The following is a 57,671-nucleotide window of genomic DNA, read 5'->3' as shown; positions in this document are numbered from 1 at the left end:
ACGGCGGCGATGATCGCGATCACTGCGGTGGTATGCACGGCGGTGCGGATCTTCGAGCGGTCGCCTTGCCCGATGCGGATGGCGATCGTCGCGTTCGTGCCGATCGAGACTCCCACGAAAAAGCTGATGAACAGCGCGACAAGGGGGGATACGCCGCCGATTGCGGCAAGCTCCGTGGCGCCGAGGAGGCGTCCGGCGACGATGGCGTCGGTCGAGTTGAACAGCTGCTGGAAGATGCTCGAGAAGGCAAGCGGAATAGCGAAGAGGAATAGCTTGCCCACAAGGGGCCCGTGCAGCATATCGATGCTATTGCGGTTCGTCTTCTTCTTCACCATGCTTTGCGACGACATTCGAAACCCCCCAGTTTCCATGCTTCTTTGCGTGTCGGGCATTCGCGCTATTTCGTATTCTGCGCATTCGCCGAATTTCTTTTGTACCGCGCAAAGGGAAGCGGCGCAAGGGAGAAGCGGTGTGAAGTTAAGCGAGCGGTACCTTTATGCTCGCGGGGATGATGACGTCGTAGCGCACCGCCTTGCCGGCAAGCGAATGGCTCGGCTTCACGCCGGCGAGATGCGGGCCTTTCGCGGGGCGCTTCACGACCACTTTGCGCGGGGCGGCGGAAATTGCAGCGGTAAGGAGGGCCTCTTCGTTTTGGCAGGGCGCTTCTAAGTGGTGGATGAGCTGGAATTTCTTCTTCACAGCGGCGCTCTTGCGGCGCTCGGGGAACATGGGGTCCAGATAGATTACGTCGGGTGTGTCCCTAAGATGGGCCATAGCTTCGATGCTGTCTTCCTCGAAGAGCTTCATGCGGCAGACGATGTCGGCGAGCGCGGGGTCTTCGCTCGCGCGGGCGAGTGCGTCGCGCACCAGGGCCGCGATGGTGGGGTCCGACTCATACATGCTCACGCGGAATCCGGCTGCTGCCAGGAGAAACGAATCCTCGCCAAGGCCCGCTGTGGCGTCGATCGCCCATGGTTCGGCGCAGCCGCGGACCTTTGCGGCGCGAACGAGAAGCTCGCTTGAGAGGCGGCCTTTTCGGATGCGGGGGAGCAGCTGAGAAAAGTCGCCGCGAAGCTCCATTCCGCCGCCGACGAGGGCAAGCCCGCGCTCGTCGCGGCGCAGCGACGCGCCGTCGGTTTCCGTCGTTTTCTCAGATGCGATATGTCGCTCGCTTTTCCTCATGGGATTGCATTCTACCGTGTTTCGCCCGATTTCTGGCAGGTTGGAGCGTGTTTGCAGAAATCCGTTTTGACGTCACTGCCTATGCAAGCATGGCAATCAAGAGAGGGAAATCCCCGTCGTCATTTTTGCGATGCAAATCATTTGGGGGCTTGTGCGTGGGCGGGGCGAGTGATAGAGTGTGCGTCACCCGAGGGTCCAAAAGACCCGCCTCCTGGCATAGAAGTGCTCGTGCGCTTCATGGGAGTTTGCCGGTGACACATGCCACGATCCGGACTCTTTTCCACCACAACCTCATAGCGAGAAATTGTATGCAATTGGCTGCCGGTATGCGGCTGCTCTCGTTGTGCCTTGGTTGCCGTTGCGCTTGTGGTTGTCCCGCGTCTTACCCTCGGAAGGAGCTCATCATGAGCGATTACAGCATCGTTTATCAACCCCAGATTATCCGCGAGACCGCAGAGGGTCTCAATCGTCTCGACATCAGGGACGAAATGCTTGGTATGCGCCAGCTTGAGCTTATGACCTCGGTAAACGCCGAGTCGTGTGCTTCCGTCATCCGCGGCCTGCTCTATCTGCAACGCCAGGACCCCGAAGCGCCCATAACCCTTTTCATCAACAGCCCGGGTGGCGAGGTCCAGTCCGGCCTGGCGCTCTACGACGTCATGCAGGCGGTGAGTTGCCCCATTCGCACCGTTTGCCTTGGCATGGCTGCGAGCATGGGAGCGCTGCTGTTCATCGCAGGGGACAATCGGGATATCCTGCCCCACAGTCGTGTTATGATCCACGACCCGCTCATCGGCACTGGGGCGGGTGGCAGCGCCTTGTCCGTGAAGGCTCGGGCTGATGACCTCATGCGCATTCGCGATATCACCGCCGGCGTTATCGCCCGCCACAGCGGCATGCCGATTGAGCGCGTTTTCGAGCTCACGGCGAGTGACACCTACTTTGAGGCGAAAGAGGCCGTCGAAGCGGGCCTTGCCGACCGCATCGTCACGAGGCTCTAGTACGCCGTGCGGCGCCCCCTCACCTTAAGCGGCGTCCTGGCCTCGCGCGGCGCCTCACCTCGCACACCGACGCGGCAGCCTATCACCAACAACCCTTCACCACCATCGTCTACCAGCGCGAACGTATCGCGCAGAGAGCGGGAAAGATTATGACCAGCAACAACGCGGGCCTCCGTGCCCGAGCCGCCTATGCGGGCGAGCTCATTCTCACCTCCAAGAGCACCGAGAGCATGGACTCATGGGCAACCAGGCTCAACAATAACGTGCTTGTCCTCGGCTGCTCGGGCTCGGGCAAGACGCGCAACTTCCTCAAGCCCAACTTGCTGCAATGCCGCGGATCCTATGTCGTGCTCGATGCCAAGGGCCGCCTGTTTCGCGAGATGGCGCCTTTCCTGCGCGCTCACGACTATGTGGTCGATTGCCTCGACTTCACCACGATGGAGGGAACGATCGGCTACGACCCGCTCCATCATGTGCGCTGGCGACAGGGCCGCCCGCTTGCGCAGGACATCATCTCGATCGCCAGCGCGCTGTTCCCTCGCGAGGAAATGGGCGAGGACCCGTTTTGGGCGGGCGCGGCGGCAAATTATGTCGCAAGCTACATTGCCTACGTCTTCGAGGCGCTCCCCGATTGCGAGTGGAACATGGCGTCGGTCGTGAGCGTCTACGAGCAGGCATGCGAGGGAAACGCCGACGCGCTGTTTTCCGACCTTGCCAAACAGGATTCGGAAAGCTATGCCGTGTCGCTGTACCGCCGCGCGAAGAGCACGGCCCGCGCCGAGAAGATGCACTCGAGCATCATGGGCATCATTGCCGCGAACTTGCTGCCGCTCACCTTCGACGGGGCGCTCGAGGCGTTTCGCAGGCCGGAGCAGATCGACTTTCGCGACCTGGGAAGCGAGCGCCGCGCGCTGTTCGTGACCATGGACGACATGGACCGCTGCCTAGCGCCGCTCACGAGCCTGTTCGTGCGCCAGGCGTTTTCGAGTCTGTGCGACTTTGCGGATGCGCTGTGCGAAGGCGGCAGGCTGCCTGTCCCCGTGCGCTTTATGCTCGACGATTTCGCGAACTTGACGCTGCCTGGTTTCGACGACGTGCTTTCCGTCATTCGCAGCCGGGAAATCAGCTGCACCCTCATCTGCCAAACGGTAAGCCAGCTTGAAGCCCGTTATGGCGAAGCCGAGGCGAACTCGATCATCGGCAATTGCGATCGCCATCTTGTACTGGGCTTTCAGGACGAACGGACGGCGCGCTACTTCGCCCTGCGTGCCAATAAGACGCCCACGACGCTGCTTGAGACGCCGACGGGGAGTTGGTGGCTTTTCGTGCGCGGCCGGCGCGGGGTCTGCGAGCCTGCCTACGAGCTCGAGCAGCACCCAGCCTATGGCGAGCTCGCCCTCGGCGCGGACGCTGCGGCGGGGAAGGCTATGCAGCCTGGTGGCGCGGCAGTCGTCTGCGAGAGTGAGGAGCCTGACTATCCGCCCGATCTTGACGAGGAGGAGATCTGGTACGACACGCTCTTTGAGGTCGAAGGGCTCGACGACGGTTCCGTCGTTGCAGCCTAGGGAGAAGGGATGACGATGAAAGAAACGAACGCCCGTGCAAGCCTAGCCGAGCGCATCGCAAGCGCGAACGCCGCGCGCGAGCGTGCTGCGTGCAGTGTGCCCGATCGCGAGCTTCTCGAGGCGCAGCGTCGGGCGCCGTTTGAGGTGTGCGACCTCTATCGTGTGCATGCTGAGGAGCTTCTTCAGATTACGGGCCCCATCTTTGACGCGCTGCCGAGCCGAGCTGCCTATCTTGCGCGGACCGACCCGCAGGCGGCGGCGTGCCCGGAGAACCAATCGGTCAAGGCGCATGCCGAGGTTGAGAATCCTGCGTGCGTTTTCGTTTGGGAGGTGCGCCACAACCAGGACGGCGCCCTTGCCACCTCGCCGGATAGCGAGTATTCCGTGGCGCTTGATGCAACCGATCAGCTTAAGGATCTCTGGGAGAACAAGCCTGCGCTCAACGAACTGCAGCTTGCGAAGGCCCTCATCACCCAGATCGTGCTCTTCGACGATGACCTGCGTGACGAGGTCTTCAGGCGCGCGGATGTCCTGGCGAGGGAATGCGCCGCCGCCGTCGCCCCGTACCTGCGCCCCCAAAGCTGAGGGGTGGTCTCGGGGCCATTCGGCTGAGGGAGCGCTAGAATGGAAACACTTTGCCCCAAACCAGAGGAGAGATTCGTGGCTCAGGACTTTTTCGACTTGCTCTACAACGGCTATACCGGCGAGTACCAGCTCATGAGCTCGCTGTACCGTAACGGCCTCGATGCGCTGCGCCCGCCTGCTGACATGGGCGTCGACGTAGTCTCGCTTAACCTCAAGCAGCAGCTCGAGAATCCTGGCACGGCTCCCGAGACGTTTTTCTTCCAGGTGAAGACGGCGGTGACGAACGTGAGCGAGAGCGCGGAGCGTCCTGGTGCGATTGCGACGGTGGAGTTCAAGCTTAAGGAAAGCGAAGTGGACCTGCTTTCCCGCTCGCGCGACCGCGCGCTTTTCTGCTACGTGTACAACAGCGAGGCGGATTCGCTCACCGACTCGTTCGAGGCGCCGTTCATCTGCTTCTGGCTTGACGGCACGCTTCTCGAGACGATTCGCCGCGCTGGCGCGTTTTTCCGCAAGGAGGGCGAGCCCAAGCTGACGCTCGCTTGCCAGCTGCGCAAACCGACGCACGAGTTCGGTCATTGGTACGCTCTCGTAGTCGACGGGGAAGGCAGCAAGGTTGACGGCGGCTATCTCGGCGTTGTCGGCGGCTCGGGAAATCCGGCAAGCGACGAGGCGGACCACTACAGCGTGGCGGGCTATCTTGCCTACGCGCGCGATGCCGCGACTCCCGCTGCCTAAGGCCCGGCGCTCCTTCCGAGGGAGAAGGGGGAGAAATCTGCCCAGTTCGTGGCTTCTTGGGCGGACGGGAGCGCGGCGCGCCGCTTGGTGATAGCATGAAGCGCGAGGATTGAATCGCGACGAAGGCGCCCGTGCGGCGCCTTTTTTACAGGAAGGGAAGCGGCAGGGGCATGTCGATGGGTGCTATCAAAAGACACTACGAGAAGGTGATCGCAGCATGTTGCTTCCTCATCCTGTTCACCAACGTCGGCCTGCCCTCCACGTCGTTTTCCGTCTTCCAGCCCTATCTGGTCGCGCTGCCTGGCGTGGGCAATACAGGTGGCTCGATCATCATCTCGGTGCGTACGTTCATGTCGCTGATTGGCATGCTCGTGGTCGGGCGCTATTATGACCTGCTCAACTGCCGTGTCGGCGCGTTCCTTGCCTCGCTGTGCGTCTGTGTCGGTTTCTTTCTGTACTCGCAGAACACGGGAAGCTTCATCGGCCTGTGCGCGGGTTCGGTGTTCACGGGGCTCGGGTATGGCCTGGGCGGTATGATCGCTTCAACGATGCTGATCAACCGCTGGTTTCGCTCGAATGTCGCCACGGTAGCGGGCATCGCGGCGGTCGGTTCGGGTGTGGCGGCCGTCATCTTGCCGAACGTGGCGGTCGCGCTCATCGGCGCTTCCTCGCTTTCCGCTGCCTTCTTCTTCGAGTCGGTCCTTGCGCTCGTTTTGGGCGTGCTCGTCTTCTTGCTCCTTCGCAACTACCCTCGTGACCTGGGCCTTGAGCCGTATGTGGCGCCCGAGGGAAAGAAGGTGGGCAGGCAGGGGAGGGCGTGCGCCGCTCGCCGCAATCGCAATGTCCCCGTGAAGCTCGCGCCGCTTGTGCTGGTCGCGATGACGTTTGTCGGTTGCATCTCTGTCGGCGGGACGAGCTATCTGGCCGTGCTGTTCACCTCCGAGGGCTTTACTGCCGAGGGTGCGGCGGCACTCGTGGCATTGTGCGGTGGCTGCCTTACGGTTGCCAAGCTTGCAAGCGGGGTCGTGTTCGACCGCGTGGGAACGAAGCGCGGCTCGATGATCTTCTTCGCCCTGTTCATCGGCGGCACGTTGTTGCTTTGCCTGTCGGATATGGGAAGTGCCGGGCTTGCGAGCGTCGGCGTGCTCCTCTATGGGTTGGGGCTCTCGCTTGGCACGGTGGGCATATCCGTGTGGTCGATTGAGCTTGCGCCGAAGGGACGCGAGGCCAAGACGATCAAGAACTTCCAGCTCTGCTATGCGCTTGGCGGCTTCATTTTCACCTTTCTACCAGGCTTTTTGGCAGAAGCGTTTGGAACCTATCTCGTCACGTACGTGATTTTGTTTGCGATGATCGTGTTCGCTGCTGTGGTTATCGTGGGTGTGTACCTTTTGGGAGACCGCCGGGTTTCTGATAGCATACGTTCGTAACACAGAACAAACCACGGCAAGGAGCGGCAATGTCTGACGATCCTATCACCTCATCCGACCCGCAGCAGGCGCCGTCGTCTTCGGCGGGCGCGCGACCGGCGCCTATCACCGACGAGCAGCTTCGCCAGATGATGCGCGATGAGGAGCCTTCTTTTATCGAGCGCAACTCGGGGCGCGTGGTGACCCTTGCGCTGATTGCGGTGAACGTGGTGTGCTTTGTCGTCGAGATGCTGCTCTCGGGTACGGGCCAGGATATCTCGATTCTCACGTTGGTGCAGATGGGAGCCATGTATGCGCCGATGGTGCAGGGCCCCGCCGACCTGTACCGCTTCGTTGCGCCGATGTTCTTGCACATGGATCTCATGCATCTTCTGTTCAACATGGTTGCGCTCTATAGCGTGGGCGAGCTTTTGGAACGCGTGCTTGGGCGCGGGAATTTTCTGCTGCTCTATTTCGTCGCGGGCATCACGGGCAACGTCGTCTCCTACGCGGTTGACATGGCGCAAGGCGGTGGGCTCTCCGTTTCCGCTGGTGCCTCGACGAGCGTGTTTGGCCTGTTCGTTGCTGTGGCGCTGCTGTGCGTGCTCGTGCGCGGCAACCGCGCGATCTTCCGCGACTTCTCGAAAAGCATGCTCTCGATCATCGCGGTGAACGTCATCTACACGCTGCTCGTGCCGAGCATCTCGATCAGCGGTCACTTGGGCGGAGCCATTGGCGGCGCGATTGCGATGCTGCTGCTCCCTGCGGCGAGCCTGCGCACCCCTCGCCCCGTTCGCATCGTCGTGGCCGTGTTATGGGTGGTGGCCGTCGCCGCCGTTCTCATCTGGGGTGGCGTTTTCTAGAAGGGTGCCTGGAGAGGTTGTGGAGCCCCGTGTGGAATGAGCCGCTTTCTGCAGGGTGCGCCCGCGTTGCGCCCGCGCTTCGCCCACGCTTGTCGAGCGCGACGCGTTAGGCTGCGTCGCTAAGCGCCTCGGCACCGCACGCGTCCGCTCTGCCCGATGCGCTATCGCGGCGCGATCTTGAACGCAATCGAGTACTGGTTCACGAGCGGCGCCGAGCGGCTGAAGAACACCTGCCCCGCGACGGGTGCAACAAGCGTGTCTTTCACGCTCCCATTGAAGGTGTCGCGCACCTCGGCGAGCGCCTGCCCGCGCTCCGCGACATCTCCCGGCTCGACAAGCGGCATGAAGAGCCCTCCCGCCAGCTCGCTTCGGACGTTGACAAGCGAGCGTTCGTCGATGCGCGCAGGATCGCTTGTCCCAGCTTTGAGACAGGTCGAGAGCGCTTCCTCCTTCGCGGCGCCGATGCGCGCCAAAAACCTTACGATGCCGTCTTCCGCCTGGCGGGCCGATAGCGCATCGAGCGACCCCGTCTCCTTCGAGAACAGGGAAAACGCGTGCGCATTCCACACCTGCCAGTTGTAGTTCAGCGTCGTCGTGTCGAAGGTCGAAGGGGTGTGCAAAAGCGTGCACGGCATGCCGAAAAGGGCAGCCATCTCAAGCGACTCGCGCGAGAGCTCGCCTTCGTCGGTGATGCGCACGTGGGGGAGGAACTTCCCGCGCAGGTAGAAGCTTGCGAGCTGAATGCCGAATTCGAACCCCGAAACCGCTTCGAAGATGCCGGCAGCGATGCGCTGCGTGGTTTCGCCTTTGTCGTAGCCGGGGAACATGCGATTTATGTCGGTGTTGTCGACCGGCCAGAAGCGCTTGTGGATGTTCATGGAAAACGCGTTCGCCGCAGGTATCACGAGGATGCGCTTTCCCCTATCGAGCAGGCCGGACTGCTCGAGCTCGCTCAGGCGCCCGACGAGGTTCGCCGCGATGAACGTTTGCTGCACCTCGTTGCCGCGCATCGACCCGACGATCGCGCAGCAAGGCTCGCCGTCTGCGTCGCCGAATTCTGCGGCGTGGATTTCCATCGACTCGCGGTAGGGCGTGGAAAGCGAGAAAATGGTCTTCTTCCTCATTGCTGATCCTCCAATATGCGCGCCACGAGCGACCCGGGGTAGACCACCGGGTACTCGCGCAAGGTGAAAAGAAGGCCCGATGTCGGCGCCTTGATTTGCTGCGCGACTTCGCCAGTGAGCGTGTCTGCGATAATTCCGATTGTCTGACCTGCGGCGATGGGCTGTCCATGTTCGGCTTCAGGTAAGAAGATGCCGCCCGCTTCGGCGTTGAGGTAGCTTACGGCTCCATCGCGGCTCACAATCGGGGCGCGATAGGTGCGATAGCTTCCGGCCCACATGCCAAGCGACGCCGCAAGGCGCAGGATGCCGTCGACCAAGCGCTCGCCGTAGTCGCGTGTGATGCGCATGCCCACGCCCGTTTCCACGACAAGCGTCTTCGTGCCGCGCTCGTTGAGGGTGTAGGCAAGCGTGGATTCGAGCACGGTCGACGAGGCGTGCACCCACACGTAATCCACGTTGAGCAGGGGCGCGATCGGCAGAAGCTCATCGGCGGAAACCTCGTTGATACGGATCTGCGGCATCTCGCGCAAGAAGATGTTCGACGCGTGGATGTCTATCGCGACGTCGGCGCCTTCGATGTCGGAAATCACTGCGGCGGCGAGCGTCTCGGTGAGCTCGCCGTGCTCATCACCAGGAAACGTCCTGTTCAGATCAACGTCGAACATTGGAACGCTGCGCTCGATCGAGTTGATGCCGAGCGGGTTCACGGCAGGGTAGACATCGATCGTGCCGGAGAGCAGATCGGGGCTCGCTTGCAGGCGACGTGCGAGCTCGAACGCGACGTATTGCCCTTCGAGCTCGTCGCCGTGCACGCCGGTCACAACGGCGATGCGACGGTTTTTGCCGCGCTCGTCTTCCCCTTCGCCCACGATGCGGTTTTTCTGGATAGTCAAATGCTCGGCCACGGGCAACTCGGCCGAGAAAACGGTTTCAATCATGATGTGCTCCTCGCGCTATTGGTCGCCGCCCACCACGACGCTCACCTGCTGCTTTTGCCGCGCGCCCCCGCGAAAGACGCCCGACTCAATCGGGCAATCGGTAAAGTCGCGCCCGTGGGAAAGCGCGATGTAGGTGTCGTCGATGAACCGGTCGTTGGTGGGGTCGATGCCGCGCCAACGCACCCCGTCGTGGAATTCCACCCAGGCATGCGTAGCTCCCTCGCCGATGACCAGGCCATTTACGTACCGTGCAGGAATTTTCTCGCCGTGAAGGAGCGCGATGAGGATGTGGGAGAAGTCCTGGCACACGCCGCGCTTTTGGGAAAACGTCTCGGCTGCTGTGGTCGCGACGTCGGTTGCGCCGGGCGAGTATTCCATCTGCCCGCACAGTGCGTGCGAGAGCGTTTTCGCCTTCGCCTCTGGGCTTGCGTTCGGAATGACGCGCAGCACGTCGCGCACGAAAGCGAGCATCTCGGGGGTTTCGACCGTCATCGCCGAGGGCCGCTTGTAGATGGGATGCGCGGGTTCGGGGTGGGCGTCGCCGGCGTCGACCACGAGCATGCCCGACGACACGAAGGAGAACACGTCATGCGGCGCTTCGATGCGTCCGATTTGCAGGAGGTTTCCGAAACCGTCGATTTGCTGGGAAAGCGTCGTTTGGGGCGTGATGATCGTCTGAGCGTCGAGGACTGTCTGCGCGAATGTGCTCATGGGCTGGCAGCGCAGCACGAAGTCGTGATCGCTCACTGCACTGTCCATGTGCAACACGGTCTCGAAGGTGTATGTGAGGATTCTCATGGTCTGCACGCACCTTAGGCGAAGATGCGTGCGACGACGCTAAGCAGCTTGCCGAGTGTTTCGTAGGTGGCATTTTCTGGGAATCCCGACGAGAACACGATGTCGATGAGCTCCTTAAACGCCTGCTTGTCGTAGGGTGCGCCCGTTCGGTCGATGCGGCTGGCGAGGCGGTGTACTTCCTGCTTCAGGCAGTCGAGCCGATACGACAGGCGGGCGTAAAGGTCGATGCGCTCGATGGAAATGCCGCACTTTATAATGTTGCGCGCGGCGTCGTCGGTGACGTAATCGTCGACGCATCCCTTGAAGGCCATGATGTTGTCCTGTACGAGCTGCAAATCCAAAAGGGGAGAATCCGATGATTCCGCCGCCTTGATCTCGTCGGTTGCCATTTGTACGTAGGAAAGCGATTCGGTCCCTAACACATCGCGCAGCATGACGGCGTTGTCATAGGCAGCTCCCATCGAATGCGCGAGCGAGCAGAGGTTGCTCTCGTTGAACAGGCAGTCGCGGAAGAACTCGAGGACGTCGTCGGTTTCAGCGGCAAACCCCAGCTCCTCAAGCTGGCCTTTCCAGTTTCCCTCTGTCGAATCGATGGCCTTGTCGTAGGTGGTCGTGATGAATCGCTGTGTGGTGTAGCTGCGCTCGATGTAGCGGCCAAGCCACAGCAGGTGGTCGATTTTTTCTAGCGAGAGAGTACCCATGTGTCCTTGAACCCTCCTCCTTGGCTGGAATTGACGACGGCCGACCCCTCGATGCGAGAGTAGCGCGTAAGGCCGCTCGGCCAGACAGATGTTTCGGCACCTGACAAAACGAACGCGCGCAAGTCCGCCTTTCGCGGCACGAGTTTGCCGCCGATATAGGTTGGCAGGCACTTGAAATCGATGACTTCCTGAGCGATGAAGCGGCGCGGCTCGCGGCGGATGAGCGCTTTTAACTCGCTGAGCTTCTCGGGCGTAAGCTCGCTGCCGAACACCACACCGTAGCCGCCCGCCTCCGCGACGTCCTTAATGACGAGCGTCTCGGCGTGTTCCTGCACATATGCCATGTCGTCGGGATAAAACGGCAGGTAGGTGGGGGCATTTTTAAGAATGGGCGCTTCGCCGAGGTAGTATTCGATCATTTTGGGAACGAAATAGTAGATGCCCTTGTCATCAGCTGCGCCGTTGCCGGGCGCGTTGATGATCGCGATGTTGCCCGCTCGATAGGCGCTCATGAGGTTGGGCACGCCGATGAGGCTGTCCGCGCAGAAGCACAACGGATCGAGATATTCGTCTGACAAGCGGCGATACAGCGCACCGACGCGCAGGTTGCGCCCGGCGTCGCGGTAGAAGAGCGTCTCGTTTTCCACGAACAGCTCGCTCGGTTCCGCAAGGATGGCGCCCGCTTTCTCCGAAAGATAGGCGTGTTCGAAGTAGGCGGCGTTGTAGCGCCCGGGGGTCAAGATGACGTTCACGCCGCCCGTGTTCACGTTGTCCATGACCGCCTTCAGGCGCGAGCCGTAATCGCGGTTGTCCGCGATCGGCGTCGTGCGAAAGGTCTCGGCGTCGCAACGGCGGCACAGTCCGCGCGCGATGAGCGGATAGCTCGCCCCCGAGGGGATGCGCAGGTTGTCCTCGAGGACATACCAGGTGCCATCTTGCCCTTCGACCAGATCAATGCCGGAAATGTGGCTGTAGATGCCGCCAGGTGGGGTGATTCCCTCGCACTGGGGAAGGTATCCCGAGCTCGCGAAGGCAAAGTCCTCGGGGACAATTCCGTCGGCAATGATCTGTTTTTTCCCGTACACGTCGGCGAGGTAGCAGTTGAGCGCGCGCACGCGCTGGATAAGGCCCGCCTGGAGCGATTCCCATGTGCTGGCTTCGATGACGCGCGGGATGGCGTCAAAGGGGAAGAGCCTCTCGTTGAACGTGCCGTCCTTGTAGATGCCGAACTTCACGCCGTAGCGGGCGAGTTGCTGGTTGATCTTGGGGGTATGCTCCACGAGGTCGGTGTAAGGCGTCGCCTCGTCGAGCTCCTGTTCCGATTTGCCCGTCAAACCGACCTCCTTCCGCGAACGGGACGAAGCGGCTGTGCCTCGTCGATGAATGGTTATGAACCTCATCGTATCGTTCGATTGTTTCGGGAAGATAAGGCCAAGTGAACGTAAGCGTTAAGAAAAGGTTACGGCATTGTTACGGCGGGCGCGCGCTGGTTGGGTGGCTTGCTTGTGGGGTGTTTTCTCGTTGCGGGATGGTCGGGGATGCGGGCTTGGGAAGCTTGGCGTTTGTAGGCGAGTCGGCGCGCGGCGGGCGGCGGAACGGCTCGGGGTCTCGCGGGCGGTGGGTTCGCGATTGGCGGAATGGCTCGGCGTTCGCGAACGGCGGGCGCGGTGGGATGGCTCAGACCTGCGGGTGGGAGTCTTTGTCTTGGTGAGGGGTCTGGCTAGTTTGGGGCCTATGAGTTCGTTGACTCGCCGATTGGCGGGGAGTTCGGCGTTCGCGAGCGCGCGGTGGGCGGAATGGTTTGGCACCTGCGAGTTGCGCCTTGGCCGCGGGGTGGTTCCCGAGTTCGTTCGGAGCCTACGGGTTATCTGGCTTTCCCGCTTATGCGCGAAGGGACTGAAAAGCGCCTTCGATGAGGGTTTCGCCCGCGGGACCCATTTCCCGCGCAAGCGCTGCGAGCTCGTTTAACGTGAGCGTGCCGGGGTGGCGCTCCACCTGCGCATAGGCCGTTATCGGCAAATCGATAGCATCCGCACATTGCTGTGCCGTTAGCCCTGATATTTCGCGTGCACGCGTGAGCCAGTTTTTCACGCTGCCTCCCTTCCCGTGAATTTGGCGCTACTAAGTTTAACGGGTAACAAAGCCTCGTCAATCGAGGGAATAAGCAAGTTTGATAGCATTGATGCGGCAACGGGAGGTGCGCGTGAGCGATACGACGGATAATGCGATCGGCAACAACATCAGGGCGGTACGCGTCGATGCTGGACTGACCCAGGTCGAGTTTGCAGAGCGCCTCCAGGTTTCCCAAACCACGGTTTCGTCGTGGGAGACGGGAAACTCGCAGCCGCGCCGCAGCAACCTCTTTATCCTGCTCAGCGAATTTCCCGAACTCACCCTTGAGGATATCAACAGCGAGAAGAACGGCTTTGCCCGTCGATCGCTTCGGCGTTCAGGTGATTCGCGGTCTGAGTATGCGCCGTTGCTTGGCCGCGTGGCTGCAGGTGCCCCGCGCGACGCTTTCCCCGTCGAGGAGTACGTCCCCGTGCCGCACTCGTTGCACGAGCGCTACCCGAATGCTTTCTACTTGCGCGTGTCCGGCGAGTCGATGAATCGCGTGCTGCCGAACGGCTGCTTGGCGCTCGTTGTGCCCGAATCCGAGGTTGTCGATGGGCATGTGTATGTGTTCGGGACGGGAAGCGGCGACTTCGCGGTGAAGCGCGTGAGTGTTGGCGAGAAGCTCATAACGCTCAGTCCCGACTCCTACCTTTCCGGATACGAGACGATTAAGTTCCTCCGAGGTGGGGAACGCCCCTTGCCTCGTGTGATTGGGCGAGTGGTTTGGTTCACCATGCCGGAAGGCTTCCGACTCTAGCTTTCGGGACGCCACCTTCTCATCTTCCATCATTTCGAAAATCGCCTCGTCGTGGACAGAAATCGTCGATATGCGAGGAGTTAGTTTTGGAAAACTCGGCTTCGCAAAAATTGACCTGGGCAAATGCGGGGCGCCGCAGGGCCAGACGCGCATATCTCTCGTTCTCGACTCACATATCGACGATTTTTGTTCCTCGTTTTGCGATTTTGAGAAAGAAGCTTGGGAAGGCGAGGCTCGGCGGCGTCGGTCGTCTCCGAGGCCAGGCGGGGTAGGGCGGCGTCGGTCGTCCGAGGCGGGGCCAGGCGGGCCGGCCTTGATGTGGGCGCGCGGTGGAAGTGGGCGCGCGACGCGGCATCGTGCTTATACTTGGGGCATGGCTAATAACGATCAGGGATACGATCCGTTCGAGCCGGGCCATTCAACGCCCGAGTTCGAGCAGTTCGCGCGCGAAAATCAAAAATATCGGAAGGCGAATCACGCACGCAGTGCCGCGGGTGGGCAAAAGCGCACGCCATTTGCGGGTGCGCGCTCTCGCTCCGCTGGCTCGGGAAACGCGGCGCCGCGCTCGGCTGCCCCGCGCAATGCGGGAGCACGCGCTGCCGGCTCTGCAAGCAAGGGCGGCTCGCGCTCGGCAGGCTCTCGGGCGGCTGGCGCGGCGGGCAAGGGCGGCTCGCCTTCCGCTGTGGGAAAGCGCGCCTCGCATGCGAGCGCCGCGGGCAAGACTGCCTCGCATGCGCGCGTCGCTGGCGGACGCAAAACCGCAGGTCGAGGAGTTGCTTCCGCGCAGCAGAAGGCACCTTTGCGTTCAGCGTCGCGCTCATCTCAGGCAGCGTTTGCGCCCCAGCAGCCTCCCATGCAAGCACCTGAGTCCCAGGCTGCGTATTCTCGTGCGCACAGCAAAGCGCACAATAGCGTCGGCATTCTCATCTGCCTGCTGCTGGCGATAGCGCTCGAGGTGTTCGGCTACAACTTCCAGTTCTTCTACTCCATGACTTACCCCGATGCGGGAAGCTACCTGGTCAATGGCGCGCAGCCATCGCAGGTGGGTACGATCACACTTGATTCCTCGTCGAGCTCGTTCGAGATCACGGGGCTCAACTCTACAGTGCGCTCCATCCACTTCACGCCGGTGCTCGCTGACGCGGCTGGCGCTGCCAAGGCCACCGACAGCAAGATCCAGGTCGTCATCTCGCTTGCCGACGAGGGCAACGCGAACTACTACGCGAACCCTGCCGTGTCTGTCGATCCTGCCGACCCTGCGACTACCTATATCTCGCTCGACCCCGCCGGCAAGTGCCATTCCATCAAGGTGAACATGACGAACCTTGCGGACATCGGCGCTGTTCAAGTTTCAGGTATCTCGCTTAACCAGAAGGTGCCTTTCGATTTCGACCCCTTGCGGGCGGGCTCGGTTTTCGCCATTCTGCTCGTGCTTTTCGCGCTGCGCCCGGCATCGGGGCTTTATAGCCGCGTTCGCGATTCACGCTTGGCGAGCCATCGCCTTCTGCTTGTCGTGCTCGTCGTCGTGCAGTGCGTGGTTGTGCTTGCGCTTGTGCTTTCCAACTCGCACTACGTGTCCATGACGCAAACCGCATCGTACGAGAACCAATTCCAATACCAGAAGCTCGCCGTTGCGCTTACCCAGGGGCATCTGTACTTGAACGACGTTCCCTCCGAGGCGCTGCAGGCGATGGCGAACCCCTACGACACGCAGGCGCGCGCGGCTCAGGGCGTGCCCTATCTTTGGGATCACGCCTATTTCCAGGGGAAATACTACGTGTACTTCGGCATCCTGCCATGTCTGGTGTTCTACGTGCCGTGGCTGCTCGTGACGCATACGGGCTTTCCGACGTGGCTTGGCATCGCAATCTGCGACTGCGTCTACGCGGCGGGCCTTATGTATCTGCTCTCGGCGGTGTGCCGTCGCTGGTTCCCGCGCACGTCGATCGGAGTGCTCGTGGTGCTCGACGTGATGCTGTTCGTCGCGGGCGGCGGCATCATCCTCGCGCGTACGCCGTCGATGTACTTCATGCCTGAGGCAATGTCGCTCGCGCTCGTTTCGTGGGGCCTGGGGTTGTGGATTTCGGGCACCTCGCGCGGCTATATCGAGCGGGGAAAGATCGTGCTTGGCGCGCTGCTCATCGCGCTGACCATGGCTTCTCGCCCGCAGATGGTGCTCTCGGCGGTGTTTGGGCTCGTCCTTTTCTGGCCGTTTCTGCGCGACTCGAAGGGCGACCGTGAGGCCAGGCGCGACGTTATGCGCTCGTTTAAAGTCGCGATGGTGCCGTTTGTCCTGGTGGCGGTTGCGGTATTGGCTTACAATGCCGCGCGATTCGGCTCGCCGTTCGACTTCGGCGCAAACTACAATCTCACCACGAACGACATGACCCACCGAGGGTTCCACCTCGACCGCATTCCGTTCGGGCTCTATGCATATTTGTTCCAGCCGCCCGTGTTCGGCAGCCAATTCCCGTTCTTGCGGCAGGCCTATCTCGACCCCGCTTATCAGGGCATCACCATCTACGAGCCAATGTTTGGCGGCTACTTCTTCCTGTATTCGATGGCGCTTGCTGTTTTGGGCATCGTTGTCGGGCGCGTGCGCGCGCAGCTTAAAGAGCAGCGACTGTTGCCGCTGTTCATGGCGCTTGTGTGTGTGGCGTTCGTGCTTTGCGTCTTCGATTTGCAGGGCGCGGGCATCCTCATGCGATACGTGTGCGACTTCGGGTTGTTCTTCGCGCTGGCAGCGGCGCTCGTTTTCCTGTCGCTTCTGCAGGTCAAGAGCACAAAACGCCTCACGAAGGATTGGACGACGCAGTTTTCGGCCGTAGGTTCGCGCGGTGCTCCGGCAGCTGCGGGCGAAGGAGCCGAAACCGTGTCGGTGTATCGCATCTCACTGTATTTCATGTTCGCCACGCTTGTGATTATGGTAATCATGAACGTCATGCTCTGGAATGCTTTCGGCATGTACTAATGCTGGGAGGGCGGAGCCGCAGCTTGGTTTGCAAAGGGCTCTGGCGGCGGCTTTTTCGGCCGAGCTCGCTGCGCCGCCCTCTGCTGACAGGGCGTTGCCTTCCCGAGCTGTCTTCGGCTGGGTTTGCAGGTGCGCTCTTGGGATTCTTGTTGCTAGGGGGCTGTGTTATCCCTCGTGGGGGATGACGCCTCAAACGACGCACTGTTATCCCTTCTTCTGCTGCCGCCGTTTGCGTGATGGTTCTTGCATATACCCCATAAGGGTATATAATGCCCTCGAAAGATACCTCCAGGGGGTATATGAAAGAAAGGCGGAATTGGGATGGCCAAGGCAAATGGCAAGCAAGCAGCGCAGGATGTTGGCAAGGCTCCAGTTGGCAACGGTCTCGCTGCCTGCGAAAGCAAGGGTGTGCGCGCGCAAAGTTGCTGCTGCCATCACAAGGCGACGCCGCGGTCGGAGGAGTTCCAACGCGATTTGCAAAAGCGTCTCAACCGTGCAATCGGCCAGCTCAACGGCGTGAAATCCATGATTGACGACAACCGCTACTGCGGAGATGTCTTAACGCAGCTCGCCGCCGCGGAATCGGCAGTGCACTCCATTTCCGCCATTCTTCTGCAAAATCACCTGGAAACCTGCGTCGTCGAGCAGATCGAGGCGGGCAACACCGCCATCATCGACGAGGCGATGCAGCTCATCAAGAAGTTTGCGAGGTAGAAGATGACGCAAAAGCAAACCTTTGACGTTTCGGGCATGACGTGCGCCGCCTGCTCGGCTCGCGTCGAGAAGACGACTTCGGACGTCGCCGGCGTCGAGCATGCCGTGGTCAACCTGCTGAAAAACTCGATGGAGGTGGAATACGACGGCAACCCAGCCACGCTTGCCGCAATCAGCGCGGCGGTCGAGAAGGCGGGCTACGGCGCTGTGCCCCGAATCGAGGCTACCGCCGCAGGTGCCCCGAGTGGCGTTGTCCCCTCGGCCGCCCGGGAAAATGCCGCCGCGAAGGAGGCAGCACACGTGCGCATGCGGCTCATCGTGTCGTTCGTGTTCACCATCCCCTTGTTCTACCTTTCCATGGGCCACATGTTCGGCTGGCCCTTGCCCGATTTTTTCCTGGGCCATGAGAACATGCTCACGTTCGCGTTTACCCAGTTCCTGCTCTTGCTGCCCGTGATTTTCGTGAACTTCAAGTTCTTCCGCGTGGGCTTCAAAGCGCTCTTTCACGGCTCGCCGAACATGGACTCTCTCATCGCGCTGGGCTCGGCCGCCTCGACGGTCTACGGCATCGTCGCGATTTACCGCATCGGCTGGGGGATGGGCCACGGCGACATCGATTTTGCGCACATGGCGGCGATGGACCTCTACTTCGAGTCGGCGGCGATGATTCTCACGCTGATCACGCTCGGCAAGTATTTCGAGGCGCGCGCGAAGGGGAAGACGACCGACGCGATTGCGAAGCTTATGGACCTGTCGCCGAAGACGGCGATTCGGCGCAACGCTGCAGGAATCGAAGAGGAAATCCCTGCCGAGCAGGTGCGACCGGGCGATGTTCTCATCGTGCGCGCAGGTGCGGGCGTGCCTGTCGACGGCGTTGTGATCGAAGGATCGGGCACGGTCGACGAGTCCGTTATCACCGGCGAAAGCGTGCCAGTTGAAAAGGGCGTCGGGGCTGCGGTTACGGGCGCGACGGTGAATCGCACGGGATGGTTTGCCATGCGCGCCGAGCATGTGGGCGCCGATACCGTGCTCGCGGGGATCGTGCGCATGGTCGATGAGGCGACAAGTTCTAAGGCACCTATCGAAAAGCTTGCCGACAAGATTTCGGGCGTTTTCGTGCCGGCGGTCATCGCGATTGCGCTTCTCACCTTCGCCATCTGGATGTTCGTCGGCACCGATGTGGGCACCGCGCTCTCGCATGCCATCAGCGTGCTTGTCATTTCGTGCCCCTGCGCGCTTGGCCTTGCCACTCCGACCGCCATCATGGTGGGGACGGGGCGCGGCGCGACGCACGGCATTCTCGTGAAGTCGGCCGAGGCCCTGCAAACTGCGCACGGCGTGAAGACGGTCGTGCTCGACAAGACGGGAACCATCACGAAGGGCGCGCCCGAGGTGTGCGAGGTGCTGGTGGCCAGGGGACGTTCGGCGCTCGCTTCGGGCGCCGCGGGTCGCGTCGGTGGAGCCCCGGGCTCGGCAGATGGCTTCGGCGGCGCCCAGTCGCTCGGCAGTCCTGGCTCGCACGAACAGTCCGCTGGACTGTTCGGCTCGTGCGGAACTCGCTTTGTGAGCGCAACCGGAGCCATCGACGAGCTGAAATGCAATGACGCGGCAGCCGCATTCCTTTCCCTTGCGTACTCCCTCGAGAAGCGATCGGAGCACCCGTTGGCGCAGGCTATCGTGACATATGCCGAGTCGCACGGCGTCGAGGCCGAGGACGTCGATGCTTTCGGGCAGATTCCCGGCGGCGGCTTGCGCGGCGTGGTTGCGGGGCGCACGTGCCTTGCAGGCAACGCACGTCTCATGGAGGAAGGCGCAATCGACATCGTCGCAGCTCAAGAACTGGCAAAGCGCCTCGCTGATGAGGGCAAGACGGTGCTCTACTTCGCAGTGGATGGCGCGCTCGCAGGCCTTATCGCCCTGGCCGACGAGCCCAAACCTCGAAGTGCCGCGGCGCTCGCCGAGCTTTCCCGCATGGGCATCCGCACCATTATGCTCACGGGCGACAACGAGCGCACAGCGCAAGCTATCCAAAAGCGCGTCGGCACCGATGACGTCATCGCGGGCGTCCTTCCCCAAGGCAAGGAAGAAGCCATTCGTGACCTGCAGAAACAGGGGACCGTCGCCATGGTCGGCGACGGCGTGAACGATGCTCCTGCCCTCGCGCGCGCCGATGTGGGCATCGCCATCGGTGCGGGTACCGACATTGCCATCGACAGTGCCGATATCGTGCTCATGAAAAGCGACCTGGCCGATGTGCCCGCAGCGATCTCGCTTTCTCGCGCGACCATGCGCAATATCAAGCAGAACCTGTTCTGGGCGCTCATCTACAATGTCATTTGCATTCCCGTGGCGGCGGGCGCGCTCTCGTTCGCGGGCGTAACGCTCAACCCCATGATTGCCGCGGCCGCCATGTCGTGCAGCTCGGTGTGCGTGGTTTCGAACGCGCTTCGCCTTCGCGGGTGGAAGCCCGCTTTGCTCGTCCAGGCGCAGGAGTCGAGCCCCGCGACCTCGGGGAGCGCGACGGAGGCGCTGGAGCCTGGGGCTGCGCCTGCGAGCGAGCCGGGCGCGCCTGCAATAGAAGGGCCCTCTGCGGAAGGCGGCGATGATTCGCCTGTTTCCGCTGGTCATAGTGAAGAAATGGAAAACGTTCAAGCGAAGGAGATCGTTATGGAGAAGAAGCTGTCCGTCGAAGGCATGATGTGCCAACACTGTGTCGCTCACGTGAAAAAGGCGCTCGAGGGCATCGAGGGCGTGGAGGAGGCCGTGGTCGACCTCGAGTCCAACACCGCTACGGCCAAGCTGTCCACCGACGTGGCTGACCAGGTTCTCATCGATGCGATCGTCGATGCTGGCTATGAGGCGAAGGTCATCGAGTAGAGCACTACGCCACCTTCGTGGTCAAAAGAACGAGTTGTGCGCTGTTGATGTCTCGCTAAGGTGCCGTTCGATATGCAGTTACACCCCACATTGCCTTAATTTGGGGTGTAACTCCGCTGTTTTTCGACTTTCTTCCGTTTGGGGGAGGAATGCAAGCGCACACAACTCGTTCAAATGACCACGAACTAGCCCTACTGCTCCGCGGGGCGCTCAAAATCGTCCGAAACCGCCTCGAACGGGCAACGTGTCAGCTTCAAACCCGCCTTAGCTCCGCTGCTAACTGGTCCCAACTTTCAAGCCCGCTCAATCCGCTAAAGCCCACCGGAAGGAACAAGCCCATGGCTGAGAACGCCGAATCGAACACAACCTTCGCACCCGACGGGCGCCCGCTCGTTGCGCGCACGTCCCCCCTCGAGGATCGATGGGGAAGGCTCTCTATCGTGTTCGGCCAGGATGGCGTCGAGCTTCTTGCAGGGAAGAAGGTGCTCCTCTTTGGCCTGGGTGGCGTCGGCTCGAACTGTCTTGAATCCCTCGCGCGCGGCGGTATCGGGTCGTTTGTGCTGGTCGATTGCGACGTCGTGCAACCCTCGAACGTGAACCGCCAGGCAGTTGCTTGGCAGAGCACCATCGGTCGGCGCAAGACGGATGTTGCGCGCGAAATGGTGCTCGCGATCAATCCCGAGGCCCAGGTGGAAACGGTCGACGAGTTCATCCTGACGGAGAACCTGCCCGCATTTCTCGATGCTCACGGCGACGTCGACTTCGTGATCGACGCGATCGACACGGTCTCCGCGAAAATCGCCCTCGCGAAGCTGTGCGAAGACAGGGGGCTTCCCCTGGTGTGCTCCTCGGGCGCCGCGGATCGATTCTTTCCTGAGCGTCTGTCGTTCGCGAACATCTACGATACGCACGATTGCGGGCTTTGCCGCATCCTCCGCAAAGAGGCGCGCAAACGGGGAATCAAACGTTGGACCATCCTGTACTCCGACGAGCCTTCGGCGCGCGAGCTTTTGGGCACACCGCGCTTGCCCGAACCCGAGCAAGTGCCCGGGGAGCGCCGCCGAAAGCTGCCCCTCGGCACCACTTCCTGGATGCCTCCCATCATGGGGCAGATGATTGCGGGCTACGTTATCTGCTCGCTTGTGGGTTTGGAAAACGGCGGGCGGTCGCTGTGATGGCGGGCGTCCCCCTCATCGATACCCACTGCCATCTGGACTTTGCGCGCAACGAGGAAGCACTCGCCGCTGCCTATGCCGCCTGTGGCGGCGCGCTTTCGGGGACCTGCGATCCGCGAGATTATGAACGCGTGCGCACGATGCTTGCTCCCTTCGCGCCTCGCGTGCGCGTCGGCTTGGGGCTTCATCCATGGTGGGTTGCCGATGGCGCCTGCGGGGAAGGGGAAATCGCGCTGTTCGAGCGCTTGGCTCCCGGCGCGTCCCTGATCTCGGAGGTGGGGCTTGACTTCCAGCCGCGTCGAGCGGAAACGCGCGATACGCAGATTGAGGCCTTCGAGCGCGTATGTCTTGCTGCCGCGCGCCCACTTGAGGAAGGGAAGGCCGCGGGGCAGTGCGCCGCAGGTTCGTCCGCGGAGTCCCCTCGGCGCGTTATGTCCATTCATTCGTCGGCGGCAGCGACCTGCGTGCTTGATGTGCTCGAACGCACAGGCTGCCTCGATGCCTGCATCTGCATTTTCCACTGGTTCTCCGGTTCGCAAGAGGAGCTTTCTCGCGCCATCGATGCGGGCTGCTTCTTCTCGGTGAACGAGCGCATGCTCAAAACGAAACGCGGCCGCGCCTATGCGCGAACTATCCCCGAGAATCGCTTGCTCCTCGAGACCGATTTCCCAGGTAAACCAGGAACGACAGCGTTTGCCGCCGACGTCGCTTTGCGCCTTGAGCGCACGATGTCGCTGCTTGCTGAAGCGCGCGGCGCCGACGAGCGCTCGTTGGCTACAGCCATCGCAGCTGCAAGCGAGCGCATTCTTCTCTCGTAGGGAGGTGATTATAGGGCTGAGAAGTTTTCCACGGTTGATTTGAGAACTAAACCCTGGTAAACTTTCCCAAATTTGTGAGAGATGTCAAACAGTAAGTAGGTACGTCGCGTGAACGAACAGACTGCCCAAATTGAGCAGTGTATCCCAATTGAGCAGGTAAAACAAGCAAACTCACGCTTGCGCTACGCCCTGTGGGCAGCAGGAGGCTTCCTTTTCTTCGCGTTGGGGATGGTGGGCGTGGTGTTGCCGATTCTGCCCACAACGCCGTTCATCTTGGTGGCCGCCTTCTGTTTTGCGCGCAGCTCCGATCGCCTGAACAGCTGGTTTAAAGGCACGAAGGTCTACAAAACGGTTCTCGAGGACTATGTGACTAAGCGCTCCATGACGCTGCGGGCGAAGCTCACCATCCTCGTGCCCGTCACCGTGCTTTTGGCTGTGGGTTTTGTCATGATGAGCAACGTCCCCGTTGGCCGTGCAATCGTTGCCGCCGTGTGGGTGGGGCATATCGTCTATTTCGGTTTCGTCGTGAAGACGGAGCGCTAGCCAGGGCGTTTGCGAACACCCGTCGCCCGGCGCCTTATTCCTCCTTTTGCGGGCGCCGCGCCCCACTGCGCCCGCGCTCTTGTACTATGGGGCAGTTTGGTGATTCGATGGAGAAGGGAAGCGGCCGCGTGAGGCGAATGGGCAAAAGCGATCGGGCCACAATGGTGGGTTTTCTTGCGCTCGTGTTTTGGAGCATGATGTTTGGCTTCGTGCGCCTGACCTCGCAAGGCTTCGGCGTTCTGCTCGGCGGTGCGCTCATCTACACGCTCGGCGCGATTTCGCTGTTCATCGTGCTGCGCCCGTCGAGGCCGAGCGCCTATCCCGCAAAGTACTTCCTGATCAGCGGCGGGCTTTTCGTTTTCTACGAGGCCGCTATCAGCGCGTCGATCGGCCTTGCCGCCTCGTCCACGCAAACGGTCGAGCTCAGCATGGTGAACTATTTATGGCCGTCGCTTACCGTGCTTCTGAATTCCACGGCGGCTAGTGGCGCACGCGGCGCGGCTCGTGCGCTTCCGGGTGCTGCTCTTGCGACGGTGGGCGTGATGCTGGCGCTCGGGGGAGACGCTGGCCTCGACGCGAGCGTCGTTGTGGCCGACGTCGTCTCGAACCCGCTTCCGTTCGCCTTGACGCTCGCGGCGGCGCTTGCCTGGGCCGCCTATTCCGTTGTCACCCCGCGCATCACGAACGGCAAGGACGCCACAGCCTATTTCATGATCGGCGTTGCTGCGGTGTTCTGGGTCATGTTCGCCACGTCGGGCGCGCCTGCGCCGGAGAGCTTGCCGTCGATCGGTTCGATTCTGGCTCTCCTTGCCGCGATGGGTTCGATTGCTGCGGGGTACGCGTGTTGGAACCATGGGCTTCTGTTCGGGAACGTGTCGCGCATGGCGCTTGCGTCGTATGCGGCGCCCTTCCTTTCCGTGGTGGCGAGCTCGATTATCCTAAGGCTTGCTCTACCTGGTCTTTTCTGGGTCGGCGTCGCGTTCGTTGTTGCGGGTTCGCTGTTGAATCTGCTCATGGGCAAGCGCGCACAAGGCCGCGGGGATAACTATCCCTCTGTGTCCTGACGGCTCGTTCTCTCACCGTTTGCCTGCTTTAATTTTGGTTTCGCGCGAATTTACAGCTTTGCGCTGGTCTTTAGCCTGCTCATCCAATACCATCAAGGTCGATTTGACCTTGTCTTTACGGAGGAATCCCCCATGCATCCTTGCGCCGATGTCGAAGCGCTTGCTTTCGCCCAATCCGAACTTGCAGGAAGACTGACCGCCGAGCGCGTTCGCGACGTTGCCGCTACCGCCGAGCCCGCGGTCATCGAGTGGCGCCGGCTTTTTCATCAGTATCCTGAGGTTTCAGGTCATGAGTCTCATACGCAGGAGATGCTTTGCGAAAAACTCGACAGCCTTGGAGTTGAATATCGCCGTCTCGATAACAACGGCATTATCGCGACGATTCGCGGGGAAGCCCCTGGCGCCTACGATGCCTCCGGCACCCCTGTGCGTCGCGTGGCCCTTCGCGCCGACATTGATGCGCTTCCTGTGACCGAGGATACGGGTGCGTTGTTCGCCTCCAAGAACGAGGGCGTCATGCACGCGTGCGGCCATGATGCGCACATGGCCATGATGCTCGGTGCGATTCGCATTCTTCTCGAGATGAAGCCGCAGCTCAAAGGCGAAGTTCGCATTCTGTTCCAACCTGCCGAGGAAATCTCGATTGGTGCGCTTTCCATGATCGACGCAGGCGCGCTTGACGGCGTCGACGCTATTTATGGCGCGCACATCTGGAGCGAGGTGGACGCGGGCACGGTTTCGTGTGCGCCGGGACAGCGCATGGCCAATACCGACTGGTTCCACATTGATATCGAGGGCGTCTCCGCGCACGGATCCATGCCGCACAAGGGCGTCGACGCCGTTGTCGTGGGCGCGGAGATGGTCAACGGGCTGCAGGTGCTCGTCAGCCGCGACGTGTCGCCGTTCGACCCGGTCGTCGTTACCGTGGGCGAGTTCCATGGCGGCGAGGCGCGCAACATCATGGCTGGTCACGCTTATCTTTCGGGGACGGTGCGCACCTGGACCGACAAGCTGCGCCGCGAGGTCCCCGATCGTCTTGAGCGCATCGTGAGCAAGATAGGGCATGCCTTCGGTGCCAAGGTGAAGTTCACGTTCGAGGAGGGCAACGCAGGCCTCGCGAACGATCCCGTATGCGCGGAGGTCGCGCGACGTGCGGTTGTGGACATGTTGGGGGAGTCCGCCGTGTCGGATTACCGCGGCACGCTTTCGGGTGAGGATTTCAGTGAGTACTTGAACATCGTGCCCGGCGTGTTCTGCTTCGTCGGCACGCGAAACCCCGAGGTGGGAGCCTCGCACCCGCAGCACAGCTGCCACTTCACCATCGATGAGAGCGTGCTCGCGAAGGGTAGCATGGTCGCCGCCCAATGGGCTTGCCGCATGCTGGCGGCTGAATAGGCGGGTCTGCCTCTTGCGGCTCCGATGGCGTTCGGGCCGATTCGTCCCGACGGCATCAAGACTCCCGTGGCTCTTTCTTTATTTCTCCCCTTCGACCAGGTCAAGCAGCTCCTCGCGATTCTTCACGCCGAGTTTCTTGTAGACGTTGTACGTGTGCGTCTTCACGGTGTGGCTCGAGATGCCCAGCTTGTTTTGGATGTGCTCGGTTCCGCGGCCTTTTGCCAGGAGTAGGAAAACCTCGGTTTCGCGCGCAGACAGCTTCGAGTCGCTCGCAATCTCTGCGCATCGCGTTTTCCATCGCCCCTGTTCAGCTTGTTCGGCGATTGCGCGCGCTTGTGCCACGGCGGCATCGACTTCTGCCTGAGCGTCAACCATTCGGCTTTGCGTGAGCGTGATCAGTATCGCGAGCACGATGACGAGCGCAAGTGCCACCGCAGAAAGCACGTTCAGGCTGAAGACACCGGTGACGCCCGGAATCAGATCAAGCGCGAATCCTAAGCTCATGCCGCCTGCTAGGGTCATTTGACTCATCCCTACGAAAAAGAGCGGTGAGGCGCTGCGCTCGTTTGCGCCCTTTATCTCGAATGCGATGCTCACGAGCGCCAAGAACGTGAAGCTTCCCAGGATAAGCAGATTGCAAATAACGAAAAGCGCTCCTTCGCTGTTCAAAAATGACATCGGTACCAAGGCGACGACGAAGACGGGAAATAGCATTCGAAGCACGGTGCTTTGCTGCACCCGACCTTGCGAGCGGTGCGCGAACAGATGCGCGGCGCTCGCGCCTATTGCGAGAAGCAGCGCGCAGCCGCATGTTACGGCAGGGCCTTGGTTCACTTGAAGTAGGTTTCCCGCGCCGACGCCGAACACTATGCCGTAAATCACGTTGACAATGCCGAACGCCCACGATAGTTGCGCGTTCTTCTTTGATTGCGCAAGTGGTATTCCCTTTGCTTCCGTTTGGTGGGCGGATGAGATGCCGGCATTTCCTTCCAGGTCGATGCCGCTGCTGCTGAGCAGCTGCGCAAAGCCGAGGCACGCAAGGGCGCTCGCCGCGAGGAAGAAGCACGCGGCGGGGTCTCCCATCATCTTCAGCCCGAGCGAGAATCCGCTGCCGAGCACCGCCGATAAGGAAAGGGAAGCGATGAGCGTCTCGCGGCTTGTCCTCGCGATCAGGGGTATCCAAAGGAAGAGCAGGCATGCTGCGCCCAAGCCTCCCAGGGCGTCGCGGGCGATTCCGATTCCTACGGGGATGGCCGCCCCCGCCGCTTCGACGACCCCCGTTGCCACGAAGGCTGCAACGCTCGCCACGACGAGCGCGATCGCGTTCTTCCTCACCCGTTTTCCCATCGCCCCGAAGGGGAGGTGCGCGATAAAGCAGGCGAACAAGGCGAAGCAGGCGAAAAACGCGATACGGCAGGCAATGGGATTCCACCAAACAAGCGCCTCCTCGCCTTGCGCCGAGAAGCCCGTCAGCTCCGAGAAAAGACAGCACCAGAAAAAGCCCAGACCGCTTGAGATGGCGGCTATGTGCAATTGGTTGGCCTGTTTACCTGGCTCAACGCTGTTACTCATACTATTTTCCATAGTCTCATCTTCCCCCCGAATCCCCTGCATAGCCGATGAGGCTTTTTGAAAACCGCGCTATCCGTCGATTTTTTCCATAATACGAGGCCCCTATTGTCAAGGCAAGCGAATACGCACTTTCGGCTTCGCAGCCCGCCGTGGCGAAGTCCGAAAGGGGAGCAAAGATGACTCCCAGGCGTATGCAAACAGAGGAGGAATCATGGGGGAGAAGTATCATGTCGTCGAACATGAGAAGCCTTTCAAGTACACCGAAGGCGACCTTGATGTAACGCGCGGTTGCGCATGGACGGGGCCGGGGTGCCACTTGGGCTGCGGCGTCATCATGTACACCGACAAAGACGGCAAGTTCGTGAAATGCGAAGGCGACCCGGAAGATCCGTGGACGCAGGGTCGTTTGTGCATGCGCTGCATCGACGCGCCCGAGGTGACCAATCACAAAGACCGTCTGCTCTACCCGATGAAGCGCGCCCGCGAAGATCGCGGCAAGGACAAATGGGAGCGCATCACGTGGGATGAGGCGTACGACCTCATCACCGAGAAGTTCATGGACATGAAGGAGAAGTACGGCGCCGAGTCGGTCGTGTTCGCGCAGGGCACCGGCCGCGATATCGCTGCCTACATCACGCGTCTGTGCTGGTCGTTCGGTAGCCCCAACTACACGGGCTTCCTCTCCGGGCAGGCATGCTATCTGCCGCGCATCGCGGGCATGGCGGCCACCACAGGCGCACCGTGGATTCCCGACGCCGCCCAGCAGTTCCCCGAGCGCTACGACCATCCCGACTACGAAGTGCCGGAAGTCATGTTCATCTGGGGCAACTACCCTCTGAAGTCGAACATTGAAGGCTTCTATGGCCACTGGGTGATCGACCTTATGAAGCGCGGCATGAAGATCGTCACCGTCGATCCGAAGGTAACCTGGCTCGCGTCGAAGTCCGAGCTTCATCTGCGCGTCCGCCCCGGCACCGACGCTGCGCTCGCCCTCGGCATGATCAATATCATCGTCAAAGAAGACCTCTACGATCACGAGTTCGTCGAGAAATGGTGCTACGGCTTCGATGAGCTCGCTGCCCGCGCCGCCGAGTTCGACATCAAGCGCGTCTCCGAGATCACCTGGGTCCCCGAGGACAAGATCGTCGCCGCGGCCCGCATGCTCGGCAACGCGAAGAACTCCACGTTGCAGTGGGGCGTCGCTGTCGACATGACGCGTGAGGCCATGCCTGCTGGCCAGGCAATTCTCGCTCTGTGGGAGATCACGGGCAACATGGAGCGCCCGGGCGGTATGATCGTCGCCCCCGAGATACTCTCGGTTGCAGGCGGCTGGGGCCGCGAGGTCTTGGGCCCTGTGCAGGAAGAGAAGCGAATCGGCATCAAGGACTACCCGCTGTTCAACTTCGGCTTCGCGGTGTCTCAACCCGACGAGACGGTGAAGACGATCGAAACCGGCGTGCCCTATGAGATCCATGGCGCATGGCTGCAGACCACCAACCCGATCGCCTGCATGGGCGCCGACCCGCAGCGCCTCTACAAGGCCCTGAACAAGCTCGACTTCATCGTGGTGGTCGACCTGTTCAAGACCCCGACGATCGCTGCCTTGGCCGATGTCGTCCTTCCCGCGCAGACGTTTGCCGAGCGCAACGGCATCGCGTTCGTCTCAGGCGCGCAGCGCGGCAGCACCATCAACAAGGTGACGCAGGTCGGCGAGTGCAAGTCCGACATGGAGATCAACCTTGAGCTGGGACGTCGCTGGAATCCCGAGGCGTGGCCGTGGGACAACGTCGACGACATGTTCACCGATATGCTCAAGCCCACCGAGATGTCCTTCGAAGAGCTGCAGAAGGTTGCACCCGCCTACCAGCCCATCGAGTACTACCGCTACAAGACGGGCAAGCTGCGCCCCGACGGACAGCCCGGCTTCAACACCCCGACCGGACGCATCGAGCTGTGGAGCAACTTCTACAGCCGCGCAGGGCTCGATCCGCTGCCCTATTTCGAGGAGCCCGAGCCCGGCCCCGGCTCCACCCCCGAGCTTATGGACGAGTTCCCGCTCGTTATGACGTCCGGCGCGCGCTTCTGGGGCATGTTCCACTCCGAGCATCGTCAGATCGAGCGCATGCGCCACTATCGCCCCTGGCCGCTTATGGACATCCACCCCGACACCGCGGCCAAGTACGGCATCAAGGACGGCGACTGGGTGTGGATGGAGGGCCCCATGGGCCGCGCGAAGCGCAAGGCGAAGCTCACGGTGCAGATGGACCGCCGCATCGTGTCGTGCGATCACGGCTGGTGGTTCCCCGAGGGCGACCCCGACAACTTCTACGACGTGTTCGACCTCAACATCAACAATACGCTTCCGTGGATTCCGGGCAAGAGCGGCTTCGGCTCCAACTACAAGAGCTCTATCTGCAAGATTTACAAGGTCGAGGGGGAATAAATCATGGCGAAGTACGGACTTTTGGTTGACGCGCAATGGTGCTCTGGCTGCTATAGCTGCGAAATCGCGTGCCAGATGGAGCATGGCCTTCCCGTCGGCGAGACGGGCATCAAAGTGGTGAAGATCGGCCCGTGGGTCATCGGCGACGAGGTTAACGAGGACTGGCAGTTCTCCTACCTGCCCATTCCCACCAAGCAGTGCGACACGTGCGCTAAGCGCCGTGGTACGGGCAAGGTTCCCACCTGCGTGCAGCACTGCCAGTCGAAGTGCCTGGAATTCGGCACGGTCGAAGAGCTTTCGGCGCGCATGGACGAGAAGCAGAAGACGCTTTTCGTGGTGGCGTAGAGGCTCGCAAGTTCACATAAACGGGGCTGCGTCAGCTTCTGAGGGGAGGCGCGCAGCCCCATTCGTAAGGGGGCGTTTCAAATGCATTCGAAGAAATACTACATCGTGTACGGCCTGTTCTTCTCGATTATCGTGGCCGCGGTTCTCTGCCTGTGCCTCACCATTGCCCAAGGGGTTCCCCATATCGATCCGATATGCTGGGCCTTAAGTTTTGCCGTCGCGTTCGTCACCTCGTTTCTCGTGACGTCGATTCTTCCGCTCGCGAAGCTGTCGGCATCGTGTGCCGTATACTTTGATGCGAAGCCCGGCAGCGTCGCGTTTCGCCTGATCCAGAACGTTTTCTTCTCCACACTCATCATGTTTTTCTTAGGCGCGGTGATGACTTGCTTTATGACGGGCGTGGGCGAGACCGAGGCGGTGAATGCGATGACCGGCCAGGTGGTGGGCGTGAACGTGTTCGATCGATTTGTCGCGCTGTGCATGCAGTTCTGGCCGACGATCGTCATTGTGGCGTTTCTGTCCGATCCGCTGGCGGGCGCCATTGCGGGTACGATCGTGAAGGAGAACGCCGGTGCCGCAGCCTGATCGGAAAACCGGCGGGGTGGACTTAAACGAGGTGCAAAAGACCATTGACGCGGTAACGGGCGCTACCTGGGGGACGCGCAATCGCATCATGGCAGGTTTATTCCAGCGCGATCTGCGCAAACACGGCGATGACATGCCCGCTTTCGCGCCTCCCGGCGAAGATGTTTCAAGATAGCGAGCCTGGTGCGCCGCGATGCGTGCCAGGCTCCCGCGCGCCTTCCTCAAAACTACATCACTTGTTCGCTGTGTTAGCCATGCAAAACTTGCCACTTGCTGCTATGATTGAACGCGAGAAAACAGCTGCGCACCCACACTTGTAAACATACTCCGCGCGCATACCACGTAAGCGATTCGAGGCACATCCATGGCGTTCGTACATTTGCACAATCACACCGAATATTCCCTGCTCGACGGCTTGACCCACGTGAAAGACATGGTCCGTCGCGCCGCCGATCTCGACATGCCGGCGGTGGCCATCACCGACCACGGCGTCATGTCGGGCGTGCCGGAGCTGTGCGACGCGTGCACGGCGGTCGAGAAGGAAACGGGCAAGAAGGTCAAGCCCATCTACGGCTGCGAGGTCTACTTCACCACCGACGAGGAGCTGCGCAAGGACGTAAAGCCAAAGCTGTACCATCTGCTGCTCCTTGCGAAGACCAACGAGGGTTATCACAACCTGTTGCACCTGGTCAGCGAATCGCATGTCGACAACTTCTACTACAAGCCGCGCACGACGTTCTCCATGCTGCAGAAGTACGGCCACGGCATCATCGGCTCATCCGCATGCATTGCGGGCATCATCCCGAAGCTTCTGGACAATCGCCAGTTCGACGACGCGGTCGAGTGGGCGCGTCGTTTCGCGAGCTGCTTCGACGAGGGCGACTTCTACATCGAGCTGCAAAACCAGGGCCTGCGCACCGACGCCGGCATGACGCAGACCGAGCTCAACCGCCAGCTCACCAAGGTCGCCCAGCTCGCGGGGCTGAAAACCATCGCCACGAACGACTTTCACTACCTGAAGAAGGAAGACGCAAAGGCGCAGGACATCATGCTGTGCATCGGCACGGGCTCGGCGGTGAACGACGCGAACCGCATGCGCTTCGAGAACGACGAGTTCTACATGAAGACGGAAGAGGAGATGCGTGAGGCGCTCTCCGAGTTCCCCGAAGCATGCGACAATACGGTCGAGGTGGCCGACAAGATCGACGTCGTGCTCGAGCGCGACTCCATTCTGCCGCGTTTCCCCTTGCCAGAGGGTGAAACCGAGGAAAGCTGGTTCCGCAAGCAGTGTGAGTGGGGCTTGAAGAAGCGCTACGGCGACCCGGTGCCCAAAGAAGCATGGGATCGCTATGAATACGAGGCTGGCATCATCTTGCAGCAAGGCTTCCCGGCGTACTTCCTCATCGTGCAGGAATACATCGCCTGGGCCCGTAGCCAGGGAATCGGCGTCGGCCCAGGTCGTGGCTCGGCCGCAGGCGCTATCTGCACGTACGCCATGGGCATTACCGACCTCGACCCGCTTCCCAACGGGCTTCTGTTCGAACGCTTCCTGTCGCCCGAGCGCGTGGAGATGCCCGATATCGACGTTGACTTCGAGGATGAGCGTCGCCAGGAAGTCATCGAGCATATTAAAGAAGTCTACGGCGAGGATCACGTGTCGGGCGTTATCACGTTCGGCAAGCTGCAGGCGAAGAACGCCGTGCGCGATGCCGCGCGCGTGCTCGACTACCCCTACAGCGTGGGCGACCGCATCTGTAAGATGATTGGCGACGAGCTCGGCATCACCATCGACAAGGCGCTCGAGACGAACCCCGACCTGAAGAAGGCCTACGACGGCGAAGAGGACGTGCGCCAGGTCGTCGACGCCGCGAAGTCGATCGAAGGCCACGTGCGCGGCGAGGGCGTGCACGCCTGCGCAACCATCATCTGCCGCGACCCTATGGCCGACCACGTGCCCATGAAACGCGACACCAAAGGCGGCGGCATCATCACGCAATACGACGGTCACTACACGCCTGACCTGGGCTTGCTCAAGATGGACTTCCTTGGCTTGCGCACCTTGGGCGTGCTATCGCGCGCATGCCGCAACGTCGAGCAGACCACCGGCATCAAAATGGTGCCCGAGGAGATTCCCACCGACGATGAGGGCGCGTTCGCCCTCATGCGCTCTGGCAACATGGACGGCCTGTTCCAGGTGGAGGGTTCGCTGTACGTGAGCCTGTTCGCGCGACTTCCACCGCGCCGCTTCTCCGACATCGTCGCATCGATTGCGCTCAATCGTCCGGGCCCGCTCGAGTCCGGCATGGTCGACGACTACGTGAAGGTGGCGAGCGGCAAGACGCCCGTCCACTACTACGACGACCGCCTGCGCCCTGTGCTCGAGGAAACCTACGGCACCATGGTCTACCAGGAGCAGATTATGCAGGTGTCCATGGTGATGAGCGGCTTTTCAGCCGGCAAGGCAGACAAGCTGCGCAAGGCAATGGGCAAGAAGAAAATCGACATCATGCGCCTGCTCCAGGAAGACTGGAACAATGGTGCGGTTGAGAACGGCTACTCGCTCGACATCGCGAAGAAGATTTGGGACGACGCGGAGAAGTTCGCTAAGTACGCGTTCAACAAGTCGCATTCGGCTGCATACTCCATTCTGGTCATGCGCACGGCATACCTGAAGGCGCATTACCCCAACGAGTACATGGCCGCTGTGCTGTCGAGCTACATGGGCAATACCGACCGCCTCATCCGCTACATCGCGAGCTGCAACCACAACGGCACGCCCGTGCTGCCGCCGGATATCAACTCGTCGAACGCCGAGTTCACCCCGGTTAAGGACGGCATCCGCTTCGGGCTCGTCGGCGTGCGCGGCGTTGGGCGCAACGTGGCCGACGCCATCATTGCCGAGCGCGAGGAGAACGGCCCGTTCACCAGCTTGCACGACTTCGTGAACCGCGTCGACGCGAAATGCTTCAACCGCAAAACGCTCGAAGCGCTCATCAAGGGCGGCGCCTTCGATTCGACGGGGTACACGCGCAAGCAGCTCATGTACTTCCTGGAGGACACGCCGCTGCTCGAGAACGCTTCGAAACGCCAGAAGGATCGCGACGCCGGTCAGGTGAGCATGTTCGATCTGTTCGCCTCCGATGAGGACTCCGGTTTTCAGGAAGACGTGCCCGCGCCCGACGGAATCGAGTGGGATAAGCGCACTAAGCTTGCCTACGAGAAGGAAATCATGAAGATCTACGTGTCCGAGCACCCGCTCGCACCGTACGAGAGCGCGATTTCCCGCATGACGAAGTTCCAGCTGGGTGATTTGGCCGAGCGCACGAAGGAAATCAAGTCGGCGACGTTCGTCGGAATGGTGTCCAACGTGGTGACCAAGCTCACCAAGCGCGGCACGAAGATGGCCACGTTCACGATCGAGGACACGACGGGCCATATGGAGTGCATCTGCTTCAAGTACGACGAGAATGCGGAGGCCATCCACGAGGATGCCATCGTGAAGATCAAGGGCAAGTTCGAGCACAGTGACCGCGGCAACCAGATCATGGCGTTCGAGATTGAGGAAATCGAGTTGAACGAAGCGGATGCTCGCCCCTCGCATCTGCAGCTCAACGTGCCGTCGTGCGAGTTTGACCAGCAGAAACTGTTGCGCTTGAACCGCATCTTGCAGTCGTATCCGGGCCGCGATGGGGTCGTGCTTCTCGTCACGCAGTCCGACGGCCGCCGCTTCCGCGCGGAGCTGCCGGTCACGGTTGACTCGGGCTCGCCGGTCATGCGAAGCGAGCTGCAGGATTTGTTCGGACGTGGCGCGCTGATCGCTTAGGGAACTGCTTATCGCCGGCCTGGGGGGGGGAGACTCCTTGGGCCAGCGTTTTCTTCTCCCCGATAGTTCATTGCGGGGCGCAGTGTTGCAGGTCGCCCGTGACTTGCCTCAGGTTGCCTCCCTTGTTTCTTCGCAGGTCGACGCTTCGCGTCCCCTGGCTCGTTGCGGGTCACTGCAGCTCGATATGAGGTTCGCCGCCTTATTGCTTGCCGTGTTCGCTCGCAAATAAGGTATCATGCTCGTTATGGATAATGACAAATACAATATGACGCTTTCGCTCGCTGTCGCCTACAACGGCGAGCCTTTTAGCGGCTTCGCGCGCCAACCGGGCCAGCTCACCGTGCAGGGTGAGCTAGAGCATGCGCTTGAGTTGCTGTTCCGCCGCGAGGTGGAGACCACGTGCGCCGGCCGTACCGACGCTGGCGTTCACGCGCGCGCTCAAGTGGTGAGCTTCGATATCTTGCCTGATGAATTGCGTGATCGAACGCTCGAGAGCCTTGCTCGGTCGATGAACGCGCTTACGCATGAGGCCATCGTCGTGCGTTCGATCGACGAGCGCGAGCCTGGCTTCTCCGCCCGCTTCGACGCGACGGAGCGCGAGTACCGCTACTTCATCTGCACCGAGCCCGCGCCGCCCATTTTCCTGCGCGATTTCTCGTGGCATATCCCGAAGCCGCTTGATGTCGAGGCGATGCGCGAGGCGTCCCGCGCGCTTATCGGCGAGCACGATTTCAAGAGTTTCTGCATGGCGGCAAGCGCCGTGGGGAAGCCGACGTGTCGCAATGTGCATGAAATCTCGTTCACTCAAGAAGAAGTGATGGGGGAGCGGGCCGTCGTCATCACGGTCAAGGGCAACGCGTTTCTCCACTCCATGGTGCGCACCATCGTGGGCACGCTTGTCATGGTCGGCCGCGGCCAGCGGAAGCCCGAATGGGTCGCCGACGTGCTCCAGGCGTGCAACCGATGCGCCGCAGGGGAGAACGCACCTGCAGCCGGCCTCGTTTTCTGGAACGTGAGCTACGACGGCGTAAGGGACCACATCTGATCATGGTGGAGCGCAAGACACCTTTTCGTGGTAAGCGTGAGTATTACACGTTCGGCGAAGGGTTTCCCGGCTTTGGGGAAACTGACGAGCTCAAGGCTTCGCGCTGGAGTGCGGATCTGTTCGAGGAAGCGCCTGTTTCGGAACCTGAGAATGAGCCTGTTGCCTATACGGGCGATGAGGATTTCTCGACGCGCGGCCGCTACAGCGGAGTCGGAGTTATCGTTGATGAAACGGGGGAGTTTGACCCCGAGCCTGTGCGCTGCGGAAGTGCGGGGTCTACGTCGGGAAAAAATGCGAAACCCGTGCGCCGAGACAGCACGGAGTCTGCGCTGGTCAATCGCCCAGAACCCGCATGCCGCGAAACCTCCGAACCTGCGTACCGGGAGAGCCCCAAGCCGACCGCGACCTCAAGCAGCCCCAAGCCAGCCGCAGCCGCTGAGCCAGCTACGCCCGCTGCCCCTGCAAGCAACCCCGAACCTGCGCAATCTGTCGAGGCCAAGCTCGACCTTTCGCTGTTCCGCGAGCTATATCGAAGTCGTGATGGGCGGCTCGTGTTCTTCGAGCACCGCGCGACCGGACATCTCGCGGCTGTCGACGCATCGAAGTTGGTGTAGGGGTAAACTCTTCCCGAATGGGCTGCCCGTTTGGACAAGGGAGCAACATCGAGCTCCGTCAACGCCTTGCGCTTTAGCCGTATTTCTCTTGAAAACCGTGCTTTTAGTAGAAGCCTGTCGAATTTCGAATATTCCTAGTAGTTTTATCAACCGAGTACTGGAAATTAGCAACTACTAGCGCTATGCTCTCGAATCGCAAAACCACCCGATAAAGGAGTTCCCATGCCCTGTTGTAATCCCATTACATCGGCACCGTTGCAAAACGACATTGCGGGCCGCGTTTGCCCGACCGATTACCATATCGATGACCAGGCGTTTTCTGGTGAGGCTGAGCACGTGTGCGATGTCCTTTACGTGGTTGGAGGCCTCTATGGCAACCCCTTCGCGTTGGAGGCGATCGATCAGCTGATAGCCGACGAAAGGGCTCGGGCTGCTGAGGCAGGCACCGCCGATATCGAAATCGCCACCGTCTTTAACGGCGATATGCACTGGTTCGACAAAACGGCAGAGAATTTCGCGTCAATTGAGAAGGCGGCGGCGAAATACACGCTTCTCATCGGCAATGTCGAGGCCGAGCTTCGCCGGGAAAGCCCTATCGGGGTTGGATGCGGGTGCGCGTATCCGGCATGCGTTGACGACGAGACCGTGGCGCGCTCGAACAAGATCCACTCCATGCTTTTCGACGAGCTTTCCGATCGCCCCGAGCTCAAGCAGCCGCTGGAAGGGCGGCCGAGCACTACGACCGTTGCGGTTGCGGGGCGAAAAGTGGGAATTACCCATGGCGACGAGCATATGGTAGGCGGGTGGAATTGCTCGCGCGAGGAATTGTCGGAACCCGAGCGGCAGCGGAAGCTTGACGCCTTCCTCGCGGAAAACGACCTCGATGCGCTCGCGACGACACACACCTGCTCGGCAGCCGCAATCGCCCTCGATCACGGGCTAGTCATCAATAATGGCGCCGCAGGTCTTCCCAATTTCGCCGGCCAGCATTTCGGGCTTGTGATCCGCATTGCCGAGACCCCGTACCCCGACGCGCTTTTCGGCGCACAACGAGATGGCCTGTTCGTCGAGGCCGTTCCCCTTCGCTATGACCAAGATTCCTTCGTGAAGTGGTTCGATAAGTTGTGGCCTGAAGGCTCGCCGGCAGAGATTTCGTATCGCAGGCGCATTGTCAGCGGACCAGCTGATTGCGTTGAGAAAGCGCTCCTCGGAGGCTTTAAGCAGCTCAAGCGATAGCATTACGGCAGTTCATGGCTTGAAGTAATGCCTGTGAAACAATTTTTATAAAAAAGTAAAATCCTACTATTGTCATAAGGCAAATAGTAGCTATAATCTGCTTTCGGAAAACGCAGATGCGCAAGCAGAGTGTTCCAAGGGGGATTGAACCGGTCGATGGTTCAGGTCAACTTGAAGCACTCTTTTTTCTGCCTGCGTTCGGAAAAGAGAAGAAAGGATATTTGCAAGAATGGATCTATCAACCGGCATCTTCTTTTGGGGATTCCTGATTGTCTATGGCGTGATTATGTTCGTGCTTTCGCCGAAAACGGTGAGCCTCGGCGGGTTCTTCCGCGGCGAGGACAAGGCGGGTAAGGACGCGAATCCGTGGATGATCACCGCGTCAATCTTCATCGCGTGGATTTTCGCGAAGTCGGTCACTAACGCCGCCAACATGGGTCAAAACTTCGGTATCGTCGGCGGTATCGGCTATGCGGTGTATTGGCTGTGCATCCCGCTGACGGGCTACGCGCTCTACCGCCTTCGCCGCAAGTTCGCGATGAAGGGCATGGTAAGCTTCCTTACTGAACACTACGGCGTTGCGGCTGCGTTCTGCTTTTCGGCAGCCATCCTCATTCGCCTGTTCAACGAGGTTTGGTCGAACACTTCCGTTGTCGGTGCGTACTACGGAACCTCGGGCACGATGCCCTTTATCCTGGCCGCTGGGCTTTTCACCATCATCACGGTGGGGTACTGCTGCTGGGGCGGCATGCGCGGCTCCATCATAACGGACGTGCTGCAGGCGATTCTGTTCGCGGTGCTGCTGCTAGTCGTTCTGTTCTGGATCGTTCCCCAGGACAGCATCGCTGACCTCGCGGGTTCGGGTTCTTGGACGCTCGAAGGCGGCGTGGACTTCATTATCGGCGCCGGCCTGCAGTGCCTTTCGTACGGCTTCCATGATGCCGTCCTCACCGACCGCGGCTTTCTTTGCCGCCCGAAGAAGATGCTCAAGTGCTACACCGCCGCCGGTCTGCTCGGCTTCGTGGCGATTGTGCTCTTCTCCCTCATCGGCGTGCACTCGATGATCAACGGCCTGGCGACCACCGGCGTTGACGCCCCCGTCGTCGTCGCCCAATCGCTCGGCATCGTCGCCCTCTTCATGATGGCGGTCATCATGATTGCCACCGCTGGGTCCACGCTCGACTCCACCTTCACGGCCCTCGCGAAGCTGACCGCGCGCGATTTGCCGGGCATCCTCGGGAAGCGCCCGAAGACAAACCCCCGCATCATCGGCATCATCTTCATGATCATCTTCGCGGTTATCGGCAACCTCCCCATGGTCATGGGCGCTTCGATTATCGCCGCGACCACCATTTCGGGCACGATGATCATGGGCTTGGGCCCGATCTTCCTCATGCACGGCGTTGGCCCGGTGAAACCGACGAAGGTTGGCTTCATGCTTGCTTTCTGGATCGGCATGATCTTAGGCATTTGGGATACTATTGCGCCCGCGACGCTATCCTTCATGAACATCGGCGCTGGTAAATATGCGAATTTCCTTGGCGTGAACCTGTGGGGCGCAATCCTTTGCTGGGCTGCCTACATCATTCCGGGCATCATCGCGAGCTCGCGTGAGAAGGCTGCGGGCATCGAGCCGACGTGGAAGGGCCTGTCCGCCGAGGAGCTTGCGCGACTCGATAAGCTCGAGGCGGAGAACGCGGATTACATTCCCGAGTACGACCCCATCGAGAAGAGCCCTGAGTTCCAGGCGATGCTGAAGCGCGAGATGGAAGTCACCCCCGCTGGCGCATAACGCCAGGTCATACGTGTGAGTCTTCTCGGCACTCCCCCCATATGTGCCGATGTAGGCAAGGCCGCTCTTTCCCCCTCAATGGGTTGGGCGGCCGATAAAGAAGGGAGAGCCGCAATCTCGTGGCTCTCCCTTTTGATTTGCGGGATGCTAGCGCGCCTCTGGCTTTTTCGGGACGGTTCGGTCGACGAAGTAGATCTTGTACCACATAAGGAACATGTACGCGATCCAGATCTTGCGCGAGCGGTCGGCGCCCGCCTTGTGCTCGTCGAGCAGGCGAACCAGCTCATCGGTGTTGAAGAACTCGCGCGCGATATCGCCCGTGAACCACTCCTTCACCATGGCGTAGTAGCGCTCCTCGCGCAGCCAATTCACGACCGGCACGGGGAAGCCGAGCTTCTCCTTCTGCGCCCAGTCTTTCGGGATGGCGAACTCCGCGGCGTCACGCAGCGTGAGTTTCGTCTGCTGCTCGTTGGCCTTGAGCGACGTGGGGATGGTGGCCGACAGGCCGAACACGCGGCGATCGAGGAAGGGCACGCGCGATTCGAGCGAGTGCGCCATCGACATCTTGTCGGTCTTGAGCAGGATGTCGCCCACCAGCCAGAAGTGCAGGTCGACGTACTGCATGCGCGTCGTCTCGTCGAGATCGGCGACTTCGGCATACACGGGCGCCGTGAGCGATTGCGGGGTGGGGGCGCTGCAGCCGCCCTTGAGCAGGCTTGCGCGTTCCTCGGGCGTGAAGGCGACGCCGTTCGCGTTGGTGTAGTACCAATCCTCGGGGGTCTCGCTTGCGCGCTCAAGGTAGTTCGCGCCGCGCAGATGAAGCGCGCGCATGGCATGGGACGCGCCCTTGAGCAGACCCTTCGGCGCCCAGCTTACCTTCGCGTTGGAGAACGGCGTCTGGTAGATTCGGTAGCCTCCGAAGAATTCGTCGGCGCCTTCGCCTGAAAGCACGGCCTTCACCTGGGTGGCGGCAATCTGGTCGACGAAGTACAGCGCCACGGCGGAAGGGTCGGCGGAGGGCTCGTCCATATGCCACTGCACGCGCGGGAGGCTCGCCCAGTATTCTTCCTCGCCGATGTACTTGTCGGTGTTGGCGATATGCAGGTCGTCCGCCAGCTCGCGCGCCCAAGAAATCTCGTCGCGCATGGTCTTGCCGCCAGCGCCTTCGACATTGTTTGCAGCCGCCTGCTTATAGCATTCGAAGCCCACAGTGAACGTCTTGATGTCGGGGTTCTCCTTCGCCAGGCACGCTGCCATGTAGCTCGAGTCGATGCCCGACGACAGGAAGCTTCCGACCTCGACGTCGGCCACGTTGTGATAGCGCACGCTGTCGCGCATGACCTCGTCGATGGCGCGCGCAGTGTCCTCGCGGTTGCGGTGCTCGTCGAAGTGGTACTCGGGGCGCCAATAGCGGCGCTCGGTGATGGAGCCGTCGGCGTGCACGGTCATGCAATGCGCGGGCGCGAGCTTGAAGATGCCCTTGAAGAAGGTCTCCGGCAGCGCGCTGAACTGGAAACACAGGTACTGCTCGAGTGCCTCGCGATTGAGCTCGCGGGTATAGGCGGGGTGCTCCAGAATGCATTTGATCTCGGACGCGAAGATGAACTGGCCGTTCTGCTGCGTGTAGTAAAACGGTTTGATGCCGAAGAAATCGCGCGCACAGAAAAGCTCGCGTGTCGCGCGGTTCCAGATGGCGAACGCGAACATGCCGCGCAGTCGGTCGAGCACGCCTTCGCCCCATGCGAGATAGCCTGTGAGCAGCACTTCCGTGTCGGATTTTGTCTTGAACTGCCAGCCCTGCGTCTCGAGTTCGGCGCGAAGGTCCTGGTAGTTGTAGATTTCCCCGTTGAACACGATGGCGAAATCGCCCTTCGCGAGCATGGACTCGGGCGTGCCGCACGGCGTGCCGTCGGGCATGAGCGCGGGGGAGGTGATGGCCGAGTCGTGTTCGCCTGTCGCGCGAACCATGGGCTGGTTGCCGTTCGCCAGGTCGATGAGCGAGAGGCGGCGGTGCCCGAGCGCGATGCCGCTTTCCGCGTCGAGATACTGGCCCTCGCCGTCGGGCCCGCGATGGGCCATGATGTCGCACATGGCCTTGAGCGCGGGGGCGTCAGCGCTGGTCGCTTGGGTGAATCCGCAGATTCCGCACATGCAAAAGCTCCTTCATATCGATGTCGTGCGCTCGCGCGCAGCGATTCTCGTGTGGGTAGGGTTCCATGATAGCGAAAGCGCATGACGTGCAGCCTTCTTCTGTGAAAACTGCGGAAACGCCGCGCAAATGGGCGCTAGCGGACGGGCGGCTTGGGTGCGGCCGGGGGAACGGCTTGAGCGCGGGTGTCGGGTGTGGAGGCAATCGTCACATCGGGGTTCTCGTACGCCACACGGGCCTCGATTTCCGCACGGGCGAAGTCCTCGGCGGTGAGGGCCGAGCGGAAGACCACGTCGACCGCGCAGCCGAGGTCCTCGGCGATGAAGCGGCGGAACTGCGCGGCGTCGGCGCGCGAGAACGTGCATCCGACGTCGAGCAGAAGGCAGGCGTCTCCGCCCGTGCGTGCCTGATCAGAGGCGTAAAGCGAGAACACCGCGACCTTCGCGATGGCATAGCGTGGCGCGACGCGGGAAACGGCGTCGCGGATGGATCCGAAATCGTTCATGAGATGGCTCCTTTGCAGCCTGGTGGGCTTGATGGTTGCGTAGGGTTCCAGTATATCGCCAATCGCGAAAAGGGACGCGCCGGCGGGGGTCTTTCATAGGTCGAAAAAACGCTCGTTTGGTTGAGCCATTCTCTAACAACACTATTTCGTGATTAACGTGTTAATTCAAATTGTAATGACACTTTATTAAACAAAAAAGTTGTTAGACAATATACTTATTGGATAATCGCACAAAAGTGTCATTAGGGGCAGTATGCAGTGGCAAGATAAAGGTCAAGGTTTTCTGAGGAAGAATCTTTCGGGCGAGTCGGAGTATAGTTCGTTTATTCCCTCCTCGCTTGATACCGTCGTTCCGGTGGAGCTAAGCGAGGAAACCGTCAGATTGCTCAGCGCTTGCTCCCGAAAACTCGGCGAGCTTGAAGGCATGCTGCGTTTTGTCCCCAATGCTTCCATGTATCTTGCGATGTACGTTCGCAAAGAGGCTTTACTTTCAGCCCAGATCGAGGGAACTCAGTGCACGTTCGACGACATTCTCGATCCTGAGAACGTCGAATTGGCTCAACGTGATGTCGCCGACGTAGTTAACTATATCAGGGCGACAGAATATGCTGTGCAGAGAATGAACGAACTACCTCTTTGCATGCGCTTGCTTAAAGAGGTTCATGCGGAATTGCTGTCGGGCACGCGCGGCTCTGAAAAGAATCCCGGAGAGGTTAGGTCGTCTCAGAATTGGATAGGGCCAGCTGGATGCGGCCTGAGAAACGCTGCATATATTCCCCCTAACGTCGATGATATGCATGATGCTTTGGGCGAGCTGGACAAATTCATCAATAGCGATATCGCAATCGATCCAATTGTGAAGGCCTCCCTTGTCCATTATCAATTCGAGACGGTGCACCCTTCTCTTGATGGAAACGGCCGTCTGGGGCGCCTGCTCATCACTCTTTCCCTGATGAATGACGGGGCGCTCAGCGCTGCGATATTCTATCCTTCTTATCAGCTCAAGCTTCGTAGAAGGGAATATTATGAACGCCTGATGGCGGTTAGGGAGAATGGCGAGTATGCGCAGTGGGTCGGCTTCTTCTGCGATTGCCTTCTGGCCAGCGCGGTGGATGCCATAGGCTCGCTCGAAAGACTCGTCGATTTGCGAACCAAGAACACGAATCTGATTAATGGAGGATTAGGGCGCTCGGCATCAAATGGCCAGCGTTTTTTGGAGCTTCTTGAGGGTAATCCCATCGTTGATGTGTCTTTTGTCGCAGAAAAGCTTGATATTGCTAGAACCACCGCCAGCAATCTTGTTAAGGATTTCGTTGGACTGGGGATTCTTGTGCAGCGAGAAAAGGGGAAGCAGCGTTATAGGACGTTTCTCTATGAGGATTACTTGAGCATCTTGAGACAAGGTAGCGACCCCTTGTAGGAGGTTGGTAAGAAGGCGGAGCCGATTGGGCAGTGCAGCCTATCCCGAAATGCGCGTCGGGCGTGACGGCGGTGTTTGCGCCCTCCGCAGCAAGCTCGGAGGGCGCTCTCCAGCATAATCAGTGCAGCGATTCGGGAAGACACCGGCGCGAAAACCGAGGTATCCCACGACAAGGACTCCGTTTCGGCGAGCGATTGCGGGCTGATTATTCGCCCAAGGAAGAATCCCCGGGTCAGGGAGTCGCCCAATTCGAGGGTGCCCCGCTGTCCGCGCCTTCCCTGTGGGATACCTCGGTTTTCGCGCCAAGGAAGGGAAGTACTACCTTATCTGCAACTACGACAAGTACGATGACGTTTCGAACTATCGCATTGACCGCATGGCGGACGTCCGCGTGCTCGATGATGAGCCGGTAAAACCGTCCGAATCGCTTGAGGGCGCCGGGCGGATGGGCCTCGATTTGGCGAAGTACATGGCGGAACATGTCTATATGTATTCTTCCGCCAACGCGCGCTGCAGGTTTCGCGTTGCGCGGGCGATGATAAGCGACGTCATTGGCATGTTCGGTTCGAACGTCGTCTTTAGCGACGAGACCGACGAGCACGTTACCGTAAGCGCCCGCGTGAACGAGCGCGCCATGTGGCAGTTCGCGAAGAATTTCGCTCCTGACGTGCTGATATTGGAGCCGAAGCGCCTGGCGGATCAGGTACGCGCCGAAGCCGAGCGCACGCTGGCGGCGTATAGGGAACTGATTAGCACGGGAAGTTTATGTAGCAAAGAGAGGATTTCTAATGGAAGAAACTGATCAAAAGAGTTCTGTCCCCCAGGCCACCATCGATGATAAGATCTTCAACTTTGGTTACATCATGGCCATGCGTGATGCGACTCAACAGCAGGCGTTCCCTGTGGCAAACAAGAAGCTTCTTTGGGAAAAGGCGGACGAAACCGTTGTTGCGTACCGTCTGCTTAAGGGTTACATCAACGATATCCTTGACAAAGACAAACAGGAGCAAGATTTCTACGAGATTGAAAAGGATATCGAGAAGGCTGTCAATGAGTTCATCAAAACCAACGGTATAAAAAAGGTGACAAAAAAAGACGAACCAGAATCCATCGAAGATGCGGTCATCACATTCGGAAACGCTCAGAAACTCATCAACATGACCGCCAAGTACATGTTCATTTCTGCGTACCAGGATTCGGACAAAGCGAAGCTCTTCAATCAGTGCCATTGCCCTATGGATGGCATAATGGTGGATAAAGTTACCAAGCTCGCAGGAAGGTTGGTGGACGAGGGGGAAGAAGGACTCCGTGCTTCGCTGGAGAATTTCGCATACAAGCGCCCACGTGCCCACGACTGGGCGGCCAAGGACGAAGTCCGTTGGAGCAAGCTGACCCTCGAGAACCGAAAACCATATGAGGGTTTCCAAAAAGTTGTTCGGGCTCTAGCGGAAAGAGAGGGGTTATCCCCGCTTGAGCTCGACTTTTGCGTTTGGGGCAGTGACGGAGATGAAAGATAGTAGCTCCGTGGGCGATTCTACTGCTGGGATTTTTACAGAAATCCCAGCAATGTAGCATCCTCGAAACTCAAATATCGAGCCCATTCGTTTTCATCCCCCGGATCGAAGGAGGTCGGGTTTGCACCCAAAAGCCTTGCCGCTCACGTCCGACGCGACGCAAGTCACCCGACCTCTGTCTCACCCCGTTTCGCACTGGGCCTTCTCGCTGTTTCTTCCTGACGCAACCGACGAAAAACCGACGCAAAATTTTTCGTCGGTTTTTCGTCGGTTTTGCTCTATGATAAAAGGCAAAAGAACGCATGAGGGGAAGTGGACACTATGCGAGAGAGTAAGAACCTCGAATTCAAAGAAATGGTTTCCGGCACCTATCTTAAGACGGTAAGCGCATTCGCCAACTATGGAGATGGCGAAATCTTGTTTGGGGTTTCCGATGACGGTGAAGCGGTTGGGCTTGAGGACCCAACAGGAGATTGCTTGAGGATCGAGAACGCAATCAATGACGGTATATCCCCCCGTCCCGATTTCGAAATTGAAGTCGACTCGCGTACTAGCGTGGTGACACTGCGCGTGTTTGAGGGGCCGGAAAAGCCCTATCTTTACCGCTCGAAAGCGTATCGCCGATCGGACACGTCGACGGTAGAGGTTGATTCGTTCGAGCTAAAACGCCTTGTGCTCGAAGGCTCCAACCTGACCTTCGATGAGGCGAAATCTCCTCATCAGACCTTTTCTTTTAGTTCGCTCGCAAATGCGCTGGAAGAAAAAGTAGGAATCGGTGTGTTCAATGAAGACACGCTAAAGACGCTCGGTCTTCTTTCCTCAAAGGGTGATTTCAATAACGCTGCAGCCCTGCTTGCGGATAAAAACGATTTTCCCGGCATCGATATGGCGCGCTTCGGCCAGGATGTCAACAATATCCTCGATCGAAGTACCTGCGCGGGCCTTTCTGTGCTGGTTCAACTTGCCAGCGCTCTTGAGATGTTCGACCGATATTACTCCTATGAGCGCATTGAAGGCTTCAAGCGCGAGAATCACGAGCGAATCCCCCGTGAGGCTTTCCGAGAGGCTGTTGCAAACGCGCTCGTGCACAGGATGTGGGATGTCTCTGCGCACATCCGCATTTCCATGTTCGATAATCGCGTGGAAATAGTCTCCCCTGGCGGGCTCCCTCGAGGGGTGACAACCGAGGACTACCTCTCGGGGAATCTATCCATCCTCCGCAATCCCGTTCTGGCCAGTGTTTTCTTTCGTCTTGGCATTATCGAGCAGTTCGGTACAGGAATTCGGCGCATCAGGGAAAGCTATGCTAGAACGGGGACAATACCGCGGTTCGAGATTGCAGGGGGCTCAATAACTGTGATTCTTCCCGTCACGGACGCAGAGCCACTGCTTGATGCCGATGAAAAGGCGATTATGTCCCTGCTTTTGCCAGGTCGTCTTCTCTCAAGAAGCCAAATCACAGACGCGTGCGGTTTCGGAAGGGACAAGACTTTAAGGGTGCTCAAGCAGCTCGAAAAGAAGAACCTCGTTATGGTTCAGGGCGCTGGTCGTGGGACTCGCTACGCCAGAGCGTAGATGCTTTCGTGGCACTCCTCATTCGCGGTTTTCTATGGGGAACTTTGGGGCCTAATGGATTTCAGCTGAGTCTAAGCAGCCTATAGAGATCTGGGGGGCGGTTTCGTCGGTCGACAAGAAAGACGCAAAACCGACGCAATATTTTTCGTCGGTTTTGCGTCGGTTGCGGCTGGCGGAAAGCAGTCCCCGTCGCCTTCCCTTACGACGCCTTGAAGTTGTAGATTGGCCTCATGACATCGATGATGTCCACCGCGTCGGCGATGGGGCCGATGATGTCTTCGATGGGCTTGTAGGCGCCCGGCGCCTCGTCGATGGTGCGCTCGTTCACCGAGGTCGAATAGATGCCCTCCATGGCGGTCCGGTACTCGCGCAGGTTGAGCGTTTCCCTCGCCTCGCGGCGCGACATGACGCGGCCCGCGCCGTGGGGCGCAGAGTTGTTCCACGCCTCGTTGCCGCGCCCCTTCGCGATGATGGAGCCGTCGCGCATGTTAAGCGGAATGAGCACGGTCTCTCCCGCGTGCGCGGCGATGGCCCCCTTGCGAAGAATCATCTCATCCACGTCGATGTAGTTGTGGACGGTATGGAACTCCGACGAGGCGTCAAGCCCCGTTCTCGCCAGGATCTCCACCAGCATGCGCACGCGGTTGCGGGCGGCGAAGCGCTGGCAGACATCAACATCGTGCAGGTAGTCGTCCATGTAGCTGCCGTAGAGCCAGCACAGGTCGGCGGGCGTGTCGGGTTCGGCGCCTTCGTACCGCGCTGCGAGCTCCTTGAGCGCCGCCTGGATCTCGTCGCGGCGCTCGGCCGACTTGTACGCGTCGATGAGCTCCTGCTTGCGCTCGAAGAAGCCCTCCTTGCCGCTGTGCAAATCGACGGCGAGGCCTTGGTAGTAGTTCGCCACCTGCAACCCCAGGTTGCGCGAGCCTGAGTGGATGACCAGGCGCTGCATGCCGTCGGAGGCGACGTCGATCTCGATGAAGTGGTTGCCGCCGCCGAGGGTGCCCAGCGAGCGCTTGAGGCGCTTGACGTCCCTGAGCTCGCGGTAGCAGCGCAGCTCCTCGAAGTCGAATTGCTCCTTGCGCCCATCCCAGACGCGGGCGCCAGAGGGGATCTCGTGGCACGCCTCGTCGAAGGCGGGCAGGTCAATGGGCTTGTGGCCCAGGTCAGCCGTGAGCATGCCGCATCCGATGTCGACGCCCACGAGGTTGGGTACCACAGCGTCCGTGACCCTCATCGTGGTCCCGATGGTGCAGCCTATCCCGAAATGCGCGTCCGGCATGATGGCGGTGTTTGCGCCCTCCGCAAACGGCATGCCGAGCATCGTGCGAATCTGCTCGACGCACGCGTCCTCTATGTTCGTCGCGTAGCACGCTGCCGTACCGTGCGTTCCCTCAATCGTGAACATGGCAATCCTTCCTGCTCCTTGGCGGCTCCTAGGAGTCTGACGTGATGCATCATAGGCGCTTTTTATGAAGTGGCTGTCCCATTCTTCGTACAGGGCTCATGTGCGATGAGGCTGGGTTGTCCTAGCATAAATTGCATTCTTGGTGATTGGCCCTTTCCCAATCACTTTCGGGAGGCACTTCTTTGGAAGAGCAGTCTTGCTTGACTTGCTATCGGCTTGCAATTTAGACGGCTGTGGGAGAAGAAGAAGGAAAGGAGTGAGAAGGGGAAGGGAGATGCTCTGACGACAAAAGCGGTAATGACGATAATCGCGAAAGGCCAGGTGGGATTGTGGAGGGAAAGAGCAAGTCCAAAACTAGCCCGTTCTAGCCAATGGCAAACGCTCATTCACCTGTGCCTGCTGGGCCAATCAAAGATTGGGCAGAGGATAATCCTTAGTATTTCTGGGCCTCCTTGAGCGCTTTGAGGTAGGTGGCGTAGTGCTCTACCCGGTGGGCATCGCTTGCGAGGTAGTCGACCAGCCCGTTCTTGAGCAGGGCCGTTGCAGTGCGTCGGCGCGGGTTGAAGATGCTCCCTTCCACGAAGTTCGCGGAAAGTTGAAGCCGGCAGCCCATTTCCCTCATCTCGCGCGCGACGTCGAGATCCTCCTGCACGGGTTTGTAGCGCTCAGGGTGAGCGATCACGGTGTCGACGCCCTTGCCCTGGATGGTGTAGATCGCGCGCTGCCAGTTCGCTGGCAGATGGCTGCTTGAGAACTCGAGCAAAAGCAGGTTGGTGCCCTCGATGCAAAGGCTTGGCGCCGCGTCGAGCCCCATGTCGGCGAGCTTCTTCCAGTGCACCTCGTATCCCAAGCTCAGGCGCACGCCGTTCTTCTCCGCATGCGCCTTGAAGGCCCGATAGCGCTTCTCGATGAGCTCCGCGTCGAAGTCGGAGTGCTTGCAATGCGGGGTGCACACGATGTGGTCGATGCCGGCGTCCCGCGCGGCAAGCAGCATCTGGTGGGACTCCGTCGGCGTGCGCGAGCCGTCGTCGACCCCGTTTAGGATATGGCAATGGATGTCGAACATGGCGGCCCTATTTCTCGCTTTCCACCTCATGGTAGTACACGTTGAGAACCGTTTCGTACACGTTCGTCTTGTCCAGGTAGAACTCCGCAAACTTGTCCCCCTGCTGCATGGTGCCCTGAAGGGTGGTCATGTTGACCGACGTTATCCCCGTTGCCAGGACGGAGCTTGCCAGGTAGCTGAACTCGTTGAGCCCCAGGTTCGTCACGGCGTAGTTTGACGCCGTCGTGTACAGGTTGACCAGCGTCCCGACATTGCCCTGGGCACTCGAGAGCGCCTGCTTGCAGAAGGTCTCGACGAACTGCGACTGGCGCGCCTGGCGGTCGAGCGACGAAGTCAGCACCGACGTGTCGCGCCACTGCACGTACTTGAGCGCGTTGCTCCCGAACAAAACGGTCGGCTCGCCCTCGACGATGTTGGTGTTGGGAATCGACTGCGTCGGGGTCAGCGACACGCCGCCGATGGCGTCCGCGAGTGCGCCTACGCCGTCCATATCGAGCGAGAAGTAGTAGCTCACGGGCATGTTGTACAGCACGCGCGAAACCGCGGACGCAGTGTATTGGCTGCTCAGCTCGCCGCCGTCGCCGTACGCGTAGGCCAGGCACAGCTGCATGGTCGACATGCCGGTGAAAGTGTCTCCCATGAACTCGCCCACCTCGACCATCGAGTCGCGTGGGATGCCGATTCCCGTCGTCTCGCCGGTGTTGAGGTTCACGGCGAGCACCATGACGGCATCTGCCTGCCCGACGCTCTTGCCCGGCACGACCTCCTCGGTCTGGCGGTCGTAGCCTATGACGGCGATGGAAACCATGTTCTCGTTCAGCGCGTACGTCTTCCCGTTGTACTCGACGGTGCGGCCCTCGTCGTAGGTCACGGCGCTATCGTCCGCCTGGATGTCATCGGCGGTATTGGCTTGCTTCACGGCGCTTTCGCCAGACTTCATGAAGGCGAAGGCGGCGATGGCGATGACGACCGCGATCGCCACGAGAATCCCCACGACGATAGCGACGCGCTTCAAGATCTTCTTGCGACGCGAATGGTGGCGCTTCTTCTTCCTGATGAGGACCTCTTCCTCCATCGTCTGGGGCGCATCGGAGGTCGCGGGGGTCGGGGTCCCCTCGACCGCCACGGGCGCCTCGGGCGTCGAGGTTGTGCCGCTGCCCGCCTCATCCAGTGCGTTGTCTTTCGTTTCGCTCTCTTCCAAAGTGCTTCGTCTTTCGTGCTAGTAAGTCGGTTGATCGCTGACGAGAACTCCCGTCACGAGGTATCTTCTCACGATGTGGTTGGAATCGCCGGTGCAGGTGCTCAGCTGCACGATTTTATCGCTTGAAGTGAGGGTCGTGCCCTCGCGCACGTTCTCGACGAGCGAGTCGGGGCTGAGCACCGAGTCGAAGTACTGCTGAACGACGGTTGGGTCGGAGAAGTTGAACGAATTCAGGATGTGGCGGTTGTCGTACTGGTAGGCGGCGATGACGCGGTAGGTGAGGATGTGCCCGTCGGTGTAGACGTACATGTCCTCGTGGGAGTCGAAGAAGTCCTTGTTCTCGAAGCGGTGCAGCGTGGAGAACATGGTTCCCTGCACGAGGTTGTGCCCGTAGATCACTGTGACGGGGTCGGAGAAGTCGGTCTTGTTCGCCAGCTGCGTGTAGATGGCGCCCTCCTCGGACCATTCGCCGTCCTTGTTGTGCTTCAGGTAGAACGTGTCATCGGTCGGGTGCTGCACCACCGGGTAGTTCACGTCGGTGCCGGGGATGTAGATCCAGGCGCAGATGTCGGGGTTCTCCAGGCGAAGCGACGCGAAATCGATCGGGTTTTCTACCCGCAGGTCCGCGGCATCTTGCGAGGTGGTGGGGGCATTGGGCTCGGGAGTTGCGGCTGCCTCCTCGGCCGATTTCGCGATCTGGGTGTTCTGCCATACAAGGTACGCGCCGCCGACGATTGCCGCGCACACCAGGACGACGAGCAGCACGATGAGCGCCGCGATTTGCGGGCGCTTCTTGCGGGAGTCGTCGCCCGTGCCCGAAGCTTGCGCGCTCGGTGCCTTCGCGTGTTTGGGGGCTGTGTCCTCTTCAGTCGGTTTCGTCTTGTCGTTTGCCATGTGTTCCTTAGAATGATGCTGGTCAGCGAGCTGCTGGCGGTGCCGCTCGCGCGGGTTGCTGGCAGAGCCGTCGTTCGGGAGGCCCGTGCGGGCCGCCGTACAAGCCGCCTTTCCGCTGGTCGAGTGCCTCTTTTCCGTAGGCCGTTTGAAAGCATGACGGGAAGCCACCGTGGGCCTCCCGTCATGGGCGATGCGTTAGATCCTCGTGTTCTTGTGGCGCGGTGCGCGGCCGTCGGCGCGGCGCGATACTGCCGGCTTGAAGGCGCCGGGCGGGAACTGCTCGTCGCCGTTCGCCCGCGCGCCCCTCTGCGGGCTTGCAGCCGGGGGTACGCCAGCGCCCGCATTAGCGTTCGGGTTCACACCCGCGCTCGCGCCTGCGCCCATGCCCGCGTTCGCACCTTGGCGCCGCGGTCGCGAGCCAGCTTCCCTTCGTTCCGACTGATTGGGGTCGATGCCTGCCTTGCGCGCCCACTGGCCGATGTCGTCTGCTGCCAGATCGCGCGCGTTTGGGTTCTCCATCAGCTGCTTTTCGCGGTCCTTGCGGGAGACGCGCTTCCCGTCGGAGTTGTAGTAGGCGTAGTAGTAATCGTTGTTCGCTTCTTCACGCGAGAACGTGATGACCGAGCCCAAGATGCGCGCGTTGGCGGCCTTGAGCTGCTGCACGCCGGCGACGACATCGTCGCGCTTCGCCGCGCGCTCGCGGATGACGTACAGCGTGCCGTCGACCAGGTTCGATATGATGGCAGCGTCAACGAAAAGACCGATGGGAGGCGAATCGAATATCACGTAGTCGAACATCTCGCGCAACGTGTCGACAAGCGCCGAGAAGCGCTTGGTCGAAAGGACATCAGGAGGGGAGGGGATGTTCGGCTCGGTGTCCATGAAGTACAGGTTGGGGCGGTCGGTCGGGTAGATGGCGCTTTTAAGCGGAGCCTGCCCGACGAGCACGGAATACAGGCCGCACTCCGTGTGGATGCCTAAAAGCCCCGCGATGCAGCGGCGGCGCATGTCGGTGTCGACGATGAGCACCTTCTTGCCCGAGCCGGCGATGGCGCAGGCAAGGTTGGTGCTGACCTGGGTTTTGCCCTCGTCCATGCCCGTCGACGTGACCACAATCGTCTTCACCTTCTCGTCGATGGAGACGAAGCGGATGTTGGCGAACAGCGTCTTCGATGCGTTGCTCAGGAGGGGATTTTGGAACTGGCTGGGGCGCTTGCGGTTCTTCTTGGCCATGTTACCTCGCCTTCTTCGGCTTGGGCATGCGGCCGAGCACGGGAATCCCGAGCAGCTCTTCGGCGTCGTCGCCCGACTTCACGGTGGTGTCCAGCATGTCCTGCAAGACGATGATCGCGATGGCGACGAACAGCCCTGCGAGCAGGGCAACCGCGGTGTACATGACTCGGTTGGGGCCGGAGGGCTTGTCTGGCACGCTCGCCCGGTCGATGATGTTCACGGCGTCGAGTTTCATCGCGTCGATGGCGGCCTTCGAGGTGCGGTCGGCGAGCTCGTTGGCCACGCTCGCGGCGCCTTCGGGGCTTTTGCCCGTGACGGTGAGCGTGATGACGCGGCTCGTAGTGTCGGAGGTTACCCCCACATCGAAGCCCTCGAGGTCGCTCATACCGAGGGCGCTCGCGGTGGAGCTCATCACGGTCGACGTCTTCGCGATCTTTGCCAGGTCGTTCGCGAGCTGCTGGGAAGCCGAGGTGTCGGAGCTGGTCACGCGGCCGGATCCATCGGTCGCGTTCGTCGTTTGCGTCAGCACGTAGAGCGACACGTTGGCGGTGTAGTTGTTGGTCATGAAGCCCCAGCAGTATGCCGCGGTCGCGCCCGCGAACACCAGGGGGAACACGAGCACCAGGTACCATTTCTTTCGAAGGAGCTCGAGCAGCTCAAGCAGGGTCATTGAAGCGGTTCTCCTCTATTCTTATCACAACAAAGGAGAGGGCAGCTGCGCCCTCTCCTTTTTCAACATGCGTGCGGCGCGGCACTCGATGACGATCTGCCGCATATCCCGTTGGCGCTATTCAGCGAGCTTCTTGCGAAGGACCACGCCCACGCCCACGGCGGCGATGGCGCACGCGGCGGTGGCGACGGCGATGCCGGTCATGTCAACGCCGGTCTGCGGAGAGGTGGCGCTTGCGTCGGTGGTGGCGCCGGTGACGGTGGAGGAGTCAACCGCGATGGTCACGAGCGAGAGGCCATCGGTGGAGATGGTCACATTGCCGTTGGAGACGGTCGCCGTCTTCGTCTCGGTGCCGAGGTTCGCGTCGCGGCCCTGGTGCTCGATGAACACGGTGGCGGTGGCGCCGTTGTACTCAGTTCCCACGTTGAAGGTGAGGGTGTAGGGGCCGTAGGTGCTGCCCTCGGGCACGTCGTAAACCTTGAAGGTGCCTACGATCTTCTGGGTGGCGCTGAACGACACGTTGGAAGCCTGGTCGGAGGTTGCCTCGACGACGAGCTTGCTCGTGGAGTCGTCGGTCTTGCCGCTGACCGTGAGGGATGCGCCCTGGGATGCGGTGCAGGTGTTGGACGTTACCTTCTGCGGGCTGTTCGACGCCCATGCCAGAGTCGGCATCGCCATGGCGAGGGCGAGCGCGCAAATCATGGCAGTAAGCTTCTTTTTCATCGTTTCCTCTTTCACTTGAGCGAATGCGTCAATGCTGATGATGTGCTGCATCATAGCACATGGGGACGGGGACGCGCGCCTCCGTCGGGCAAACAGCGGGCGGGAGCCCCATTTTGCGGCGAATCAATGGCAACTTGCCTTATCCTCGTCACGATAATATCTTCCTTATATAATGGTTTCAATGGAAATCGTCTATTCTTAACAAAATTTCGCAAGGGGCTGTTTTGTTTGAGGACTTACTGTTTATTTTCTACCGAACCCCGACATTTTTGCGAAATAGGGCCTTATTCTAGGATATGATAAGTATACTGTAATTAATTTAAGAGGTAGGGCGAAAGCGACCCGAATCAGGTCGAGGTTTTTCTGCGCGGACGAAACGGGAATATGACGAGCGGAACCCTACATGTCGAGCACATGCGGATGGAGATGGCGAAGATTCTTCAAGAGGTAGACAGGCTTGGGGGCACGCGAGCTGGCATGGAGGGAGAGGGACATTTGGTATCGCAGAGCGCTATCGGCATAGCGTTCCGCGCTGCCAAGAGGTCCTTCGACATCGCGGCGTCTGTCGTGGATATGGTGAGGCCCCATATCCTCTCGCGCATCCCGGAAATGCATCTCGCAAAGCCCACTTTTGGGACGGTGGGCGCATAGTGTCCAGTGATTTCACGGCCGTTTGCGAGCCCGCGAAGGCGAGGTCCGACGTTTGGGATTCGCCGTCAATTGAAGCCAGCCGAGTGACGGCGAGCAGCGGTGCCTTGGAGCGCAAAACTGTTCGTAGTGGTTTCGCGTACGACATCAATGGCGGCGGGGGCTCAGCCGAAAGCTCCGAGCGCGCCAGACGCCTCAAGGAGGAGCTTGGGAGCGTGCCGGTTACCGGCATCGAGGACAGGGTGGCGTACCGCTTTGTTAAGCGTGCGTTCGACATCGTTTTCAGTGCGGCGGTACTCGTTGTGTTTTGCTGGCTGTTCGCCATCATCGCGATTTTCATCAAGGTCGACGACCCGAAGGGCCCCGTGTTCTTCAGCCAGGAACGCGTGGGCAAGGACGGCAGAACCTTCCGGATGCTGAAGTTCCGCAGCATGTGCGTGGATGCCGAAGACAAGCTCGCCGAGCTCAGGGAGCTCAACGAGAAGACCGGCCCGGTATTCAAGATCGCCGAGGACCCGCGTATCACCCGCGTGGGCAAGTGGCTGCGCAAGCTGTCGCTCGACGAGCTGCCCCAGTTCATCAATGTCCTGCGCTCGGATATGAGCATCGTGGGCCCGCGTCCCGCGTTGCCGGCTGAGGTCGCGACCTACGATAACTACCAACGCCAAAGGCTGCTGGTGAAGCCGGGCATAACCTGCTACTGGCAAACCCGTCGCAACCGCGACTCCATAACCTTCGACGAGTGGGTCGACCTTGACCTGCTCTATATCAAGAAGTGCTCTGCATGGAGCGACGTGAAACTGATTATTCAAACCGTGGGCGTGGTTCTCACGGCGCAGGGGAATTAAGCTGTGGACTATATGCTGTTGAAGGACCCACGTCTTGCGCGGGTTGACGTTATCGGGGTGCCGATTACCGCTACGAACATGGGCGATTTCATGTTGTTGCTTTCCTCGAGCCTCGACGGCTTACGTGGTGGGTACATATGTGTCTCCAATGCCCACGCTTGTGTAATGGCGCACGACGACCCTGTCTACTGGGCCTGCCAAGCGGAATCCGTCGCGTCTATCCCCGATGGTAAGCCGCTTTCGGTAGTGGGTCGCAAGAAGGTTCCGACCATGGAACGTGTGACAGGCCCCGACCTGATGCGCGAGGTGTTTGCAGCGTCTGCCGCGCACGGTTGGAATCATTTCTTCTACGGCGACAGGCAGGAGACTCTGGACGCCTTACGTGCTGTATTGGAACATGAGTATCCCGGGATAAAAATCTGCGGCATGGAACCCTCGGTGTTTCGCCCGCTTTCTGATGCAGAGAAGGACGAGCTGTGCGTTCGTGTCGATCAGGCGGGTGCCGATTTCTGCTGGGTTGCTCTGGGCGCACCCAGGCAGGAGATGCTTATGCATGACCTGAACGGCTGCTCGAAGAGTTTGATGGTGGGTGTCGGCGGTGCGTTCAAGGTGCTGGCGGGGTTGGTCCCTGAGGCTCCGCGCTGGATGCAGGATGCTGGTCTTGAGTGGTTTTACCGCCTCGTTCAGGAGCCAGGCAGGCTGTTCAAGAGGTACGCTATCACTAACACTAAATTCATCTGGTATCAGTTGACTAATGCAAAGCGTAAGGAGAGATAAGCATATGCAGCCTACTGCAGCATTCGAAAACAAGACCCTCATGATCACCGGCGGCACCGGGTCGTTTGGCAACACTGTGCTTAAGCACTTCATGCATACTGACCTGGCCGAAATCCGCATCTTCTCTCGCGACGAGAAGAAGCAGGACGACATGCGTCACCGCCTGCAGGAGACTTCTCCCGAGCTCGCTGGCAAGGTGCGCTTCTTCATTGGTGACGTGCGCAACCCGCAGTCTGTGCGAGATGCGATGCATGGGGTAGACTATATTTTCCACGCGGCGGCGCTCAAGCAGGTGCCTTCCTGCGAATTCTTCCCGATGGAGGCTGTGCGCACCAACGTGATCGGCACCGACAACGTGCTCCATGCCGCGATTGACGAGGGCGTTTCTCGCGTGGTGTGCCTGTCCACCGACAAGGCGGCGTACCCCATCAACGCCATGGGCAAATCGAAGGCCATGATGGAATCAATCATCTACGCCAACGCGCGCAATGGCGCCGGCCGCACCACCATCTGCTGCACGCGCTATGGCAACGTTATGTGCTCCCGCGGTAGTGTGATTCCCCTGTTCATTGATCGAATCCGCAAGGGAGAGCCGCTTACCGTCACCGACCCCAATATGACGCGTTTCCTCATGAACCTCGATGAGGCGGTGGATCTGGTTCAGTTCGCCTTCGAACACGCTAACCCGGGTGATTTGTTCATCCAGAAGGCGCCGGCGTCGACCATCGGCGATCTTGCCGAGGCGGTGCAGGAGGTGTTTGGACGTGTGGGAACGCAAATCATCGGCACGCGACACGGTGAGAAGCTCTATGAGACGCTGATGACCCGCGAGGAGCGCCTGCGCGCTGAGGATATGGGCGAATACTTCCGCGTGGCGTGCGACTCGCGCGACCTTAACTATGACAAGTTCGTCGTGAAGGGCGACGTGAAGACTCAGGCGGACGAGGCTTACACCTCCGACAACACCGAGCGTCTCGATGTGGCGGGCACGGTGGCGAAAATCAAGACCGCCGAGTACGTGCAGCTGGCTCTTGAGGGTCGAGAGGGCGAGGCGGTGCAGTAAATGAAAGTGCTGGTAACTGGTGCCAAGGGCTTCGTCGGGCGCAATCTTTGCGAGGCGCTCAAGAATATCCTCGATGGCAAGGACAGGCGAGAGAAATATCAACAGCTCTTGCCGCTGACCGTTTACGAATACGATCGCGATGGCACGCAGGACGAGCTTAGTTTCTTCTGTTCGGCTGCTGATTTCGTCTTCAATCTGGCGGGTATCAATCGTCCGAAGGACCCTTCTGAGTTTATGGAAGGCAACAGGGGTTTCGGCGAGACGCTGCTGGACCTTTTGGAACATCACGGCAACAAGTGCCCGGTGATGCTGTCGAGCAGCGTTCAAGCTTCTCTTGAGGGGCGCTATGCCGACAGTCCCTACGGCGAGAGCAAGCTGGCAGGAGAGGAGCTACTGTTCGACTACGAGAAGCGCACGGGTGCGCCCGTCTTGGTCTATCGTTTCCCGAACTTGTACGGTAAGTGGTGCCGCCCGCGTTACAACTCGGCTGTTGCAACGTTTTGCGACGCAATCGCTAACGAGCGAGAGTTCACCGTGAACGACCCCAGCGTTGAGCTGGAGCTGCTCTATATTGACGACTTGGTGACTGCAATGCTCGACGCGCTGGTGGGGGAGGTGCGCCGCTGCCGCTATGCGGGTGCGAAGTGCGTGCCCGATGAGGCTGGCCGCTACTGCTACGCGCCGGGCGCGCAGAGGGCGACGTTAGGAGAGATTGTTCGTTTACTAACCAGCTTCCGCGACGCGCGTGAAACGCTTGAGGTCCCTAAGCTTGATGAGGGCAGTTTCTCGAAGAAACTGTACTCGACGTTTCTTTCCTACTACGAACCGGGGCGCTTCGCCTACGACCTTGCACCCAACGTGGATGCGCGAGGGAGCTTCACGGAGTTTCTGCGCACGCCCGAACGCGGCCAGGTGAGCGTGAACGTGTCGAAGCCGGGTATCACCAAGGGTAACCACTGGCATATGAGCAAGTGGGAGAAGTTTTTGGTTGTAAGCGGCACGGCGTCGATTAAACTCAGGAAGGTCGGGTGTGATGCCGAGGGCAACCCGTTCCCCGTGGACGAGTATGTTGTCAGCGGCTCCGATCTGCGGGTGGTCGAGATGATTCCCGGCTACACGCACTCGATCACCAACCTGTCCGACACGGATGACCTGGTCACGGTGATGTGGGCCAACGAGCCCTACGACCCGGAGA

General features: G+C 60.2%; 51 protein-coding genes (1 of these 51 running past the window's edge). 33 read left to right on the top strand and 18 right to left on the bottom strand.

All coding sequences use genetic code 11. The annotated features are described in order from the left end of the window. Together Q0G85_RS03210 and Q0G85_RS03205 are read right to left on the bottom strand one after the other, a co-directional pair. Positions 1 to 350, bottom strand: partial view of an MATE family efflux transporter gene (locus Q0G85_RS03210; protein ID WP_297154649.1) — the 5' end (the start) only. Its footprint begins 1,081 nt before the window's first position; only the first 350 of its 1,431 coding nucleotides appear in the window; its start codon is at positions 348 to 350; its stop codon lies off the left edge, out of view. Positions 351 to 477: 127 nt separating this feature from the next. Continuing rightward, entirely contained in the window at positions 478 to 1,182 is a 705-nt protein-coding gene (locus tag Q0G85_RS03205) for a class I SAM-dependent methyltransferase (protein WP_297154647.1), read from the bottom strand. A 404-nt stretch (positions 1,183 to 1,586) separates the two neighbouring features. Here Q0G85_RS03205 and Q0G85_RS03200 point away from each other — a divergent pair, with 404 nt between their 5' ends. The 6 genes from Q0G85_RS03200 to Q0G85_RS03175 all read left to right on the top strand — a co-directional run bounded on the left by Q0G85_RS03200 (position 1,587) and on the right by Q0G85_RS03175 (position 7,340). Further along, positions 1,587 to 2,183: a ClpP family protease gene (locus Q0G85_RS03200; protein ID WP_297154645.1), complete on the top strand. Its 597-nt coding sequence runs from the start codon at positions 1,587 to 1,589 to the stop codon at positions 2,181 to 2,183. Between the two features lie 149 nt (positions 2,184 to 2,332). Further along, complete coding sequence (locus Q0G85_RS03195) at positions 2,333 to 3,748, top strand: VirD4-like conjugal transfer protein, CD1115 family (RefSeq protein WP_297154644.1); 1,416 nt, start codon at positions 2,333 to 2,335, stop codon at positions 3,746 to 3,748. Between the two features lie 15 nt (positions 3,749 to 3,763). Continuing rightward, on the top strand, positions 3,764 to 4,333 hold the full coding sequence (locus Q0G85_RS03190) for a hypothetical protein (RefSeq protein ID WP_297154642.1): 570 nt from the start codon (positions 3,764 to 3,766) through the stop codon (positions 4,331 to 4,333). A gap of 75 nt (positions 4,334 to 4,408) precedes the next feature. Beyond that, positions 4,409 to 5,068 (top strand): hypothetical protein, encoded by a 660-nt coding sequence (locus tag Q0G85_RS03185; RefSeq protein WP_297154640.1) that lies wholly within the window; start codon positions 4,409 to 4,411, stop codon positions 5,066 to 5,068. A gap of 176 nt (positions 5,069 to 5,244) precedes the next feature. Continuing rightward, positions 5,245 to 6,498 carry an MFS transporter gene (locus Q0G85_RS03180; protein WP_297154638.1) on the top strand — a complete coding sequence of 418 codons (1,254 nt, stop codon included), beginning with the start codon at positions 5,245 to 5,247 and terminating at the stop codon, positions 6,496 to 6,498. 29 nt (positions 6,499 to 6,527) lie between these two features. Further along, entirely contained in the window at positions 6,528 to 7,340 is an 813-nt protein-coding gene (locus Q0G85_RS03175) for a rhomboid family intramembrane serine protease (protein WP_297154637.1), read from the top strand. Between the two features lie 161 nt (positions 7,341 to 7,501). Here Q0G85_RS03175 and Q0G85_RS03170 read toward each other — a convergent pair whose 3' ends face one another. The 6 genes from Q0G85_RS03170 to Q0G85_RS03145 all read right to left on the bottom strand — a co-directional run bounded on the left by Q0G85_RS03170 (position 7,502) and on the right by Q0G85_RS03145 (position 12,992). After that, a complete protein-coding gene (locus tag Q0G85_RS03170) occupies positions 7,502 to 8,464 on the bottom strand; it encodes a M14 family metallopeptidase (protein ID WP_297154636.1) in 963 nt (320 codons plus the stop codon). Then, positions 8,461 to 9,402 carry a M14 family metallopeptidase gene (locus Q0G85_RS03165; RefSeq protein ID WP_297154635.1) on the bottom strand — a complete coding sequence of 314 codons (942 nt, stop codon included), beginning with the start codon at positions 9,400 to 9,402 and terminating at the stop codon, positions 8,461 to 8,463. Before Q0G85_RS03165 ends, Q0G85_RS03170 begins: the two co-directional genes overlap by 4 nt. 15 nt (positions 9,403 to 9,417) lie before the next feature. After that, a complete protein-coding gene (locus tag Q0G85_RS03160) occupies positions 9,418 to 10,200 on the bottom strand; it encodes a transglutaminase family protein (RefSeq protein WP_297154634.1) in 783 nt (260 codons plus the stop codon). A 14-nt stretch (positions 10,201 to 10,214) separates the two neighbouring features. Next, the gene (locus Q0G85_RS03155) at positions 10,215 to 10,901 is read right to left on the bottom strand and encodes an alpha-E domain-containing protein (protein ID WP_297154633.1); all 687 of its coding nucleotides are present in this window, start codon (positions 10,899 to 10,901) and stop codon (positions 10,215 to 10,217) included. Continuing rightward, on the bottom strand, positions 10,883 to 12,235 hold the full coding sequence (locus tag Q0G85_RS03150) for a circularly permuted type 2 ATP-grasp protein (protein WP_297154632.1): 1,353 nt from the start codon (positions 12,233 to 12,235) through the stop codon (positions 10,883 to 10,885). Before Q0G85_RS03150 ends, Q0G85_RS03155 begins: the two co-directional genes overlap by 19 nt. A 547-nt stretch (positions 12,236 to 12,782) precedes the next feature. Then, complete coding sequence (locus Q0G85_RS03145; RefSeq protein WP_297154631.1) at positions 12,783 to 12,992, bottom strand: hypothetical protein; 210 nt, start codon at positions 12,990 to 12,992, stop codon at positions 12,783 to 12,785. 91 nt (positions 12,993 to 13,083) lie between these two features. On the opposite strand from Q0G85_RS03145, the gene Q0G85_RS03140 reads away from it, so the two are divergent. The 9 genes from Q0G85_RS03140 to Q0G85_RS03100 all read left to right on the top strand — a co-directional run bounded on the left by Q0G85_RS03140 (position 13,084) and on the right by Q0G85_RS03100 (position 25,330). After that, positions 13,084 to 13,773: a LexA family transcriptional regulator gene (locus Q0G85_RS03140; RefSeq protein ID WP_297154630.1), complete on the top strand. Its 690-nt coding sequence runs from the start codon at positions 13,084 to 13,086 to the stop codon at positions 13,771 to 13,773. Positions 13,774 to 14,146: 373 nt separating this feature from the next. After that, a complete protein-coding gene (locus Q0G85_RS03135) occupies positions 14,147 to 16,744 on the top strand; it encodes a hypothetical protein (protein WP_297154629.1) in 2,598 nt (865 codons plus the stop codon). A gap of 321 nt (positions 16,745 to 17,065) precedes the next feature. After that, positions 17,066 to 17,458, top strand: coding sequence for a metal-sensing transcriptional repressor (locus tag Q0G85_RS03130; protein ID WP_297154628.1), 393 nt, complete (start codon positions 17,066 to 17,068; stop codon positions 17,456 to 17,458). Positions 17,459 to 17,461: 3 nt separating this feature from the next. Next, on the top strand, positions 17,462 to 20,335 hold the full coding sequence (locus Q0G85_RS03125) for an HAD-IC family P-type ATPase (protein WP_297154627.1): 2,874 nt from the start codon (positions 17,462 to 17,464) through the stop codon (positions 20,333 to 20,335). Positions 20,336 to 20,673: 338 nt separating this feature from the next. Continuing rightward, positions 20,674 to 21,510 (top strand): tRNA threonylcarbamoyladenosine dehydratase, encoded by an 837-nt coding sequence (locus tag Q0G85_RS03120; protein WP_297154626.1) that lies wholly within the window; start codon positions 20,674 to 20,676, stop codon positions 21,508 to 21,510. After that, positions 21,510 to 22,328, top strand: a complete 819-nt coding sequence (locus Q0G85_RS03115; protein ID WP_297154624.1) for a TatD family hydrolase — start codon at positions 21,510 to 21,512, stop codon at positions 22,326 to 22,328. The genes Q0G85_RS03120 and Q0G85_RS03115 overlap by 1 nt, the downstream gene beginning before the upstream one ends. Positions 22,329 to 22,436: 108 nt before the next feature. After that, positions 22,437 to 22,871 carry a YbaN family protein gene (locus Q0G85_RS03110; RefSeq protein ID WP_297154623.1) on the top strand — a complete coding sequence of 145 codons (435 nt, stop codon included), beginning with the start codon at positions 22,437 to 22,439 and terminating at the stop codon, positions 22,869 to 22,871. 86 nt (positions 22,872 to 22,957) lie between these two features. Beyond that, positions 22,958 to 23,935, top strand: coding sequence for an aromatic amino acid DMT transporter YddG (gene yddG / locus Q0G85_RS03105; protein ID WP_367116857.1), 978 nt, complete (start codon positions 22,958 to 22,960; stop codon positions 23,933 to 23,935). Between the two features lie 132 nt (positions 23,936 to 24,067). Beyond that, complete coding sequence (locus Q0G85_RS03100; RefSeq protein WP_297154620.1) at positions 24,068 to 25,330, top strand: amidohydrolase; 1,263 nt, start codon at positions 24,068 to 24,070, stop codon at positions 25,328 to 25,330. A 78-nt stretch (positions 25,331 to 25,408) separates the two neighbouring features. Here the strand turns inward: Q0G85_RS03100 and Q0G85_RS03095 are convergent, their stop codons facing one another. Further along, positions 25,409 to 26,902 carry a helix-turn-helix transcriptional regulator gene (locus Q0G85_RS03095; RefSeq protein WP_297154619.1) on the bottom strand — a complete coding sequence of 498 codons (1,494 nt, stop codon included), beginning with the start codon at positions 26,900 to 26,902 and terminating at the stop codon, positions 25,409 to 25,411. 211 nt (positions 26,903 to 27,113) lie between these two features. Here Q0G85_RS03095 and Q0G85_RS03090 point away from each other — a divergent pair, with 211 nt between their 5' ends. The 9 genes from Q0G85_RS03090 to Q0G85_RS03050 all read left to right on the top strand — a co-directional run bounded on the left by Q0G85_RS03090 (position 27,114) and on the right by Q0G85_RS03050 (position 38,785). After that, on the top strand, positions 27,114 to 29,345 hold the full coding sequence (locus tag Q0G85_RS03090; protein ID WP_297154617.1) for a molybdopterin-dependent oxidoreductase: 2,232 nt from the start codon (positions 27,114 to 27,116) through the stop codon (positions 29,343 to 29,345). A gap of 3 nt (positions 29,346 to 29,348) precedes the next feature. Then, positions 29,349 to 29,690, top strand: a complete 342-nt coding sequence (locus tag Q0G85_RS03085) for a 4Fe-4S dicluster domain-containing protein (RefSeq protein WP_297154615.1) — start codon at positions 29,349 to 29,351, stop codon at positions 29,688 to 29,690. Between the two features lie 81 nt (positions 29,691 to 29,771). After that, positions 29,772 to 30,275 (top strand): hypothetical protein, encoded by a 504-nt coding sequence (locus Q0G85_RS03080; RefSeq protein ID WP_297154614.1) that lies wholly within the window; start codon positions 29,772 to 29,774, stop codon positions 30,273 to 30,275. Further along, positions 30,262 to 30,450 carry a hypothetical protein gene (locus tag Q0G85_RS03075; protein ID WP_297154613.1) on the top strand — a complete coding sequence of 63 codons (189 nt, stop codon included), beginning with the start codon at positions 30,262 to 30,264 and terminating at the stop codon, positions 30,448 to 30,450. The genes Q0G85_RS03080 and Q0G85_RS03075 overlap by 14 nt, the downstream gene beginning before the upstream one ends. Before the next feature lie 189 nt (positions 30,451 to 30,639). Then, positions 30,640 to 34,098 (top strand): DNA polymerase III subunit alpha, encoded by a 3,459-nt coding sequence (dnaE, locus tag Q0G85_RS03070; protein ID WP_297154611.1) that lies wholly within the window; start codon positions 30,640 to 30,642, stop codon positions 34,096 to 34,098. Positions 34,099 to 34,342: 244 nt separating this feature from the next. Then, positions 34,343 to 35,143 carry a tRNA pseudouridine(38-40) synthase TruA gene (gene truA / locus Q0G85_RS03065; protein ID WP_297154610.1) on the top strand — a complete coding sequence of 267 codons (801 nt, stop codon included), beginning with the start codon at positions 34,343 to 34,345 and terminating at the stop codon, positions 35,141 to 35,143. A gap of 2 nt (positions 35,144 to 35,145) precedes the next feature. Beyond that, the gene (locus Q0G85_RS03060; RefSeq protein ID WP_297154609.1) at positions 35,146 to 35,757 is read left to right on the top strand and encodes a hypothetical protein; all 612 of its coding nucleotides are present in this window, start codon (positions 35,146 to 35,148) and stop codon (positions 35,755 to 35,757) included. A 222-nt stretch (positions 35,758 to 35,979) separates the two neighbouring features. Continuing rightward, a complete protein-coding gene (locus Q0G85_RS03055; RefSeq protein ID WP_297154608.1) occupies positions 35,980 to 36,993 on the top strand; it encodes a hypothetical protein in 1,014 nt (337 codons plus the stop codon). 229 nt (positions 36,994 to 37,222) lie between these two features. Further along, positions 37,223 to 38,785, top strand: coding sequence for a hypothetical protein (locus tag Q0G85_RS03050; RefSeq protein WP_297154607.1), 1,563 nt, complete (start codon positions 37,223 to 37,225; stop codon positions 38,783 to 38,785). Positions 38,786 to 38,932: 147 nt separating this feature from the next. Here Q0G85_RS03050 and asnB read toward each other — a convergent pair whose 3' ends face one another. Both asnB and Q0G85_RS03040 read right to left on the bottom strand, forming a co-directional pair. Beyond that, positions 38,933 to 40,936: an asparagine synthase (glutamine-hydrolyzing) gene (asnB, locus tag Q0G85_RS03045; protein ID WP_297154605.1), complete on the bottom strand. Its 2,004-nt coding sequence runs from the start codon at positions 40,934 to 40,936 to the stop codon at positions 38,933 to 38,935. A gap of 134 nt (positions 40,937 to 41,070) precedes the next feature. Continuing rightward, complete coding sequence (locus Q0G85_RS03040) at positions 41,071 to 41,439, bottom strand: hypothetical protein (RefSeq protein ID WP_297154603.1); 369 nt, start codon at positions 41,437 to 41,439, stop codon at positions 41,071 to 41,073. Between the two features lie 253 nt (positions 41,440 to 41,692). Between Q0G85_RS03040 and Q0G85_RS03035 the strand changes: the two genes are divergently transcribed. From Q0G85_RS03035 to Q0G85_RS03020, 4 genes are all read left to right on the top strand, one after another. Continuing rightward, entirely contained in the window at positions 41,693 to 42,859 is a 1,167-nt protein-coding gene (locus Q0G85_RS03035) for a Fic family protein (protein ID WP_297154601.1), read from the top strand. A gap of 280 nt (positions 42,860 to 43,139) precedes the next feature. After that, positions 43,140 to 43,661 carry a YafY family protein gene (locus Q0G85_RS03030; protein ID WP_297154599.1) on the top strand — a complete coding sequence of 174 codons (522 nt, stop codon included), beginning with the start codon at positions 43,140 to 43,142 and terminating at the stop codon, positions 43,659 to 43,661. Next, the gene (locus Q0G85_RS03025; protein WP_297154597.1) at positions 43,648 to 44,376 is read left to right on the top strand and encodes a hypothetical protein; all 729 of its coding nucleotides are present in this window, start codon (positions 43,648 to 43,650) and stop codon (positions 44,374 to 44,376) included. The genes Q0G85_RS03030 and Q0G85_RS03025 overlap by 14 nt, the downstream gene beginning before the upstream one ends. A gap of 318 nt (positions 44,377 to 44,694) precedes the next feature. Then, positions 44,695 to 45,948 (top strand): ATP-binding protein, encoded by a 1,254-nt coding sequence (locus Q0G85_RS03020; protein ID WP_297154596.1) that lies wholly within the window; start codon positions 44,695 to 44,697, stop codon positions 45,946 to 45,948. A gap of 199 nt (positions 45,949 to 46,147) precedes the next feature. Here Q0G85_RS03020 and Q0G85_RS03015 read toward each other — a convergent pair whose 3' ends face one another. From Q0G85_RS03015 to Q0G85_RS02985, 7 genes are all read right to left on the bottom strand, one after another. Beyond that, complete coding sequence (locus Q0G85_RS03015) at positions 46,148 to 47,353, bottom strand: RtcB family protein (RefSeq protein WP_297154594.1); 1,206 nt, start codon at positions 47,351 to 47,353, stop codon at positions 46,148 to 46,150. 433 nt (positions 47,354 to 47,786) lie between these two features. Beyond that, entirely contained in the window at positions 47,787 to 48,419 is a 633-nt protein-coding gene (locus Q0G85_RS03010; protein ID WP_297154592.1) for a tyrosine-protein phosphatase, read from the bottom strand. A 7-nt stretch (positions 48,420 to 48,426) separates the two neighbouring features. Next, positions 48,427 to 49,620, bottom strand: coding sequence for an LCP family protein (locus Q0G85_RS03005; RefSeq protein ID WP_297154590.1), 1,194 nt, complete (start codon positions 49,618 to 49,620; stop codon positions 48,427 to 48,429). 18 nt (positions 49,621 to 49,638) lie between these two features. Beyond that, positions 49,639 to 50,514: a class B sortase gene (gene srtB, locus Q0G85_RS03000; protein WP_297154589.1), complete on the bottom strand. Its 876-nt coding sequence runs from the start codon at positions 50,512 to 50,514 to the stop codon at positions 49,639 to 49,641. A 195-nt stretch (positions 50,515 to 50,709) separates the two neighbouring features. After that, on the bottom strand, positions 50,710 to 51,747 hold the full coding sequence (locus tag Q0G85_RS02995) for a CpsD/CapB family tyrosine-protein kinase (RefSeq protein WP_297154588.1): 1,038 nt from the start codon (positions 51,745 to 51,747) through the stop codon (positions 50,710 to 50,712). Between the two features lies 1 nt (position 51,748). Then, complete coding sequence (locus Q0G85_RS02990; protein WP_296059655.1) at positions 51,749 to 52,417, bottom strand: YveK family protein; 669 nt, start codon at positions 52,415 to 52,417, stop codon at positions 51,749 to 51,751. A 117-nt stretch (positions 52,418 to 52,534) separates the two neighbouring features. Continuing rightward, positions 52,535 to 53,140 carry a hypothetical protein gene (locus tag Q0G85_RS02985; RefSeq protein ID WP_297154586.1) on the bottom strand — a complete coding sequence of 202 codons (606 nt, stop codon included), beginning with the start codon at positions 53,138 to 53,140 and terminating at the stop codon, positions 52,535 to 52,537. 384 nt (positions 53,141 to 53,524) lie between these two features. Between Q0G85_RS02985 and Q0G85_RS02980 the strand changes: the two genes are divergently transcribed. The 5 genes from Q0G85_RS02980 to Q0G85_RS02960 form a co-directional block, all read left to right on the top strand. Further along, a complete protein-coding gene (locus Q0G85_RS02980) occupies positions 53,525 to 53,791 on the top strand; it encodes a hypothetical protein (protein WP_297154585.1) in 267 nt (88 codons plus the stop codon). Positions 53,792 to 53,895: 104 nt separating this feature from the next. Further along, entirely contained in the window at positions 53,896 to 54,636 is a 741-nt protein-coding gene (locus Q0G85_RS02975) for a sugar transferase (RefSeq protein ID WP_297154583.1), read from the top strand. Between the two features lie 12 nt (positions 54,637 to 54,648). After that, positions 54,649 to 55,413: a WecB/TagA/CpsF family glycosyltransferase gene (locus Q0G85_RS02970; RefSeq protein WP_297154652.1), complete on the top strand. Its 765-nt coding sequence runs from the start codon at positions 54,649 to 54,651 to the stop codon at positions 55,411 to 55,413. Positions 55,414 to 55,417: 4 nt separating this feature from the next. Continuing rightward, on the top strand, positions 55,418 to 56,476 hold the full coding sequence (locus tag Q0G85_RS02965; RefSeq protein WP_297154581.1) for a polysaccharide biosynthesis protein: 1,059 nt from the start codon (positions 55,418 to 55,420) through the stop codon (positions 56,474 to 56,476). Then, positions 56,477 to 57,671, top strand: a 1,195-nt coding sequence (locus Q0G85_RS02960; RefSeq protein WP_297154579.1) for an NAD-dependent epimerase/dehydratase family protein, incomplete at its 3' end; no start/stop codon positions are given.

The sequence above is a fragment of the uncultured Ellagibacter sp. genome, from assembly GCF_934617235.1.
In the GTDB taxonomy this organism is placed as follows: Bacteria; Actinomycetota; Coriobacteriia; order Coriobacteriales; family Eggerthellaceae; genus Ellagibacter.
This window is presented reverse-complemented; position numbering and strand designations above follow the sequence as displayed.

Coding starts and splice junctions, on each gene's coding strand:
- Q0G85_RS03095 (WP_297154619.1), bottom strand. CDS start 26,902: ATGAGTAACAGCGTTGAGCCAGGTAAACAGGCCAACCAATTGCACATA.
- yddG (WP_367116857.1), top strand. CDS start 22,958: ATGGGGCAGTTTGGTGATTCGATGGAGAAGGGAAGCGGCCGCGTGAGG.
- Q0G85_RS02965 (WP_297154581.1), top strand. CDS start 55,418: ATGCAGCCTACTGCAGCATTCGAAAACAAGACCCTCATGATCACCGGC.
- Q0G85_RS03080 (WP_297154614.1), top strand. CDS start 29,772: ATGCATTCGAAGAAATACTACATCGTGTACGGCCTGTTCTTCTCGATT.
- Q0G85_RS03170 (WP_297154636.1), bottom strand. CDS start 8,464: ATGAGGAAGAAGACCATTTTCTCGCTTTCCACGCCCTACCGCGAGTCG.
- Q0G85_RS03205 (WP_297154647.1), bottom strand. CDS start 1,182: ATGAGGAAAAGCGAGCGACATATCGCATCTGAGAAAACGACGGAAACC.
- dnaE (WP_297154611.1), top strand. CDS start 30,640: ATGGCGTTCGTACATTTGCACAATCACACCGAATATTCCCTGCTCGAC.
- Q0G85_RS02990 (WP_296059655.1), bottom strand. CDS start 52,417: ATGACCCTGCTTGAGCTGCTCGAGCTCCTTCGAAAGAAATGGTACCTG.
- Q0G85_RS02995 (WP_297154588.1), bottom strand. CDS start 51,747: ATGGCCAAGAAGAACCGCAAGCGCCCCAGCCAGTTCCAAAATCCCCTC.
- Q0G85_RS03040 (WP_297154603.1), bottom strand. CDS start 41,439: ATGAACGATTTCGGATCCATCCGCGACGCCGTTTCCCGCGTCGCGCCA.
- Q0G85_RS03125 (WP_297154627.1), top strand. CDS start 17,462: ATGACGCAAAAGCAAACCTTTGACGTTTCGGGCATGACGTGCGCCGCC.
- truA (WP_297154610.1), top strand. CDS start 34,343: ATGGATAATGACAAATACAATATGACGCTTTCGCTCGCTGTCGCCTAC.
- srtB (WP_297154589.1), bottom strand. CDS start 50,514: ATGGCAAACGACAAGACGAAACCGACTGAAGAGGACACAGCCCCCAAA.
- Q0G85_RS03155 (WP_297154633.1), bottom strand. CDS start 10,901: ATGGGTACTCTCTCGCTAGAAAAAATCGACCACCTGCTGTGGCTTGGC.
- Q0G85_RS03090 (WP_297154617.1), top strand. CDS start 27,114: ATGGGGGAGAAGTATCATGTCGTCGAACATGAGAAGCCTTTCAAGTAC.
- Q0G85_RS03195 (WP_297154644.1), top strand. CDS start 2,333: ATGACCAGCAACAACGCGGGCCTCCGTGCCCGAGCCGCCTATGCGGGC.
- Q0G85_RS03020 (WP_297154596.1), top strand. CDS start 44,695: ATGCGAGAGAGTAAGAACCTCGAATTCAAAGAAATGGTTTCCGGCACC.
- Q0G85_RS03160 (WP_297154634.1), bottom strand. CDS start 10,200: ATGAGAATCCTCACATACACCTTCGAGACCGTGTTGCACATGGACAGT.
- Q0G85_RS02985 (WP_297154586.1), bottom strand. CDS start 53,140: ATGAAAAAGAAGCTTACTGCCATGATTTGCGCGCTCGCCCTCGCCATG.
- Q0G85_RS03130 (WP_297154628.1), top strand. CDS start 17,066: ATGGCCAAGGCAAATGGCAAGCAAGCAGCGCAGGATGTTGGCAAGGCT.
- Q0G85_RS03140 (WP_297154630.1), top strand. CDS start 13,084: ATGCGGCAACGGGAGGTGCGCGTGAGCGATACGACGGATAATGCGATC.
- Q0G85_RS03085 (WP_297154615.1), top strand. CDS start 29,349: ATGGCGAAGTACGGACTTTTGGTTGACGCGCAATGGTGCTCTGGCTGC.
- Q0G85_RS02980 (WP_297154585.1), top strand. CDS start 53,525: ATGACGAGCGGAACCCTACATGTCGAGCACATGCGGATGGAGATGGCG.
- Q0G85_RS03165 (WP_297154635.1), bottom strand. CDS start 9,402: ATGATTGAAACCGTTTTCTCGGCCGAGTTGCCCGTGGCCGAGCATTTG.
- Q0G85_RS03135 (WP_297154629.1), top strand. CDS start 14,147: ATGGCTAATAACGATCAGGGATACGATCCGTTCGAGCCGGGCCATTCA.
- Q0G85_RS03010 (WP_297154592.1), bottom strand. CDS start 48,419: ATGTTCGACATCCATTGCCATATCCTAAACGGGGTCGACGACGGCTCG.
- Q0G85_RS03035 (WP_297154601.1), top strand. CDS start 41,693: ATGCAGTGGCAAGATAAAGGTCAAGGTTTTCTGAGGAAGAATCTTTCG.
- Q0G85_RS03055 (WP_297154608.1), top strand. CDS start 35,980: ATGCCCTGTTGTAATCCCATTACATCGGCACCGTTGCAAAACGACATT.
- Q0G85_RS02970 (WP_297154652.1), top strand. CDS start 54,649: ATGCTGTTGAAGGACCCACGTCTTGCGCGGGTTGACGTTATCGGGGTG.
- Q0G85_RS03200 (WP_297154645.1), top strand. CDS start 1,587: ATGAGCGATTACAGCATCGTTTATCAACCCCAGATTATCCGCGAGACC.
- Q0G85_RS03180 (WP_297154638.1), top strand. CDS start 5,245: ATGGGTGCTATCAAAAGACACTACGAGAAGGTGATCGCAGCATGTTGC.
- Q0G85_RS03060 (WP_297154609.1), top strand. CDS start 35,146: ATGGTGGAGCGCAAGACACCTTTTCGTGGTAAGCGTGAGTATTACACG.
- Q0G85_RS03015 (WP_297154594.1), bottom strand. CDS start 47,353: ATGTTCACGATTGAGGGAACGCACGGTACGGCAGCGTGCTACGCGACG.
- Q0G85_RS03175 (WP_297154637.1), top strand. CDS start 6,528: ATGTCTGACGATCCTATCACCTCATCCGACCCGCAGCAGGCGCCGTCG.
- Q0G85_RS03100 (WP_297154620.1), top strand. CDS start 24,068: ATGCATCCTTGCGCCGATGTCGAAGCGCTTGCTTTCGCCCAATCCGAA.
- Q0G85_RS03190 (WP_297154642.1), top strand. CDS start 3,764: ATGAAAGAAACGAACGCCCGTGCAAGCCTAGCCGAGCGCATCGCAAGC.
- Q0G85_RS03115 (WP_297154624.1), top strand. CDS start 21,510: ATGGCGGGCGTCCCCCTCATCGATACCCACTGCCATCTGGACTTTGCG.
- Q0G85_RS03050 (WP_297154607.1), top strand. CDS start 37,223: ATGGATCTATCAACCGGCATCTTCTTTTGGGGATTCCTGATTGTCTAT.
- asnB (WP_297154605.1), bottom strand. CDS start 40,936: ATGTGCGGAATCTGCGGATTCACCCAAGCGACCAGCGCTGACGCCCCC.
- Q0G85_RS03025 (WP_297154597.1), top strand. CDS start 43,648: ATGGAAGAAACTGATCAAAAGAGTTCTGTCCCCCAGGCCACCATCGAT.
- Q0G85_RS03120 (WP_297154626.1), top strand. CDS start 20,674: ATGGCTGAGAACGCCGAATCGAACACAACCTTCGCACCCGACGGGCGC.